We start from the raw sequence: 56,146 nt of genomic DNA, 5'->3' as shown, positions 1-56,146 counted from the left end.
CGATCGGGATCAACGCGAACATCGTGATGCCCTATCTCGTCGAATTCGCCCCGGTGCGCACCAGGGGGAAGTTCGTGGGCTCGCTGGCCGGATTCTTCGGGTTCGGCTTCGTGCTCGCCGCGCTGATCGGGTTCTTCGTGATCCCCGCGTTCTCCGGTGGCTGGCGGGTCGCCCAGCTCATCGTCGGGGTGCCGATCGTGCTCGCCGTGCTGTGGCGGCGCAATCTGCCCGAATCCCCGCGCTATCTGGTGGCGCGCGGCCGGGTGGACGAGGCGATGGCCGAGCTGGAACGCCTGGAGGACCGGGTGCGCAAGGCCAACGGCGGCGCCCTTCCCGAACCCGAACCTTCCACTGTGGACGGTGCGGCGCAGCTGCAGCGGCCGAGCCTGCTGCGTCAGCTCGGTGCGCTGTTCCGCCCGCCGCTGCTGCGCCAGAGCGTGCTGATCTGCGTGCTGTGGTTCTGTTTCAGCTTCGCCTACTACGGATTCCTGGTCTTTCTGCCCACGTTGCTGGTGCACAAGGGATTGTCCATCAGCGAGAGCTTCGGCTATTCGATCCTGGTCGAGGTCGCCCAGGTGATCGGCTACTACCCGGCCGCGGTGCTTTCCGAACGGATCGACCGCAAGTGGACCATCGTGGCCTTCCTCGGCGCCGCGGCCCTCTCCGCGCTCGGGCTCGCCCTGGCCACCAGCAACGCGGCTGTGCTCGTGTTCAGCATCGCGATGGCGCTGTTCCTCAACGGTGGATACGCCCCGCTCTACACCTACACCCCGGAGGTGTACCCGACCGCGATCCGGGCCACCGGGGTCGGAGCTTCGGCGGTGCTGAGCCGGACCGGTGCCGCGATCGCCCCGGTGCTGCTCGGGGCCAGCTACGCGAGCCTGACCTTCTTCGGGGTTTTCGTGCTGCTCTGCTGCGTGATCGCGGTCGCGGTCGTTGCGGTGACGGTGCTCGGGATCTCCACCAGGAATCGTTCCCTGGAGCAGATCAGCGCCTGACCGCCAGCTCGGTGGCCGGAAGGGAATGCCAGCCCCGGTTGAACGGGGAGCGCAGCCGTACCGCGCGGGAACGGTCCACGCCGATCCACGGGTGCGCGGCGAGCAGTTCCCCGACCGCGACCCGGGCCTGCAGCCAGGCAAGGTGCGAGCCGATGCAGAAGTGCACCCCGTTGGAGAAGCCGAGATGGCGCGGGATCTTCCTGGTGACGTCCAGCCGCTCGGCGTCCGGGCCGAACTCGCGCTCGTCCCGGTTGGCCGAGCCGTAGAGCATCATCACCTTCGCGCCCTCGGGGATCTCCACCCCGTGCAGGCGCACCGGGCGCAGCGTGGTGCGGGCCAGGGACTGCACGCTGGACTCCAGGCGCAGGAACTCGACGAGCGCGCCCGGAATGCGGTCCGGGTCGGCGAGCAGCAGTTCGCGCTGCGCCGGATTCTCGGTGAGCAGCAGGAAACCGTGCGAGATCAGGTTGCTCGTGGTGTCGTTGCCCCCGGCGACGATGTTGAAGCAGAATCCGAGAATGTCCCAGTCGGTGAGCCGCTCACCGTCGATCTCCGCGCCGAGCAGTGCACTGATCAGGTCCTCGCCCGGATCCACCCGCCGCTTGGCGATGAGCCCGGAGAAGTACTCGAACATCTCGGCGACCGCGGCGCTCCCGGCGAACTCGTCCGCCTGAAACCCCTGGTTGCTCACCCCGACGATGGCGGTAACCCAGGGATCGAAGCGGTCCCGGTCGGCCGCGGGCACTCCGAGCAGGCTGGCCACCACGAAGCTCGGGATGGGTGAGGAGAAATCCCGGTGCAGATCGGGTTCCTCGGACCGCTCCAGCGCGGCGATCCGCTCCCGGACGAAGGCCCGGATCTCGTCTTCGAGCCCGGCGACCCGGCGCGGGGTGAACGCCTTGCCGATCAGCGCCCGCAGCCGCCCGTGCCGCGGTGGATCGGTCATCACCAGGGTCGGGGCGAGCCCGAGCGCGGCGATCTCATCGCGGTGATAGGTCAGTCCCTGCGCCGAGGAGAAGGTCTCGTGATCGCGCACCGCGGCGAACACATCGGCGAACCGGGAGAGCGCGTAGAACTCCGGATGCTCGTGGTGGTGCACCGGATCGTGGTCCCGCAGCGCCCGGTAGGCCGGATAGGGGTCGAGCTGGAACTCCTCGTCGAAGGGATCGTATTCGTGCATACCGCCCGCCTTGAATTAACAGTGCCCGTTATTAACGACGGCTGTTAGTATGCCCGTATGCCACGCGATGCCACAACCACGAGGGCCCGATTGATCCGTGCGGGGGAGCGGCTGTTCGCGCGGGAGGGGATCGACGGGGTGCGCACCAGGGATCTGGTCGCCGAGGCGGGGCAGGCCAACGATTCCGCGGTCACCTATCACTTCGGTTCCCGGCAGGGGCTGCTGCTCGCCGTGGTGGACAAGCACCTGCGGCGGATGGAGGAACAGTGGAAACCGGCGTTCGCGGCCCGGGAACCGGATGCGGACCTCGGTGAACTGGTCACCCGGATCGTCACCCCGCTGGCCGAGCAGCTGCGCACCGAGGACGGGCGGGACTTCCTGCGGATCACCGCGCAGCTGGCCGGGCGCTCCGGGGTGCGCACCGCGAACGTCCCGGAACCGCTCACCGGGACCGCGCTCGCCCAGTGGCTCGCCGAACTCGAACGTTGCTGTGCCGAGCGGCTGCCGCGGACCATCGCACGGGAGCGGATCGCCCTGCTGATCACCATGCTCACCGCCGCGCTCGCCGACCGGGCGCGACGCATCGAGCAGGGCAGCCGCCTCCCGGTCGGGCACAAGACCTTCCTGGAGACCCTGATCGGCATGCTCGCCGCCGGGCTGGCCGCCTGAGGCGGGACCGGATCAGGAATTCCGGCTGCGTCCGCGTACTCGCTCAGCGATACTGCTCCTCGTGCTGTTGACGATCACCACGACCCACCGCCCCGCGGACGAGCTCGGCTTCCTGCTGCACAAGCACCCCGAGCGGGTGCAGCGGTTCGAGGTCTCGGCGGGTAGTGCGCACGTGTTCTACCCGGAATCCGGGCCGGATCGGTGCACAGCCGCGCTGCTGCTCGAGCTCGATCCGATCGCGCTGGCGCGCGGCAGCGGAGGGGACGGCTACACGCTCGGCCAGTACGTCAACGACCGGCCGTACGCGGCCAGCTCGCTGTTCTCGGTCGCGCTGGCCCGGGTGTTCGGTTCGGCGATGAAGGGGCAGTGCGCGGCGCGCCCGGAACTCGCCGCGACCGCGCTGCCGCTCGAGCTGCGCCTCCCCGTGGTGCCCAGCCCGGGAGGTCTCACGGTCGAACAGCTCTTCGAACCACTCGGCTGGTCGGTGCGCACCGAACCGATTCCGCTCGACCCGGTGGCCTTCCCGGAGTGGGGCGACAGTCAGTACGTCGCGGTCACGCTCACCGCGAGCATGCGCCTTGCCGACGCGCTCACCCAGCTCTACGTGCTGCTTCCGGTGCTGGACAACGCGAAGCACTACTGGGTGAGCGCCGAGGAGATCGACAAACTCGTGCGCGCCGGTGGGACCTGGCTGGCCCATCATCCCGAACGCGAGGCGATCACCAGGCGATACCTGGTGCGCAAGCGGCGGTTCACCGAGGAAGCGCTGGAACGGCTCGCCGAACTCGAGGACTCGGCCGAGACGACGGAAGGGACGACGGAGGAAGGGACGGCCGCGGAGGGGGAAGCCGCGGAGCAGCACGATGAGGCCGAGCAGCGTGATCCCTCGCTCGCCCAGCAGCGGCGCACCGCGATCCTGGCTGCGCTGCGGGAGACCGGGGCGCGCACGGTCGCCGATCTGGGCTGCGGGGAGGGCGCGCTGCTGCGCGAACTGCTCGGCGAACGCGCACTGCGCTCGATCCTCGGTGTCGACGTCGCGCCGCGCTCGCTGCGCACCGCCGCCCGCAGGCTCCGGCTCGACGAACTTCCGCAGTGGCAGCGCGACCGGATCGAACTGCGCCAGGGTTCGGTGGTGTACGCCGAGGAACGGCTCCGGGACTACGACGCGCTCGTGCTCTCCGAGGTGATCGAACACCTCGACCCACCACGACTGCCCGCCTTCGCCTCGGCCGTGTTCGGCGTGGCCCACCCGCGGACCGTGCTGGTGACCACACCGAACGTGGAGTACAACGTGCGCTGGGATGCCCTCCCGGCGGGCACGAAACGGCACGGCGATCACCGATTCGAATGGACGAGGGCCGAGTTCGCCGCGTGGGCCGGGCAGGTGTGCGCCGAACACGGCTACACCGTCCGGATACGCCCGATAGGACCACTCGACGCCGACCTCGGCGCGCCCACCCAGCTGGCGATCTTCGAGCGAACGGAGGATCGGACATGACCGAACTGAGCATCCCCGAGCTGAGCCTCGTCGCGCTCGTCGGCGTGTCCGGTTCCGGGAAATCCACGTTCGCACACCGGCATTTCCGCGCCACGCAGATCCTTTCCTCGGACGCGTTCCGTGCCATGGTCGCCGATGACGAGGATGACCAGTCGGCGACACCGGACGCGTTCGACGCGCTGTACTACCTGGCGAACAAGCGGCTCAGCGCCGGGCGGCTCACCGTGGTGGACGCGACGAGCGTGCGCCGCGAGGACCGCGCGAAACTGGTCGCGCTGGCCAAACAGCAGGATGTGCTGGCCACCGCGATCGTGTTCGACGTGCCGGAATCGGTGTGCAAGGAGCGCAACGCCGCGCACCGGGATCTGCCCGCGCACGTGCTGCGCCGCCAGCACGCCGCGCTGCGCCGCTCGATTCGCGGGCTGCGCAAGGAAGGGTTCCGCAAGGTCTACGTGCTCTCCTCGGTCGAGGAGATCGAGCGGGCCGAGATCAGCTACGAGAAGGCCTACAACGATCTGCGCGAGCGGACCGGCCCGTTCGACGTGATCGGCGATGTGCACGGCTGCCGCGCGGAACTGGTCGAACTGCTCGGCGAACTGGGCTACGCGGTGCACACCGATGAGCGGGGACGGCCGGTCGGCGCGCGTCATCCCGAGGGCCGCACCGCCGTGTTCGTCGGGGATCTGGTCGACCGCGGCGAGGACACCCCCGGAGTGCTGCGCCTGGTGATGGGCATGGCCGAGTCCGGCGACGCGCTCTGCGTGCTGGGCAACCACGAGGACAAGCTGGTGCGCGCGCTCAACGGGAAAAAAGTCACGATCGCGCACGGCCTCGGTGACTCGCTGGACCAGCTGGCGGGGGAGTCCGAGGAATTCCGCGCCGCGGCGAAGAACTTCATGGACGGGCTGATCAGCCACTACCGCCTGGACGGCGGGGCACTGCTCGTGGCGCACGCCGGGCTGCGTGAGCAGTACCACGGCCGCGCCTCCGGCCGGGTGCGCGCGCTGTGCATGTACGGCGAGACGACCGGGGAGACCGATGAGTACGGTCTTCCGGTCCGGCACCCCTGGGCGAACGACTACCGGGGATCGGCGACCGTGGTCTACGGCCACACCCCGGTCCCCGAGGCAGAATGGGTGAACAACACGATCTGCCTGGACACCGGCTGCGTGTTCGGTGGCAAGCTGACCGCGCTGCGCTGGCCGGAACGCGCGCTCGTCGAGGTTCCCGCGCACCGGGAGTACTACGCACCGGCGAAACCGCTCGGTTCGGGCACCGGGAACCGTCCGCCCGATCTGCTCCGCCTGGACGACGTCCTCGGCGCGCACATCGTGGACAGCCGCTTCCTCGGCCGGATCTCGGTGCGCGAGGAGAACGCCGCCGCAGCGCTGGAGGTGATGAGCAGGTTCGCCATCGACCCGCACTGGCTGCTCTACCTGCCGCCGACCATGGCGCCGTGCGCGACATCCACGCGCCCGGGGCTGCTCGAACATCCGGGCGAGGCCTTCGACGCCTACCGCGCCGAAGCGGTGCCTTCGGTGCTGTGTCAGGAAAAGCACATGGGTTCGCGCGCGGTGCTCGTCGTCGCGCGGGACGCCGAGGTGGGCAAGCGGCGGTTCGGTGCACTGGACGGGGCCGCGGGTGCGCTCTACACGCGGACCGGCCGGGCGTTCTTCTCCGATGGCCGTGACGAGGCGATCATCGACCGGATGCGCGCGGCGATCACCGCGACCGGACTGTGGGAGGAACTCGGCACCGACTGGCTGGTGCTGGACACCGAACTGCTTCCGTGGTCGGCGAAGGCCGGTCCGTTGCTGCGCGGGCACTACGCCAGGATCGGTGCGGCCGCTTCCGCCGCGGTGGGCGAATCGGTCTCGGTGCTCGAGCGCGCGGCCCGCAGGCTGCCCGGGGAACTCGAGGAACTGCTTGCCGCGCAACGGGTCCGGGCGGACAACGTGGCCGGGTTCCGCTCCGCGTACCGCCGCTACTGCTGGCCGGTGGACGGGCTGGACGGGATCTCCGTGGCACCGTTCATGATCCTGGCCGGGGAGGGCGGATTCTTCGCCGAGCGGGAGCACTCCTGGCACATGGCGCTCATCGACCGGCTCGTCGAGGCGGATCCGGAACTGGTGCGCGGCACCCGGAGGGTCGCGGTGGACCCCGGTGACGCCGACTCGGTGGCCGAGGGGATCCGGTGGTGGACCGAGCTGACCGAGGCCGGTGGCGAGGGCATGGTGGTCAAACCGATGCGGCCGGTGAGCCGGGGCAAGCGCGGCATGGTGCAGCCCGGGATGAAATGCCGCGGCCGCGAATACCTGCGCATCATCTACGGTCCCGACTACACCGAGCAGCTCGACCGGCTCCGGTCCCGCAAGCTCGGCCGGAAGCGTTCGATGGCGCTGCGCGAGTATGCGCTGGGCCTCGAATCACTGGCCAGGCTCACCGAGGGGGAGCCGTTGTGGCGGGTGCACGAGGCGGTGTTCGCGGTCCTCGCGCTGGAATCCGAGCCGGTGGATCCCCGGCTGTAGCGCGGCGCTCCTCGCTTCGGGTGGTATCCAAATATTAGAACTTGTTCTAGTATTTTTTCATGGCGAAGAAGCTTCGGGTTGTGCAGTGGACCACCGGGAACATCGGCTCTCGCGCCTTGCACGGCATCCTGACCAGGGACGATATGGAACTGGTCGGGGTGTACGCGCATTCGGCGGACAAGGTCGGGCAGGATGCGGGGCAGCTGTGCGGATTCGACGGCGAGACCGGGGTCCGCGCCACCGATGACGTCGAGGCACTACTCGCCCTGGAACCCGATGCCTGCTCCTACAATCCGGTGTGGTCGAACACCGATGAGCTGTGCCGCCTGCTCGAAGCCGGGGTGAACGTGTGCTCCACGGCGGAATGGATCAACGGGCACCGGCTGCCGGAGGCCGAGCGTCAGCGGGTGCTGGACGCCGCGCACCGCGGCAAGGCCTCGATGTTCGGCAGTGGCGCGTATCCGGGAATCACGCACGCGCTCGGGATCGTGGCCAGCGCCGCGTGCGAACGGGTCGACCGGATCACCGTCACCGAATCCGTGGACTGCTCGCTGTACGCCTCGAAGGACACCATGTCGGCGATGGGGTTCGGCAGACCGGCGGACACTCCGGGGCTGGAGGAGAACCTGCGCAAGGCGAGCGAGGTGTGCGCGGAGGCGGCCGTGATGATGGCCGATGCCGTCGGCGCCCGGGTGGACCGGATGAGCTTCGAGGCCACGTTCATCCCGGCCTACGCGGACGACGACCTCGGGTTCATGACCATCGGGAAGGGGACCGTCGGCGCGATCGAGGGATACCACCGCGCCTGGTCCGGGGACAGAAACGTGACCGCGTCCGGGATGCGCTGGACCATGGGCACGCACACCGAGGTGCCGTTCAAGCTCGCGCACGGGCACGTCATCGCGGTCGAGGGCTCGCCCAACTACCGGCTGGTGGCCCAGTGCCTGCCACCGCGTGGCACGGTCGACTACATGGGTCCGGGGATGATCTACACGGCGCTGCCCGCGCTGAACGCGGTCCCCGCCGTGGTCGCCGCCCCGCCGGGAATCGTCACCTACAACGATCTCCCGTACATCACCGGACCGGTGCCGGCCTGAGATGCGGGACTGGACGCACCACTACGCGCGGCTGAACGGGATCGACGCGCACTGGGTGGAACAGGGGAGCGGCCCGCTCGTCCTGCTGCTGCACGGCTTCCCGCACACCTGGTTCAGCTGGCGGCACCAGATCACGGCACTGGCCGGGGCCGGATACCGCGTGGTGGCCCCGGATCTGCGCGGAATGGGACAGACGAGCGCCCCGGAGGCGGTCGAGGAGTACGGAGCCGACCGGATCACCGCGGACCTGTGCGCGCTGCTCGATCACCTCGGCGCGGAATCGGCGGTGTGTTCCGGGCTCGATTTCGGCATGTTCGCCGCCTACGACCTCGCCTTCGAGCATCCCGAACGGGTCCGCGCGCTGATCGGGCTGCAGAACCCCTTCCAGAACACCTCGGATCGCCCGCCACTCGAAGCCGAACGCCGCCGCGGGCGGAAACGGTTCAACCACGTCGCCTACTTCGTGGACGAGCCCGAAGCTGCGATCGCCGATATGGACGCGCATCCGCGGGAGATGCTCGCCAAGATCTTCCACGCCCTCTCCGGAGCGGCTGATTTCACCCTGATGTGGCGGAATCCGCCCGGCACCTCCTACCGCGCCGCACTGCCCGAACCGCCGGCGTTGCCCTGGTCCTGGATGACGGAGTGGGAACTGGAGTGCTACGTCAACGACTACGCCCGATCGGGATTCGGTGGCGGGATACGGTGGTATCTGGCGCTGGACCGCAACTGGGAACTGCGGCGCGGACGAGGGAAGACGGGCGTTCCCTTCTATTTCCTCGGTTCCGAGGCGGATGTGGACCTCGCGCACTGGCACGGCCGGGACCCGGTGGAGAAACTGCCCGAATACCACGCGGATGTGCGCGGGGTGCGCATCGTGCCCGCCGCGGGACACGTGATCAGCATGGAATCCCCGGACGTGGTCAACGCCGCGTTCCTGGAATTCCTTCGGGACCTCGACCAAGGGAGGGCGGCATGACCAGGGTGGTGCTGGTGACCGGCGCATCCCGGGGAGCGGGCAAGGGAATAGCGCTCGCCCTCGGGGAAACCGGGGACACCGTGTACGTCACCGGGCGCACCGAGGCGGAACTGTCCGCCACCGCGGCCGAGATCGAACGCCGCGGCGGCACCGGGATCCCGCTGGTGTGCGATCACGGCGCGGACGACCAGGTCCGCGCGGTGTTCGAGCAGGTGCGCGAAGCACACGGGCGGCTGGACATCCTGGTCAACAACGCCACGGCGTTGCCCGCGCACAGTTCCGGCGGGAAAAGCTTCTGGGAACGGCCGTTGCGCGAGGAACTGAAACCCCTGGAAGTGGGGCTGCGTTCGCACTACGTGGCCGCGCACTACGCGGCCCCGCTGCTGATCGCCGCCGGCGGGTTGCTGGTGCACACCTCCGCGCCCGGGGCGCGCAGTTTCCTTCCCGGGCTGCACGGCCCGTCCTATGGCGCGGGCAAGGCGGGTACCGACAAGCTGAGCTTCGACATGGCACAGGAACTGCGCCCGCACGGGGTGAGCGTCGTGTCGATCTGGATGGGCGTGCTGCGTACCGAACGGATCACCCCGGAGGTGGAACGTGCGCTCACCGGGACCCTGTTGCCCGGCTTCGAATCGCCGGAATTCACCGGACGGGTCATCGACGCGCTCGCCAGGGATCCGCAGATCGCCGAGTACAGCGGGAAAACCGTGTGGGGTGCCGAACTCGGCGCCGGGTACGGGATCACCGATACCGACGGGACGACGCCGAGCTCGCACCGCGAATGGCTCGGCCCGCCCTCGGAATTCACCGAGGTGGTGCCGAACTACGGGGAGTTCCTGAGCAACCGGGCCGAGGACTAGCCGCCGTACTGCTCGGCGAGCCGCTCCAGTTCCCAGAAGGCGCGCAGCGAGAGCAGCTTTCCGGAGTCGTCGACCTTGTAGGTGGAGACGAGCTCCACCGCGATCGAGTGCCCGCCGGGGAAATAGTTGGTGATGGTGCCGATATTGGCGACCTCGTTACCGGCCGCGAAGGACTCGGTGAACTCGAACTCCATGCTCTCGGTGATCCCGATGGTCTTGTCCCAGAATTCCGCGATCGCGGTCTTTCCCTTGTGCCCCTTGCCTTCCGGGTCGAAGGGGGAGGGGCCGACCGGGTCCTCGATGATCGCGTCCTCGGCGAACAGGTCCAGCCAGCCCTGTTTGTCGCGCGCGGCGACCAGGGCACAGGAGCGGCGCGCCGCATCCCGGGCCGGATGCGCCTTCTCGGTCGCTTTCCAGTGAACTCCTTCAGCCATGGACGGCCTCCAATGGTGCGATGTACTCCTCGGCGAACCGCTTGATGCAGTCCTGTTTCTCCTCGACCGGCGCCTCGAAACCCACGCCGTAGAACAGCCACGGCACGGTGATCGCATCGGTGACCCCGGCCTCGGCCTGTTCTCGGTAGCCGTCCAGGCCGAACCGGTCCACGCACACCGCCTGGATCTCGAACGGCTCGTGTTCCCGGCCGTTTTCGGCGCGCAGTTCGCGCAGCCGCGCGATGATCTCCCGCAGCTCGGCCATCTTGATCATCGCGGTGGTCCACCCGTCGTGCCGCGCGGCCCTGCGCAGCGCGGGTTCGGTGTGCCCGCCGACGTACACCGGGACCGGTTCGCTCGGCGCCGGGCTCATCTGGATCCGCTCGAAGTCGAAGTACTCGCCGTGGTGTTCCACCATGCCACCGCCGAGCAGCAGCTGGATCACCTCGATGGCCTCGTCGGTGCGTTTCCCTTTCAGGCCACCGCTTTCGATCCCGCACCAGCGGCATTCGTCCTGCTGCCAGCCGATGCCGAGGCCGAGGCCGAACCGGTTGCCGGTCAGGTTCGCCACGGTACCGACCTGCCGGGCGAACGGCACCGGATGCCGCGAACCGAGCTTGACCACGTGCGAGTAGCAGCGGATCGTGGTGGTCGCCGCGCCGATGGCGGAGGCGGCGATCAGCGGATCCACGAACGGGGTTTCCGGGGTGAACACCCGTTTGCCGTCCGGGGTGTACGGATAGACCGCGTTGACCTTTTCCGGGGCGAATATCGAGTCGGGTAATGCGATCGAGGAGAACCCGTTCTGCTCGGCCGCGATCGCGAGCGGAACCAGTTGCTCGGGCGGGTTCATGGCGAGCGCACAGGTGAATCGCATTGCTTCCTCCGTTATTCGGGTTTCTCCGAGCGGACCAGCCACATCGAGAAGTACTGGGAGCCGCCGCCGTAGGCATGGCCGAGCGCGGTACGCGCCCCGTCCACCTGGTGTTCCCCCGCACTGCCCATCACCTGCATGGCCGCCTCGGCGAACCGCACCATTCCGGAGGCGCCGATCGGATTCGAGCACAGCACCCCGCCGGAGGGATTGACCGGGATGCGCCCGGTCGGTTCGGTCTCCCCGGCCTCGGTGAGCGCCCAGCCCTTGCCCTCCTCGGCGAATCCGAGGTTCTCCAGCCACATCGGCTCGAACCAGGAGAACGGCACGTAGATCTCGGCCACGTCCACTTCGGACAGCGGATCGGTGATGCCCGCATCGCGCCACAACGCGGCCGCCGCGTCCCGGCCCGCGCGTGGGTTGACCTGGTCGCGCCCGGAGTACGTGGTGGGCTCGGTGCGCATGGCGGTCGCGTGGATCCAGGCGGCCCGCTGGCCCGCGCTGTGCTCATCGGTGATCACCACGGCGGCCGCGCCGTCCGAGGAAGGGCAGGTCTCGTCGAACCGGATCGGATCCCAGAGCATCGTGGAGGCCTGCACCGACTCCAGGGTGATGTCGGGCTGGCGCAGGTGCGCGAACTCGTTGCGCGCCCCGTTGCGCCGGTCTTTGACCGCGACCCGCGCGCCGATTTCCTCCGGTGCCCCGCTGCGCCGGATGTAGGAGCGCACGTGCGGGGCGAAGTAGCCGCCCGCGCCCGCGTTGACCGGCATGTTGAACGGAACCGCGATGGACAGCGCCCACATCGCGTTGGATTCGGACTGTTTCTCGAACGCGATCGCGAGCACCCGGCGATGGGTACCCGAGCGCACCAGGTTCGCGGCGACGTTCGCCGTGGATCCGCCGACCGAACCGGCGGTGTGCACGCGCATCATCGGCTTCCCGGTCGCGCCGATCGCGTCGGAGAGCGCGAGTTCGGGCATCATCACGCCCTCGAACAGGTCCGGTGCCTTGCCGAGCACCACCGCGTCGATATCGGCGATGTCCATGTTCGCATCGGCGAGCGCCCGGTCCACCGCCTCGCGGCAGAGCCCCGCGATCGAGACGTCGTGGCGCTTGGTGGTGTGCCGTGTCTGGCCGGTCCCGATGACCGCGGCCGCCTGTTCACCCATCAGCGCTCACCTCGCAGTACGCACAGCAGATTCTGTTGCAGCGCGGGTCCGCTCGTGGCATGCGCCAGTGCGGCATCCGCGCTGCCGTCGTGGATCCGGCTCGCCGCCTCGCCGATCCGGGAAAGACCGGCGGCGAACATCGGATTGCCCGCCAGCGGGCCGCCCGAGGGGTTCACCTCGACCGCCTCGTCCAGCCCGATCGCCTGGCGCAGCAGGATTTCCTGATGCGAGAACGGAGCGTGCAGTTCGGCGAGCCGCACCCCGTCGAGGTCCAGGTCCGCGGCAGCCGCCTTGGTCGAGGCCGAGGTGCACAGGTCGCGTTCGCCGAGGTGCGGGGTCTCCACCCGGTGGCTCATCCCGCCGATCCAGGCCGGTCGCTCGCACAGATCCTCGGCTCGCTTGCCCCCGGCGAGCACGAGTACCGAGGCGCCGTCGGTGACCGGGGCGCAGTCGTGGCGGCGCAACGGATCGGCGAATCTCGGCTGGGCGAGCAGTTCGGCTGTGGTGTACTCGCCGGAGAGTTGTGCTTTCGGGTTCGCGCGGGCCCGGTGCCTGCTCGCCGCGACCACCTCGGCCATCTGCTGCTCGGTCCACGCGCCCGCGTCGATCCCGGCCCGTGCCTGCAGTGCGGCCACGCTCACCGAATCCGGCCACAGCGGCGCGAGGGTGTACGGATCCAGTTGCAGTGCGAGGATCTTGCGCAGTTCACCGGCGCTGGACTTGCCGAATCCGTACACCACGGCGGTGTCCACCTCGCCGGTGCGGATCGCGACCATGGCCTCGAACGCGGCCCAGGCGGCGTCCATCTCCACGTGCGACTCGTTGATCGGCGGTACCGCGCCGATCGCGTCCACGGCGGCGATGAAGGAGAACGCCCGGCCCGCGAGGTAGTCCGAGGAACCGGAGCACCAGAAGCCGACCTCGGACTTGCGCAGCCCGGTTTTGGCGAACACCTCGGAGAACAGGGGGACCAGCATCTCCACCCCGTTCGTGGTGCCCTGGGTCTCGCGTACGCTCGGTGAACTCGCGTACCCGACTACGGCGACGTCAGTCATGCTCGGTGCTCCTAGAGGTGGTGCGCATAGGACTCGAACGGGGCGTCCGGCTCACCGTTCGGCGTGAAGTGATCGATATTGGCGAGGTTGGTGGTCCATTCCTCGCGCGGTTTCCACGCGGCGCGCACCCGCATCCCCATGCGCACCTCGGAGGCCTCGCAGCCGAGCACGATGTGCAGGAACGGGATGTCGGCGCCGTCCAGCAGGATGTAGGCGCACACGTACGGCGGTTTGATGCGCTGACCGGGGAACGGCACGTTGACCACGCAGAAGGTGGTGACCGTCGCGTTGTCCCCGAGCTCCACCTCCTCCTCGGTGGGTACCCCGTCGACCGGGCAGGCTCCGCGCGGTGGCACGTACACCTTCCGGCAGACCGGGCAGCGCATGCCGAGCACGCGGCCCTCGGCGAGCGCGCGCAGATACGTGCTCTCCTGCGGGGAGGCGGCATGCATATAGCTCAGGTGGATCGGGGAGGTCAGCATCTCCTCGACCTCGTCGGGGATCTCCGGGAGCTCACCGCGCTCGTCCGGGCCCTCGCCGGGCGCGAAGCAGGCGATATCGGTGATCGCGCCGCGTCGTTCGGCGGCCCACCGCGCGTGCACCCGCATCCCGGTGTGCATCGCCTCCGGCCCCGGCACCTCGACCGCGTGCAGCATCGCCGTGTCCGCGCCGTCGAGCTGGATGAGCGCCCAGGCGAACGGCTGCTCCAGCGGCTGCCCGGAGAGCGGGGCCGATTGCCAGGACCAGGTGCGCACGGTTCCGGTGGCGGAGACCGGGACCAGCTCGCTCAGCGGTGCCGCGGTCTCCGGGTCGTATTCGATCGCGGGCACGTGCACCTTCCCGTCGGCCCCGCGGGCGCCGAGGATCCGGCATTGGCGCAGCCCGGCGGCGAATCTGCCGAGCAAGGGGCCGTACGAACGGGTGTAGTCGAACCCGGGCTCAAGCGGTGCACTGAGCACCGTTGCTTGTGCAGTCACAGCGAATAGTGAAACATGTTCTAGTAATTGCGGCAAGCAGAAGGAGGGCGCATGCGCTTCGGATTGCAACTCGGGTACTGGTCGGCGGCCCCGCCCGAAGGTGTCGGCGCGCTCGTCGACGCGGCGGAGGCGAACGGGTTCGACGCGGTGTTCACCGCCGAATCCTGGGGTTCGGATGCCTTCGGCCCGCTGGCCTGGTGGGGTGCGCGCACCTCGAGACTGCAACTGGGCACCGCCATCGCCCAGCTGTCCGCGCGGACCCCGGCGGCGACCGCGATGCACGCGCTGACCATGGACCACCTCTCCGGTGGCCGGTTCGTGCTCGGTCTCGGCGTCTCCGGCCCGCAGGTGGTGGAGGGCTGGTACGGGCAGTCGTTCGCCCGGCCACTGGCCAGGACCAGGGAATACCTCTCGATCATCCGCAAGGTGCTCGCCAGGGAGGGGCCGGTGACCTCGGAGGGGCCGCACTACCCCTTGCCGCTGCCGGATTCCCGGCTGGGCAAGCCGCTCAAGCCGATCACTCATCCGCTGCGCGCCGAGCTGCCGATCTGGCTCGGCGCCGAGGGGCCGCGCAATGTCACGCTGGCCGGGGAGATCGCGGACGGCTGGATGCCGGTCTACTACTCCCCGCGGATGGCCGGGGTGTACAACGACTGGCTCGCCGACGGGTTCCGTGCCTCGGGCCGCAATCGCACCGGGTTCACCATCGCGGCCAACGCGCCGGTCTCGATCACCGACAAGCCGGAGCAGGTGTACGCCGGGCTCAAGCCGATCTTCGCGCTCTACATCGGCGGAATGGGCGCCAAGGAACGGAATTTCCACGCGGAACTGTTCACCAGGATGGGGTATGGCACCGCGGTCGAGGAGATCGGCAAACGCTTCCTCTCCGGGGAACGCGAGGCCGCGGTGGAGGCGGTTCCGGACGAGCTCATCGCCGAGGTCTCCATCGTGGGGAGCCGGGCCCACGTGCTCGCCGAACTGGACCGCTGGGCCGATGCCGGAGTGGACATGGTGCTCGCCGGGGCGCGCTCGGTCGCGGAGGTCGAACTGCTCGGCACTCTTGCCAGTACGTAGAACACGTTCTACTTTGGGCGGGTGGAGACAGCGAATGCGGGACTATGGAACATCGCCTCGGCGACTCCGGACGCCGAGGCCGTCATCGAGGCGGACGGGCGCACCACCAGCTACGGCGAGCTCACCGAGACCGCGAACGCCTATGCGCTAGGCCTCGCCGAACTCGGTTTCGAGGTCGGCGATGTCGTGGTGGTGATGCTGCCGAACGACATGCGGGCGCTGGCCCTGTACTTCGCCGCGGTGCAGAGCGGCTACTACATCGTGATGGCGAACTGGCACCTGACCGGACCCGAGGTGGAGTACATCCTCCGGGACAGCGAGGCGAAGGCGTTCATCGCGCACGAGCGGTTCGCCGAGACCGCGCAGGCCGCCGCCGACGGGGCCGGGATCACCGCGCGGTACGCCGTCGGGGAGGTCCCCGGCTTCGCGCCGCTGGACTCGCTCGGCGGCGGGCGCACCACGCGCCGCCCGGAACCGCGCACCGCGGGTTCCCCGATGCTCTACACCTCCGGCACCACGGGGAATCCCAAGGGCGTGCGCCGCCCGCTCACCGGGGCCGATCCGGACGCGGTTCCGGTGGCCTCGAGCGGATTCTTCGCCCTGTTCGGCATCCAGCCGTTCGACGATCACGTGCACCTGTGCGGCTCGCCGCTCTACCACACCGCGGTGCTGAACTTCGCGAGCATTTCGCTGCAGCTCGGGCATCCCGTGGTGCTGATGGACCGCTGGGATCCGGAACGGATGCTCGCGCTCATCGAGGCGCACCGGGTCACCCACAGCCACATGGTGCCCACGCAGTTCCACCGGCTGCTTGCGCTGCCGAAGGAGGTGCGCGACCGCTATGACGTGTCCTCGCTGCGCGCCATGATCCACGGTGCCGCGCCCTGCCCGGACGAGACCAAGCGCGCGATGCTGGACTGGTGGGGACCGGTGGTCATCGAGTACTACGCGGCGACCGAGGGCGGCGGGACCCTGATCACCTCGCCGGAGTGGTTGCGCAAGCCCGGATCGGTCGGCAAGGCCTGGCCGTATTCGGAGGTGGCGATCTTCGACGAGGAGGGCAACCGGCTCGCGGCGGGGGAGACCGGGACCGTGTACCTGAAGATGGGCGGTTCCAGCTTCAAGTACCACAACGCCCCGGACAAGACCGAGAAGGCGCGCATCGGCGAGATGTTCACCATGGGCGACATCGGCTACCTCGACGAGGACGGTTACCTGTTCCTGCTGGACCGCAAGAACAACATGATCATCTCCGGCGGGGTGAACATCTACCCCGCCGAGATCGAGAACGCGCTCATGGGCCATCCCGAGGTCGCCGATGTCGCCGTGTTCGGTATTCCCAACCCGGACTGGGGCGAGGAGGTCAAGGCGGTCGTGCAACCGGCCGGGGAGTCCGGCGACCGGGAACGGCTCGCCGAGGACCTGCTCGCCTACGCCGCCGGGCGGCTGGCCAAGTTCAAGCTCCCGCGCAGCATCGACTTCCTGGCCGAGCTGCCGCGCGACCCGAACGGCAAGCTGTACAAGCGAAAGCTGAGCGAGCCGTACTGGGAGGACGCGGCGAAGGCCTGAGCGCCACGCGAGTCACTGCGCGGTCCAGCCGCCGTCCACGGCCAGCAGCGCCCCGGTGACGAAACCCGAGGCGGGCGCGGCGAGGAAGGCCACCGCCTCCGCGACCTCTCCGGGCTCGCCGATGCGGCCGAGGGGATGCGCGGGCCCGAAACTCGCGAGCATTTCCCGGCCGTTCTCGACGACGCCGTCCATGATGTCGGTGTCGATGACGCCGGGAATCACCGCGTTGCTGCGGATTCCGTGCGCCCCGCCCTCGATCGCGAGCACCCGGGCCAGCTGCACGAGCGCGCCCTTGGATGCCGCGTACGCGGTCTGGGTCTCGAACGCGACCAGCGCCGAGACCGAGGCGACGGACACGATCGCACCGCCGCCGGTGTCCCGCATGACGCGGAACGCCTCCCGGGCCTGGACGAAATTGCCCTGCGCGTTGACCCGCATGATCCGGTCGAAATCGGCGAGGCTGGTCTCGGTGACGGGCTTGTTCAGGGTCTGTCCCGCATTGTTGACCAGAATGTCCAGACCGCCGAAGCGTTCGACCGCGAGTGCCATCGTGTCCCGGGCGGTGTCCTCCTCGGCGACGTCGCCGACCAGGGTGGCGACATCCGCGGTTTCCTGTTCCCGCACGGAATCCGCGCGGTCGGTGACGACGAGCTTGGCGCCGCGGGCGGCGAGCAGCCGTGCGCAGGCGTTGCCGATCCCTTGGGCCGCTCCGGTGACGACCGCGACTTTTCCGGTCAGATCAAGGGATTCGAATGCGGTGGGTGCCATGTTCGCTGTCCTTTCCGGTATTCGCGGTCAGCGCCCTTGCGCCGGCCGGATGACGATTTCGTTGACATCGACCTCGGCGGGCTGGGTCAGTGCGTAGCCGATCGCGGTGGCGACCGATTCCGGTGCGATGGCGTGTTCGCGATAGGCCCGCATGAACTCGGCGGCTTCCGGGTCGGTGATGGAATCCGCGAGTTCGGAGGTGACGACCCCGGGCGAGATCGTGCTGACCCGGATACCCGGATCGCTTTCCAGGCGCAGCCCCTCGGTGATCGCGCGCTCGGCGAACTTGGTGCCGCAGTACACCGCGGCGGTCGGGGTGACCTGGTATGCGCCGACCGAGGCCACCGTGACCAGGTGGCCGCGGCCCTGCCGGTGGAAATGCGGCAGTACGGCGTCGATGCCGTGCAGCAGGCCGCGGATGTTGACGTCGATCATCCGGTCCCATTCGGCCACGAGGCCCGCGTCCAGCCGGGAAAGCGGCATCACCCCGGCGTTGGCCACGAAGGCGTCGATCCGGCCGTGTTCGGCGACCGTGGCCTCGACGAGCTCGGTCACCTCGTGGTGTGCGGTGACATCCACGGCCGCCGCGGTGGCCGAACCGCCGCGGGAGCGGATGTCCTCGACCAGTTCGCTGAGCCGCTCGGCGCGCCGGGCCGCGGCGATGACCTGCCAGCCCTCGGCGGCGAGATGGCGCGCGGTCGCGGCACCGATGCCGCTGCTCGCGCCGGTGACGATCACGGTCTCGGGCATGTGGTTCTCCTCGGGTTGCGTTGCCGGTTCCGCCGACAACGGTGCCGAGAATCCGCGACCACGGGCAGGACGCGGTCATCCTGGGAGCGCCGCACCCACCCTCGGACCGGCGCGGGGCCCTAGACTCGGGGGATGGACGAGATGGCGCTCGGTGAGTTCCTGCGGGCCCGCCGTGACCAGGTGACCCCGGAACAAGCAGGTCTGCCTAGCACGCGCAGGCGGCGGGTGGCCGGGCTGCGCCGGGAGGAGGTCGCCACGCTGTCCGGGCTGAGCGTGGACTACTACATCCGGCTCGAACAGGGCCGCGAACGGCATCCCTCGACGCAGGTGCTGGCCGCGATCGCCGATGCGTTGCGGCTGGACGAGGACGCACACCAGCACCTGTTCCGGATCGCCGGATTCACCCCGGCACTGCGCACCGCCGCCCGCCCGGAGCGGGTGGACCCGGACTTGTTGCAGCTGATGGACGGCTGGCCGGACAATCCCACGCTGCTGCTCGGCCGGACCTACGATGTGCTGGCCCGCAATCGGCTCGGTGCCGCGCTGTGGCAGCCGTTCGGTTACTCGGACAACCTGCTGCTCAATATGTTCCTGGACGAGGCGGCTCCCGCGTTCTACCGGGACTGGCGCGCCGCCGCGGTGAACACCGTGGCCGGGTTCCGCGCGGCCGCCGCCGCGGCCCCGGACGATCCGCGGGTTGCCGAGCTCGTGCGGCAGCTGCGGGCGAGCAGCCCGTGGTTCGTCGAGCTGTGGGAGCGCAACGAGGCCCGCGGGAAGAACGCCGAGGTCAAGACGTTCGTGCACCCGGAGGTGGGCGAGCTGACGCTGCGGATGCAGACCTTCGACGTCCGCTCCGCGCCGGGGCAGCAGCTGGTCGTGTACCACGCCGAACCGGGCACCGCCTCGGCCGATGCGCTCGCCCTGCTGGGTACGCTCGCGGCCACTCCCCGGTGAGCGGTCTATTCCCCCGTGAACTGGGGCTTGCGCTTCTCCGCGAAGGCGCGCGGGCCCTCCTTGGCATCCGCCGAGGCGAACACCGAGAGGCCGAGCTTGGTCTCGATCGGGAAGGCGTCGTTCTCCGCGAGGCCTTCGGTCTCCCGCATGGTGCGCAGCACCGCCTGCACCGCGACCGGTCCGTTCTCCGCGATCCGCCTGGCCACCTCCATCGCGGTGGACAGCGCTTCACCGTCCTCGACGACCTGGCCGATCAGGCCGATCCGCTGCGCTTCCTCGGCCTGAATGTGCCGCCCGGTGAGCAGCAGATCGGCGGCCACGGTGTAGGGGATCTGGCGCGGCAGCCGGACCGCCGATCCACCGAGCGGGAACAGGCCCCAGCGCACCTCGGAGACGCCGAATTTCGCGCTGCGGCCCGCGATGCGGATATCGGTGGCCTGCAGGATCTCGGTGCCGCCCGCGATGGCCGGTCCCTCGACGGCGGCGATCAGCGGTTTGCTCAGCCTGCGCCCCTTGAGCAGGGACTCGATCGTGGTCGGGTCGAATCCGCCGCTGGAGAAGGATTCCGAGGGGTGACTCGCGGTCATCGCCTTGAGGTCGGCGCCCGCGCAGAAATAACCACCCGTGCCGGTGAGCACGCAGCAGCGGATCGCCGGATCCTCGTCCACCCGGCGCCATGCCTCGGTCATGATCCGGGTCATCTCCGGGCTGAGCGCATTGCGTGCTTCCGGGCGATTCAGCGTGACGAGGAGGACGCCGTCCTCCTCGGTGACGAGACAATGCGGTTCGGTCATTGGGGGCAGATCCTTCCGATTGAACGGGAACGCCGGCATCCGGGCTATTGCTCAAAACGATAACATGTTCTAGTTTCTTCGGTATGGCAATCACCATCGCGGATCTGGTCGAGCACGCGGTGGACGCGTGCGGTGAGCGCACAGCCGTCCTGTGCGGTGATCGTTCGGTCACCTATGCGGAACTGGAACAACGGACCAACCGGCTCGCGCACCACATGCAGGCGAATGGGGTGACGGCCGGTAGTCATGTCGGGGTTTACGGCAGAAATTCGATCGAGCTCATCGAGGCGATGATCGCCGCGTACAAATTGCGTGCGGTCGCTATCAACATCAATTACCGGTATGTCGAGAACGAACTGCGTTATCTCGCGGACAATGCCGATCTGTGCGCGCTGGTCTACGACCGTGCGCTGGCCGGGACGGTCGCCTCGGTGACCCCGGATCTGCCGAAGCTGCGCCACCGGATCGTGATCGAGGACGGTTCGGAAGCCGAATCGGACGGGGTGCCGTACGCGACGGCCCTCGAACAGGGTTCCCCGGAGCGGGATTTCGGCCCGCGCAGCCCGGACGATCACTACATTCTCTACACCGGCGGCACCACCGGAATGCCGAAAGGCGTGGTGTGGCGCCAGGAGGACATCTGGCGCGCGCTCGGCGGCGGTGTCGAGGTGTACACCGGGCGGCGGCTGCCCGATGAGTGGGAGCAGTCGCGGACCGGCGCGGAGAATCCGCCACTGGTGACCCTGCCGATCCCGCCGCTGATCCACGGGGCGACCCAGTGGGCGAGCCTGCGCGCGCTGTTCTCTGGCGGCGCGGTGGTCATGCTCCCGGACTTCTCCGGGCACGCGGTGTGGGACCTGGTGCAGCGGCACAAGGTGAACGTGCTGCTCATTTCCGGGGACGCGATGGGAAGGCCGATGATCGAGGCGGTGAACGAACGCGAGTACGACATTTCCTCGGTCGTCGCGATCGCCTCGAGTGCGGCACTGTTCTCCGCCTCGGTCAAGAACCAGTTCCTGGAGAAGCTGCCGAACGCCGTGCTCACCGATTCGATCGGTTCCTCGGAGACCGGGTTCACCGGGCTCTCCATCGCCCAGCGCGACGGGGTGTCCACCGTGGGGCCGCGGGTGATCGCGGACGAGGACGCGGTGGTGATCGACGACGAGGGGAATCCGGTGGCCAAGGGCGAAACCGGACGGCTCGCGCGGCGCAACTACGTCCCGATCGGTTACTACAAGGACGAGAAGAAGTCCGCCGAGGTGTTCGTGACCATCGGCGGTGAGCGGTACACGGTTCCCGGTGACTTCGCCTGCCTCGAGGAGGACGGCACGATCACCCTGCTCGGGCGCGGAAGCACCTGCGTGAACACGGCGGGGGAGAAGGTGTACCCGGAGGAAGTGGAATCCGCGCTCAAGGCACATCCGGCGGTGTTCGACACCCTGGTGATCGGGATCGCCGACGAACGGCTCGGCCAGCGGGTGGCCGCGGTGATCGCCGCCCGGGAGGGCGATCGTCCTGGGCTGACCGAGCTCAACGAGTTCCTGCGGGAGCGCATCGCCGGATACAAGGTGCCGCGCAGCGTGTGGTTCGCCGATTCGATCCGGCGCACCCCGAGCGGGAAACCCGATTACGCGTGGGCGAAGGAATTCGCCGCGGGACGCGAACCCGATGACAGTGTGGCCGTCACCGCAGGAAAGGTCTGAGGATGAGCTCTATCTGTGAGCGGTTCGGTATCGAGCACCCGATCTTCGCGTTCACCCCCTCCGAACATGTCGCCGCCGCGGTTTCTCGCGCGGGTGGTCTGGGCATGCTCGGCTGCGTGCGGTTCAACGACGCCGAGGAGCTCGACCGGGTACTCGACTGGATGGACGAGAACACCGAGGGCAAGCCCTACGGTGTGGACATCGTGATGCCCGCGAAGATCCCCACCGAGGGTGGGGAAGTGGACCTCGAGGCGATGATTCCCGCCGAGCACAAGGAATTCGTGGACCGGACCCTGCGTGATCTCGGGGTGCCCGCCCTTCCGGAAGGGGACCGTAATTCCGGGGTACTGGGCTGGCTGCACTCGGTGGCGCGTTCGCACGTGGATGTGGCGCTGGGGCATCCGGTCAAGCTCGTGGCCAACGCGCTGGGTTCGCCGCCGGACGATGTGATCGCCCGGGTGCACGAGGCCGGGGTGCCGGTCGCCGCGCTGGCCGGGAAGGCCGAGCACGCCCGCCGTCATGTCGAGCGCGGGGTGGATGTCATTGTGGCGCAAGGACATGAGGCCGGTGGGCACACCGGGGAGATCGCCACCATGGTGCTCGTCCCCGAGGTGGTGGACGCCGTGGGCAGCGAGGTTCCGGTGCTCGCCGCGGGCGGGATCGGTTCGGGGCGCCAGCTCGCCGCCGCGCTCGCCTTGGGCGCGGACGGGGCGTGGATGGGTTCCTACTGGCTGACCACCGCCGAGAACCAGCTCAGCGGGGGAGGGCAGTCGGCCGTGCAGCGTGCCCTGCTCGCGGCCACTTCCTCGGACACCGTGCGTTCCCGGATCTACACCGGCAAGCCCGCGCGGTTGCTGCGCACCAGGTGGACCGATGCCTGGCAGGCCTCGGGCGCCCCGGAACCGTTGCCCATGCCGCTGCAGAACCTGCTCGTCAGTGAGGCACACCAACGGATGTCGGCCGCCGAGGATCCGAGCGCGGTCGCGATGCCGGTCGGCCAGATCGTGGGGCGGATGAACGAGATCCGCCCGGTCGCCGAGCTGATGGACGAGCTCGTGGAACAGGCGCGGAGCACGATCGGGAACCTCGGCAAGCGGTTCGACTGACGCCCGCGATGCCCGATCGTGAGGATCACCGGATCGGCACGCCTTCCGGTGCGCTCGCCGCGTGGTGTTATCGCCCGCGCGGGCGCGGATCGGGGCACTGCGTGGTCATGGCGAACGGGCTCGCCCTGTGCCGCGAACACGGCCTTCCCCGGTTCGCGGAGGCGTTCGCCGCGGCGGGGCATACCGTGCTGTTGTTCGATTTCGGTTGTCTCGGTGCGAGCGAGGGAATTCCGCGGCAGTTGGTCGATCCGCTCCGCCAGCGCGCCGACTACGCCCGGGTGCTCGCCCATGCGGCCGGGCTTCCCGGGGTGCGACGGCTCGTGGCCTGGGGCTATTCCTACAGTGGGCGGCACGTGCTGGAGCTCGCGGCGCGGCGCGGTGATCTCGCCGCCGTGCTGGCCACCGCGCCGATGGCCTCGATGCTGGCCACCACTCGGGGTCAGCCGCCGGTCAACCTGCTGCGGCTTGCCGTCGCCGGGATGCGGGACGCCTACCGTTCGCCGGTCACGGTGCCCGCGGTCGCCGAGCACGGGGTTGCGGTCGTCCGTTCTCCCGGTGCCCTCGCCGGGTTCCGGGCCCTGACCGAGGGGGCTTCCTGGCGCAACGAACTCGCCGCCCGGTTCACCGTGCGCAGCTGGCCGCTGCTGTTCCCGGTGCGCACGAACCGGATCACCGCGCCCGTGTTCCTGGCGGCGGCCGAACGGGACACGATCGCCCCGGCAGCGGCCGTGCGCAGGCTTGCGGCGCGCATTCCCGGCTCGCGGGTGCGCGGTTACCCGGACGACCATTTCGCGGTTCTGCAACGCGCCGATCTGCTCGCCGATCAGCTGGAATTCCTCGACGCCGCGACCCGTGCTCCGGATCGGTAGCCGGGTGGGGTGAACTCGGGTATGCCGTTGGTGATGCGGACTTGCCATGCGGTGTGGTGGATCATGCGATGGTGGTGGGCGCAGAGCAGCACCATGTTGTTCTCGGTGGTGTGGCCGCCGTTGGCGTGGTGGTGGATGTGGTGGGCTTGGGTGAGTGCGGGTGGTTTATCGCAGTCGGGGTGGGCGCAGCCGTGGTCTCTGGCGGTGAGTCGTCGTCTGAGTTTGGGTGGTGCGGTGCGGTCGCGGCATCCCATGTCGAGCACTTCCCCCTCGCTTCCCAACACCGTCGGAATGATTCCGGCGTCGCAGGCGATTCGGCGCAACTGGGTGGCAGGGATGGTGCTGCCGTCCATGGTGGTGGCGTGGCCGATGCCATCCCGCAGGGCTTGTTCGCTCATCGTCACCATAATCGTGAAGGGTTCGCCGCCTGATTCGGGGAGGTTTTCCGGATTGGCGGCGAGTTGGACAATGTCGGCGAACGCGTCGGCGTCGCGCTCGGGCGGGGTGCGCGTGTCGGGTGTTCCGCCGTTAGCCTCGGCACTGCGGGGTTTCCCGAGCGCATCGAGAACACTGCGGAGTTTCAACCCGGTTTCATAGTCCAGGCGACCCCGGATTTCCCACTGGTTTGCGTGTTGCCGGAGCCAGATCTCCCGATCCGGACGGACAGGTTCGCGATCGGTGGGTTCCTGCCCGTCCGGGTCGAGGCGCGCCCGTAGTTTCCGGATCGGCCGGACAAGCCCACGCGGGCCCACTTCACCGGCGATCTCGGCGAGGGCTTTTTCTGCGATCGGCCAGGTGTTCCCGATCAACACCTCAGCGGGCAACTCGGCGGCGAATGTGCGGATTCGGTCCACGTGTTCGACACCGACCTCACCACGTGAATAGGCTTCCGCGGTGTTCGGTAGATCCGGGGACAGCGGTTCCCCACTGATGCCGAGCGCACCAAACAGTGCGCGCGCTCGTTCGGCCATTCTGCGAGCCTCAGCACGACTGATCCGCAACACATCCTGAGCCAGAGTCGCCGCCGAACCACAGTACCCGAACTCGACCGGCGCACCTTCCTTGTCCAAATCCGCAAGCTGAGACAACAATTCCGCCTCCGCGCGGCGCACGATCGCGGCCTGTTCGATGAACCGGTCAAGCCGCTCCCGGCTCGACAGTATTGCGCCAATTTCCCCAGTGCTCATAATATCTATACTACCATATGGAGGTGCTTTTCCGTGGCAACATTGGAGAATCACCTCAATGGACTACGTGTTGTCGGTAGGTCATCGGGGCCAGAGAATGATCGCCGCGATGGTGAGTTCGGACTGGTGATGGGCGGCGCGTTTGGTGTATCGGGGTGTCACGCCCGGCTACGCCGTCGAGGTAAACGTCCCAGGTGCTGCGTGCGACCGCGGGAGCCCTTTGGCCGCGCGGCGGGTGATCTGCCGGTCCCGCATGGCCAGCCGCCACTCTGCTGCGGTGGCAACATTGGAGAATCACCTCAATGGATTAGCTGTTCTGTTTCGTGGTGATACACACCGAACCCGGAGGCCCTCACCCACTTCAGGACCGTCCCCGGCATGTCGAACCGTCACCGACGTGCCCGAACAGCACAACCAGCCACTGCTCCCGGGGCAAGTTGATCTTGCTGCGGGGCTGCGGAGGCGGGGCGCGTACCGCGAAGCGACGGCCCAGGCATTGCGTACTACTGGCCGATCTGCTGGAAGAATCCCCGCACATAAGGATCTTCGAGGGCGCGGATCTCGGCCGGTGTCCCGATCGCGATGATACGGCCCTCGCGCATGATCGCGATCCGGTCGGCGACCCCGGTTTCGGTCAGCAGCAGCACGTCGTGGGTGATGGTCAGCACGGCGGCCCCGGTATCGGCGTAGGCCCGAAGAGCGGCCCACACCCGATAGGCGGTGCCCATGTCGAGGGAGGCGCTCGGCTCGTCCACGATGAGAAGATCGGGACCGGGCAGCAGGGCGGCGGCCAGCGCGGCACGCTGGATCTGACCACCGGAATGCTGCTGTGGATACAGCTCGAGCAGTTCGGTCGGATACAGCGCCGCCGCGCAGGCGTCCTCGACCCGCATCCCGTGCCGCGGCCGCTGACGTTCGCGCAGCTGCGCGCCCACGGAACGGTGCGCCGCGAAGGCCGTGACCCCGAACTGCGGCACCAGGCCGACGGCGCCGTGCAGGCGCACATCCCCGGTGCTGTGCGCGACCGCGGGAAGCGAGCCCGCCAGCGCGGCGGCGAGCATGGACTTGCCGCAGCCGGATTCCCCGAGCAGCGCGGTGATCCGGCCCGCGGGAACCTCGAGGTGGACCGAGTCCAGTACCGTCTCGCTCCACCGGCCGGTGTCGACGTGCACGGTCAGCCCGCGCAGTTCAGCGGTGGTCACACCATGCGAACCTACCGGGCGTGGTAGCTGCCGTTCTCTCGCACCCACACCGGATCGCTCGTCGCGATGCCCTGCTCGGTCAGTTCCCGTTTGCGCACCTTGAAGGTCGCGGTGCGAGGAAGCTCGGCGCAGATGCGCACGAAGCGGGGCAGCTGTTTGGGGCCGAGATCGCGCTGTCCGGCGATCCACGCACTGAATTCGCGCGGATCGGGACCGGTGCGCGGGCGTGGCACGATCGCGGCCATCACCTGGTCGCCGACGGTCTCGTCGGGCACCGCGTACACGGCGACCTCGGCGGCGCATTCCCATTCGCCGATGGCGCGCTCGATCGGCGCGGTGCCGAGGTTCTCCCCGTCCACCCGCAGCCAGTCCCCGGTGCGCCCGACGAAGTAGCAGAACCCCTGCGCGTCCCGGTAGACGAGGTCTCCGGTGTGGTAGCAGCCCTGGACGAGCCGTTCCCGTTCGGCGGAGTCGTCCTTGTAGTAGCCGGTGAACATGCCCGCGCCCGCGGTGTTGACCAGTTCACCGATCGCCTCGCGGGGATTGGTCAGCTGTCCCTCGGCGTCGAATTCGGCCACCGGGCAGGATTCTCCGGTTTCCGGGTGCCGGATGTCGAGGTTCTCGGTGAGCGGGCCGAGCGCGGAGTCCGGGGTCTCCGGGGTGCGGGAGATCGCGACCCCGCCCTCGGTGGAGCCGTAGGCGTCGATCACGGTGCAGTCGAACCGCTCGGCGAACTCCTTGATGTGCGCCGGATTCCCCTCGTTGCCGTACACGATCCGCAGTGGGTTCTCCGTGTCGTTTTCGGCGCGTGGGGTCGCGAGCACATAGGACAGCGGGCGCCCGACGTAGTTGGCATAGCTCGCGCCGAAGAACCGGACGTCCGGCAGAAAACCCGAAGCGGAGAATCGCTTGCGCAGTGCGAGATTCGCGCCCGCGGCCAGTGCCACCGACCAGCAGGCAAGGATGGCGTTGGAGTGGAACATCGGCATCGCCCCGTAGAGCGTGTCGCCGCGCCCGAGCCCGAACCGCCGCGCGAGCATCAGCCCCGGATCGGCGATCTTGCCGTGCGTGCAGCACACCGCCTTCGGTTCCGCGCTGGTGCCGGAGGTGAAGATCAGCATGAGCAGATCCTCGGGCGAGGCGGGCCGGATCTCGGCGGGTTCGGCCGCGCGAACCCGGCTGGCCCAGGATTCGCCGTCCAGTTCGAGCACCGGGACGGGACTGTCCTCGAGCAGTGCCACGTGTTCGGCGTCGGTGAGCACCGCGGCACAGTCGGTCTTCCGGATGTCGGCGGCGAGCGCCGCACCGCGCCGGGTGGGATTGAGCCCGACGAGCACCATCCCGCCGAGCGCGGCACCGGCGAGCAGCGCGGAGAACTCGATGCCGTTCGCGGCGAGCACCCCGATGTGCGGCGGCCGGTCCCGCCGGCACAGCCCGTGCAGCGCGGTCACCCTGCGGCGGGCGTCGAGCAGGTGCTCGGCCCAGGTCCGGAACTCGTCCCTGGTGCGGATCCCGGTGCCGTGTTCCTCGGCGAGACCGGAAAGCAGTTCGGTGACCGTGGTCATCGAGCGAGCAGCCCGCCGAGCTCGACGAGGGTTTCCCGCGCCGCTCCGATCGCGAACTCGTTGCGCTTGGCCGCGAGGAAGAACCGGTGCAGTGCGTTGTCCATGTCCAGTCCGGCCCCGCCGTGCACGTGCACCGCGGCGTGCGCGACCCGGTGTCCGGCCTCGGCGGCGTGATAGCGCACGGTGGCCAGATCGACCGCGGTCCCCGAGGTCACCGCCTGCCACAGGGTCAGCCGCAGCGCCTCGATGTCGATGTAGCAGTCCGCGAGCCGGTGGCTGACCGCCTGGAAACTGCCGATCGGGCGGCCGAACTGCTCGCGGGTGCGCGCGTACTCCGCGGTGAGCTCGAGGGCGCGCTCGAGCACGCCGAGCTGGTGCGCGCAGCGGCCGAGGGCGAGCCGGTCCCGCATCTCTCCCGGTGCGCAGTCCAGCCGGACCCCGGTCACCCCGCTGAATTCCAGCTTCGCCGCGCTGCGCCCGTCCACGAGCTCCTGCACGGTCAGTTCGGTATCCGCGATCCGGACCCGCCACGCGCCGTCCGCGCCGAGCAGCAGCGCCTGCTCCGCTGCCGCGGCATAGGGCACCAGGCTCGCCGATCCGGTCAGCGCGGAGCCTTCCGCAGACAGTTCGGTTTCCGTTGCCACGGTGGAGATCCCGGCCTCGAACGGGGTGCCGAAGGCAGTCGCGGCCACCACCGTTTCCAGCAGCGGAACCGGGGCGAGCGCGCGGCCGAGCTCGATCTGCACCGCGGCGAGTTCGAGCGCGCCGAGCCCGTCCCCGCCCAGCTCCTCGGGGAGCAGCGCGGCCACCACCCCGGACCCGATGAGCTTGCGCCAGAGCGCGTCGTCGAAGCGGTGCTTGAACCCGTCCACCTCGGCGAGGCGGGCCGGGTTCACGTTGTCGTCCAGGATCGCGCGCGCCAGTCCCGCGATCTCGGTCATCGTCTCGGTGTAGGCGAAATCGACCACTGGGCTACCTCCGCTTGTTGAGTGGCAGGCCGAGACCGTGGCCGCCGATGATGTCGCGCTGGATCTCGTTCGTGCCGCCGCCGAAGGTCAGGATCAGCGAGGCGCGGTGCATCCGTTCCACCCGCCCGCGCAGCAGCGCGTCCGCCGATCCGGTGCGCACCACCGATCGGGCGCCGAGCACCTCCATCAGCAGCCGGTATCCCTCGGTGGACAGTTCGGTGCCGTAGATCTTGGTCGCCGAGGCGTTCGCGGGTTTGACCTGTTCGGTCTCCGCGGCGATCCGCAGGTTCATCAGCCGCAGGACCTCGGTCTTGGCGTGCACCTCGGCCAGGTTGGCGCGCACCCATTCGCGTTCGATGGCGCCGGTCTCGCGCGCCCAGTCGAGCACCGCGCGCAGTGCCTCGGACAGCGGGGCCGAGGGGGAGAGGGCGACCCGTTCCTCGTTGAGCTGGTTGGTGATCAGCGACCAGCCGCGGCCGCGCTCACCGATCAGCGCGTCCTTGGGCACCCGCACGTTCTCGAAGTAGGTCGCGCTCGTGGTCGGCCCGGCCATGGTGTGCACCGGGGTCCAGGAGAAGCCTTCCGCCGTGGTGGGTACCAGCAGCATGGAGATCGCCTTGTGCGCGGGGGCGTCGGGTTCGGTGCGGCAGGCGAGCCAGACATAGTCGGCATACCGGATCAGGCTCGTCCACATCTTCTGCCCGTTGATCACCCATTCGTCCCCGTCCAGCACCGCGGTGGTGCGCAGCGAGGCGAGATCGGTGCCCGCGCCCGGTTCGGAGTAGCCGACCGAGCAGTGCAGTTCACCGGCCGAGATCTTGGGCAGGTAGTAGGAGCGCTGCTCCTCGCTGCCGTAGCGCATGATCGTGGGGCCGACGGTGTTCACGGTCAGGAAGGGCACCGGAACCCGGGCGGCCGAGGCCTCGTCGGCGAAAATGGACTGGTCCAGCGGTCCGCGCCCGGCCCCGCCGTACTCCTTCGGCCAGCCGATGGTCAGCCAGCCGTCCTTGCCGAGCTGGCGGACGATCTCCTTGTAGGCCACCCCGTCGCCGTAGTCGTCACCGGTCTCCAGGCCGGCGCGCCGCTCATCGGTCATCAGCCCGGCGAAGTATTCGCGGAGTTCCGCGCGCAGCGCGAGCTGCTCATCCGCGTAACGCAGCTCCATTCGCACCTCCGAAGATAGAGCATGAAGCTAGAACATGTTTCAGTTACTGTAAGCGCAGCCGTGCAGCCGAGTCCAGCGTGCCGACTACCCGTACGGCCAGTCGGTGTTGCGCCAAGTTGGACGCTCCGAGGTATGGGCTTAGGCCATCCAGTGTGGTAGAACGTGTTCTAACAGTCAGCTGAGCAAGCGATTGATTGGTTTTACGCGAAAATCCGATCGGCGATGGAGGCGACGGTGCGGGCTGCAGTGCTTGGCAATATCGGTGACGAGACACTCGAGCTGCGGGACGACGTGACGGTCGTGGCCCCCGGTCCTCGCGAGGTTCGCGTCAAAGTGCATGTCTCGGGCATCTGTCACAGTGATCTCTCGGCGATGGACGGGACCCTTCCCGCCCTGGCGCCCGGGGTGGTCGGTCATGAGGGTGCGGGCGAGGTGGTAGAGGTCGGGAGCGCGGTCGGCGAGCTGGAGGTCGGCGACCACGTCACGGTCTCGTTCGTGCCGCCCTGCGGGCGGTGTCCATCCTGTCTGCGCGGCGAGTTCAATCTGTGTTCGGTACACGCGATCGCGGCGTTCACCTCGCCCCGGTTCCGGCTCGGTGACCAGCCGGTCTTCGGGTACGCGGGGCTGGGTACCTTCGCCGACGAGCTCGTGGTCCCGGTGGAGGGCGCGGTCAAGGTGGACAGCGATGTCCCCTACGAGCAGGCCGCGCTGATCGCCTGCGGGGTGCTCACCGGCGTGGGTTCGGTGCTCAACACCGCGAAGGTCCCGGAAGGGGCCTCGGTCGCGGTGATCGGCTGCGGCGGGGTCGGCGTCTCGGTGCTGCAGGGTGCGCGGCTCGCCGGTGCCTCCGCCATCGTGGGTGTGGACCCGGTCGAGGGCAAGCACTCGATGGCGAAGCACTTCGGTGCCACCCACACCGTGACCCCGGACCAGGTCGAGGACGCGAAACAGGAACTCACCTCCGCGGAGGGTTTCGACTACGTGTTCGACGTGGTCGGGGCGAGCGCCACGATCCGCTCGGCGTGGGATCTGGCCCGGCGCGGCGGGACCGTGGTCGTGGTCGGCGCGGGCAAGGCCGATGCCATGGTCTCGTTCAGCGCTCAGGAATTGTTCCTGCACGACAAGAAGATCCTGGGTTCCTTCTACGGTTCCTGCAATGTGCACGCGGACACGCCCAAGATGGTGCGGCTCTGGCGCGCGGGCAAGCTCGACCTGGAATCCCTGGTGAGCAAGCGGCTCGGGTTCGAACAGATCAACGAGGGACTCGGCCTGCTGCGTGAGGGCGGGACGGATGTCATCCGCCAGATCGTCACGGTGAACCCATGAGCGGTGGATCCATGAGCGAGTTCACGAGCGAATCATCAGCGCAGAACAGGGCGGCCATCGTCACCGGGGCGGGCGAGGGGCTGGGCCGGGCGGAGGCACTCGCGCTGGCCAGATCCGGCTTCGACCTGGTGCTCAACGACGTCTCCGAGCAGGCCGCGGGCGCGGCGGCCGAGCTGGTGGCCGAGACCGGGGCACGGGCGATCCCGGTGACCGGGGACATCGCCGAGCGCAAGACGGCGGACGATCTGGTGCGGACCGCGACCGAGGAGTTCGGCGGGCTGCACGCGGTGGTGAACAACGCGGGCATCACCCGGGACCGGATGCTGGTGAACATGTCGGACGAGGAGTTCGACGCGGTGCTCGCGGTGCACCTGCGCGGGCATTTCCTGCTCTCCCGCGCGGCCTGCGGGTACTGGCGCGAACGGGTCAAATCCGGTGCGGCGCCCGAGGATGTGGCCGTGGTGAACACCGCCTCCGAGGCGTTCACCCTCGGTCCTCCCGGCCAGCCGAACTACGCCGCGGCCAAGGCGGGCATCGTCGCGCTCACCTCCTCGACGGCCCGCGGTATGGCCCGCTACGGGGTGCGGGCGAACGCGATCGCCCCGCGGGCGCGCACCTCGATGACCTCCGAGGTGTTCGGCGCCGCTCCCGAGGGGGCCGATCCGCTCTCCCCGGACAACGTGGCCCCGCTGGTGGCCTATCTGTGCTCACCGCGCGCCGAGCGGGTGACCGGGCAGGTGTTCGTCGTGCACTCCGGACACATCGGACTGCTCGCCGCGCCCAGCTACGAACGGGTGTTCCACGCGGAACAGACCCTGTGGCGGGACGAGGAAGTGGCCGCTGTCCTCGGTGATCATTTCGATAACCGCGATCCGCGTATCGGATTCGACTTCCAAGGCGTTGTACACATGGAGCAAGGGAGCGACTGATGACCATTTCGATGCTCGGGCATCGGGACGAACTCGGCCTGACCGAGGGGCAGCTGCTGGTCGACGGCGCCTGGCGCGACGGTACGGAAAACGAGCAGTGGACCCATGTTCACCCCGCGAGCGGCGAGGAGGTCGGCCGGTTCGCGGTGGCCGGTGAGTCCGATGTGGACGCCGCGGTCACGGCCGCACGGCGTGCCTTCGACGAGGGCGACTGGCCGAAGATGCGGGCCCGGGAGCGGATCGCGATCCTGCACCGCTACGCCGACCTGCTCCGGGAACACGCCGATGAGCTGCGCGGGCTGCAGGCGCTGGACAATTCGGTGCCGCTGTCCTTCGGAGGCATCTACACCACCTCGGTCGGCGCGGCCGCGGATGTGTTCGACCACCACGCGGGCTGGGTGGACAAGGTCGGCGGCGAGACGCTACCGCCGTACCAGGGCGGGGACCACATCGCGGCCACCTTCCGCGAGCCGATCGGGGTGGTCGCGGCGATCCTGCCGTGGAACGCGCCCTTCCTGCTGTTCGCCCAGAAACTCGCCCCCGCGCTCGGTGCCGGGTGCACGGTGGTGCTCAAGCCTTCCGAGTACGCCACCTTCTCGGTGCTGCGCATGGTGGAACTGCTGATCGAGGCCGGGGTACCGGCCGGTGTGGTGAACGTGGTGACCGGTCCGGGGGCCACCGTCGGCGAGGCGCTGATCAACCACCCGGGCGTGAACAAGATCAGCTTCACCGGAAGCAGGGCGGTCGGCAAGCACATCGTCGAGGCCTCCGCGGACGGCATGAAGCGGGTCTCCCTGGAACTGGGCGGCAAGAGCCCCGCGATCGTGTTCGCGGACGCGCCGAACGTCGGCCTGGCCGCGATGACCACGATGGGCGGGCTCACCCTCGGTCTTTCCGGGCAGGGCTGCGTGGTGCAGTCGCGGGCCCTGGTGCAGCGCGAGGTGTACGAGGAATTCCTGGCCGGGGCACAGGGAATGGCCGCGGGCGCCACCTACGGGGATCCGTTCGATCCCGGCGTGCTGGCCTGTCCGCTGATCAACTCCCGTCAGCTGGAGCGGGTCAGCGGCTATGTCGAGCAGGGGAACAAGGACGGGGCGCGGCTGGTCACCGGTGGCGAGCGGCTCGACGGCGAGTACGCGAGCGGGAACTTCTTCGCCCCGACCATTTTCGCCGAGGTGGACAACACCTCGGTGCTCGCCCAGGAAGAGGTCTTCGGCCCGGTGCTCGCCGTGGTTCCGTTCGACACCGAGGAGGAGGCGATCCGGCTGGCCAACGACACCAAGTACGGCCTCGGCGCCACCGTGTTCACCTCGGATGTGTCCCGCGCCTTCCGGGCTTCCCGGGCGCTGCGCGCGGGAACCGTGGGTATCAACGGATTCACCCTGGAACCGCACCTTCCCTTCGGCGGGTTCAACCAGTCCGGCCTCGGCCGCGAGGGCGGGCGCGAGGCGTTCGAGGCTTATACGGAGCAGAAGACCGTGCTGCTTCCGCTGACCGAGGAGTTGATGTGACCAAGCGGCTCGAGGGCAAGATCGCCATCATCACCGGCGCGGCCAGCGGTATGGGCGCCGCGACGGCCCGGCGCTACATCGAGGAGGGTGCCCGGGTGCTCGTCGCCGATATCGGCGACGAGGCGGGTGAGAAGCACGCCGCGGAACTCGGTGAGAACGCCCGGTTCTGCCATCTGGATGTGTCCGAAGAGGACGATTGGCAGGCCGCGGTGGCCGCGTGCACCGAGGCCTTCGGCGCGCCGAACGTTCTGGTGAACGCGGCCGGGGTGCTGCACTTCGCGATGATCGAGCACTGCACGCTGGCGGACTACCGGCGGCTGGTGGACATCAACCAGATCGGCACCCTGCTCGGCATGCGTTCGGTGATCGCCCCGATGCGCGCCGGCGGCGGCGGTTCGATCGTGAACTTCAGCTCCATCGAAGGGCTCGGCGCGCTGCAGGGCGCGGTCGCCTACGCCTCGACGAAGTTCGCGATCCGCGGCATGACCAAGGTCGCCGCGCTCGAACTGGGCGTGGACGGCATCCGGGTCAATTCGGTGCATCCGGGCATGGTGGAGACCCCGATGATCGGCGCGATCACCGGGGGAGCGAAGCTGGACTTCACCCCGGTGGCGAACCGGCTCGCGCTGCGCCGCATCGGGAAACCGGAGGAAATCGCGAACCTGGTCGTGTTCCTCGGCAGCGAGGAATCCAGCTACAGCACCGGAGCGGAGTTCGTCGCCGACGGCGGTGCCACGGCGACCCACGTCTTCGGCGCGAACGTGGGGTAGGCGAATGAGTACGCGTGCGGACCCGCTGATTCCGTCCCCGGTCGGTGCCCTGCGCCAGCTGGGCCGGATGACCAGCCTCGGCGCTTCGGTGCTGCGCGCGATGTTCATCTTTCCCTTCCAGTTCAACGAGTACATGCGCCAGTGCTGGTTCTTCGCCAGCGTGACGATCATGCCGACCGCGATGATCGCGATCCCGTTCGGCGCGGTGATCGCGCTCCAGCTGGGTTCACTGACCACCCAGATCGGCGCGCAGTCCTACACCGGTGCGGCGAGCGCGATCGCGATCGTGCAGCAGGCCGCCCCGCTGATCACGGTGCTCATCGTGGCCGGTGCGGGCGGTTCGGCGATGTGCGCGGACATCGGGGCGCGCACCATCCGCGAGGAGATCGACGCGATGCGGGTGATCGGGGTGGACCCGGTGCACCGGCTCATCGTGCCGCGGGTGCTGGCCGCGGTCACGGTGGCGATCCTGCTCAACGGACTGGTCAGCGTGGTCGGTGTCGCCGGCGGGTACTTCTTCAACGTGGTGCTCCAGGGCGGGACCCCCGGCGCCTACCTGCAGAGCTTCAACTCGTTCGCGCAGATCGCGGACCTGTTCGTCAGCGAGGTCAAGGCGCTGATGTACGGCTTCGTGGCGGGAATCGTGGCCACCTACCGCGGATTCAATCCCTCCGGTGGGCCGAAGGGAGTCGGTGACGCGGTGAACCAGGCCGTGGTCATCACCTTCCTGCTGCTGTTCCTGATCAACGTGGTGGTGACCGCGGTGTACCTGAAAATCGTGCCACCGAAGGGGATGTGAGCATGCTCGCCGACGATCTCCTTCCCGGGCGGCGCGGAATCTGGTCCATCCCGGGTGACTGGCTCGACCAGACCGGGCAGCGGCTGTGGTTCTATCTGCGCGCGCTGCTCTGGATACCGCGGACACTGACCAAGTACCCCAAGGAGATCATCCGGGTCCTCACCGAACTGAGTTTCGGTTCCGGTGCCCTGGCGCTGATCGGCGGCACGATCGGCGTGATGGTCGGGATGACCATGTTCACCGGTATCGTGGTCGGACTGCAGGGGTATTCCTCGCTCAACCAGCTCGGCACCGCCGCGCTGACCGGGTTCATCTCCGCCTACTTCGACACCCGCGAGGTCGCCCCGCTCGCGGCCGGGATCGCGCTCTCGGCGACGGTCGGCTGTGGATTCACCGCACAGCTGGGCGCGATGCGGATCTCCGAGGAGGTGGACGCGCTCGAGGTGATGGCCATCGAGAGCGTGCCCTATCTGGTCACCACGCGGGTGATCGCGGGCGCGGCCGCGGTGATCCCGCTCTACGCCATCGGCCTGCTGATCTCCTACGTGGCTTCGCGCGAGGTGACGGTGGTGTTCTACGGGCAGTCCGGGGGCACCTACGACCACTACTTCAACCTGTTCCTGCCGCCCGAGGATGTGCTCTATTCCTTCGCCAAGGTGCTGATCTTCTCCGTCGCGGTGATCATGACCCACTGCTATTACGGCTATACCGCGAGCGGGGGACCGGCCGGGGTCGGGATCGCGGTCGGTAAGGCGGTGCGTACCGCGATCGTGCTCGTCGCGGTGCTGGACCTGTTCATCTCCCTGGCCATCTGGGGATCCACGACGACGGTGCGGATAACCGGATGAGCGCGCGGGCGACCAGACTCCGGTTCCAGGCGCTCGGCCTGGTGATGGTACTCGGTATCGCGAGCTTCTTCGCGCTGACGATCCTCATGTACCGCAAGGCGTTCACCCCCGAGGTGAGCGTCACCGCGGTCGTGGACAAGGTGGGCAGCCAGCTGCAGCAGGGTGCGACGGTCAAGGCGCGCGGGGTGGAGGTCGGCGAGGTCTCCGGGATCACGGCGAGCGGAACCGGCGCCACGCTGCAACTGCGCCTGGATCCCGGGCTCGCCGCGCAGCTGCCGAGCTCGGTCACCGCGGCGATGTTGCCCAAGACCCTGTTCGGGGATCGCTATGTCTCGCTGAACATCCCGAAGGGATCGGATGTCGCCCCGTTACGCGACGGGGATGTCATCCACCAGGACCGCAGCGCGAGCACCGTCGCGATCCAGGATGTGCTCGATGATCTGGTTCCGGTGCTCAAGGCCGTTCCCCCGGAGAAGGTGGCCAGTACGCTGTCCGCGATTTCCACGGCACTGCAAGGAAAGGGCGAGGAACTGGGACAGACGGTCACCACCCTCGGCTCCTATCTCGGCAAGATGAACCCGGAGATTCCGCAGCTGTCCAAGGACATCCAGCGGTTCGCCGAGGTCACCCCGAACTTCGTGGACGCGGTGCCGAGGCTGATCGACTCCATGTCGAACTTCGCCACCACCGCGCGCACCCTCACCGAGCAGCAGAAGAATCTGCAGTACCTCTACGGATCGGTGATCGACACCTCGGCCGACCTGAACAAGTTCCTCCTGGTGAACAAGGAGAACCTGATCTCCTTCGTGGGTACCACGAAACCGGTGCTGAAACTGCTCGAACGCTATTCGCCCGAGTACCCCTGCCTCTTCGACCAGTTCGCCAAACAGGTGGACACCGAGAACAAGGTCTTCGGCAAGGGCAACAAGGAACGCCCGCACGAGGCGAACCTGCGGATCACGCTGAGCGCGAGCCGGGGCCAGTACAAGCCGGGAACCGACGACCCGAAGAACCTCGACGACCGCGGCCCGCGCTGCTACACCGACGACGGCAAGACCCGGTTCCCGCAGTACCCGGACGGGAAACCGTTGCAGGACGGGACGAAGACCCCGCCCGCGCCGAACATGTCGCAGAAGGCCAGCGAGGAAAAGCTCGATCCCGTCCCGGGCGGGACGAGCACGCAGTCGGCGAGCCAGGCACCGTCGGTCGCGAACTCGCGCGCCGAGCAGCGGCTGCTTTCCGGGCTGCTCTCCCAGCAGCTGGACACCAGCCCGGACAAGGTGCCCGGCTGGGCGGGCATGCTCGTCGGACCGCTCTACCGCGGATCGGCGGTGGAACTGCGATGACCCGTCAGCTGCCCGTAGCCGCGATCGTGAAGATGGCCCTGTTCACGGTCATCACCATCGTGCTCACCTGGATCCTCGGGGTCACCATCACCGGAGGAGGGGGCGGGGCCACCGGGAACTACAGCGCGATCTTCTCCGATGCCTCGCGGCTGCAGCACGGGGACGAGGTGCGCATCGCCGGGGTGAAGGTCGGCCAGGTCGACTCGGTCACCGTGCTCGACGAGCGTCAGGCCAAAGTGGACTTCACCCTGGACAACGGCCGCAAGATCCCGGCGGAGAGCACCGCGCGCATCAAGTACCGCAACCTCATCGGCCAGCGTTATCTCGCGCTGAACGCCGCGGTCGGCGATCCGAACCGGACCCTGCCGATGGGCGGCACGATCCCGGTCGGCCGCACCGCGCCCGCGCTCAACCTCACCACGCTGTTCAACGGGTTCCAGCCGCTGTTCCAGGCACTGAATCCCGCCGATGTGAACAAGCTGGCCACCGAGATCATCCAGGTGCTGCAGGGCGAGGGCGGCACGATCGACGGGCTGCTCTCCGACACCGCGCAGCTGACCACCACGATCGCCTCGAAGGATCAGGTGATCGGGCAGCTGATCACCAACCTGAACAAGGTGCTCGACACGATCAACGCGCACAGCCCGCAGCTTTCCGGGACGATCACCCAACTCCAGCAACTGGTTTCCGGGCTTTCCGCGCAGCGCAAACCGATCGGGGACGCGATCAGCGCGCTGGACGGGCTCACCAGCACCACCGGAGACCTGCTGAAGAAGGCCCGCCCGGACCTCAAGGGCGATATCGACCAGCTCGGCGCGCTCGGCAAGAACCTCGCCGACGCGGGGCCCCTGGTGAACAAGGTGATCGCCAGTACCCCGGACCGGTTGCGCCAGTTCACCAGGACCGTCTCCTACGGCAGCTGGTTCAACTTCTTCATCTGCCGGGTCACCGTGAAAACCGGGCTCACCCAGGCGCCGATCGAGCTCAAGAATCTGCTTCCGCTCAACGGCCGTGATCCGAAGAGGTGCCAGTGATGCGCCCGCTCGCCGACCGCAACCAGGTCTCCGTCGGACTGGTCACCCTCGTGGTGATCGCGCTTCTGGTGCTCGCCGCCAACTTCTCCGATCACCTGCCGCTGGTGGGTACCGGGACCACCTATGCGGCACTGTTCAAGGAATCCGCGGGCCTGCGCGCGGGAGACCGGGTGGACGTCGCCGGGGTCAAGGTGGGCGAGGTGCGTTCGGTCGAACTCGACAAGGGCAAGGCGCGGGTGGCGTTCACCGTGAACGACACGCGCGTGGGCGCACAGTCCACGTTGTCCATCCAGATCGCCACGGTGCTCGGGCAGAAAACGCTCGCCCTCGATGTGCGCGGCACCGATCCGCAGCCACCGGGCACCACGATTCCGGTCAACCGCACCACATCCCCGTACGATGTGCAGCAGGCACTCGAAGGGCTCGGCCGCACCACGGGCGATATCGACAGCCAGAACCTCGCCAAGGCCTTCGATGTCGCCGCGGACACCTTCGACAAGACCCCGGACAGCATGCGCGGCGCGCTCAACGGGCTCACCGCGCTGTCCAAGACGATCGCCTCCCGCGACGAGGCACTGCGCAGGCTGGTGAACAACACCTCGCAGGTTTCCAAGACGGTCGCCGACCGCAACGACGAGGTGCAGCGCATGCTCTCCGACGGCGGGAAGCTGCTCAGCGAGCTGCAACAGCGCAAGAAGGCCATCGACGCGCTGCTCGACGGGACACGGGGACTCGCCCAGCAGCTCTCCGGCCTGGTGGACGACAACAACGCCCGGTTGAAGCCGGCCCTGACCCAGCTGAACCGGCTCACCACGATCCTGTCCGATCAGCAGGACAATCTGGGCAATCTGGTGCACAACCTCGCGCCCTACATCCGCATGTTCACCAATACGGTCGGCAGCGGGCGCTGGTTCGACGGCTACATGTGCGGTCTGCTTTCCCCGATCAACGACCAGGGCAACGGCAACGTCATCAACCCGGACGGCTGTAGCGCGCCGCAGTACGACCCGAGCAGGGTGGGGGTGACGCCGAAATGATCGTGCGCAACCAGTCCGGACAGCGGCTGCAGACTCGGATCGCGATGCTGTGCGCTCTGGCCCTGCTGCTGTGCGCCGGGGTCTGGTGGGTCGGGTCCGGAGGCACCGGACAGGTGTTCACCGCCTACTTCGGCAAGACGGTCGGCATCTATCCGGACTCGGATGTCCGGGTGATCGGCATCGACGTGGGCAAGGTCGATTCCGTTACCCCGCAAGGCAAGCAGGTGCGCGTGAAGTTCTCGGTGAACCGGGATGTCCCGGTTCCGGCGAACGCCAAGGCGGTCGTGGTCGCGCCGACCGTGGTCAGCGACCGCTACATCCAGCTCACTCCCTCCTATGTGGAGGGACCGAGGATGACCTCCGGGGCGGTGTTCGGGCGGGACCGCACCGCGACCCCGGTCGAGCTGGACCAGATCTACGCCAACGCCACCAAGCTCGCCGAGGCGCTCGGCCCGGACGGGGCGAACAAGAGCGGGGCACTGACCAAGGTGCTGAACTCCGCGGCGCGGAACTTCAAGGGCAACGGCGCGGCGCTGCACGACACCCTGCACAATCTCGCCAAGGCAGCGAACACGCTCTCCGGTTCCAAGGACGACCTGTTCGGCACGGTCAAGCACCTCGGGGACTTCACCAAGGCGCTGGCGGACAACGACGCGCAGGTGCGCGATTTCGAGACCAGGCTCGCCGATGTCTCCCAGTTCCTTTCCGACGACAGCGGGAAATTCGGCTCCGCGCTGAGCGAGCTCGGCGATTCGCTGGTGAAGGTGAAGGGCTTCATCGGGGACAATTCCGATCTGCTGAGCAAGAACGTGGACAAGCTTATCGGCATCACCAAGGTGCTCGTGGACCAGCGCGGTGCGCTCGCCGAGACCCTGGACACCGCGCCCGTCGGGATCTCGGGTTACCTCGGGGCCTACGATCAGGCCTCCGGGACCGTGGCGACCAGGGGTGACCTCGGTGAGCTGACCTTCGGCCCGGTGCAGTCGATCTGCCGGGCGCTGACGATCAACACCCCGAACCGCAGCCAGACCAAGGATCCGAACAAGCTCTGCGATTCGATCGCGAACACCGTGGACAACGGGCTGAACCTGCCCTCGCTGGCGCAGATACTGTCCTGGCTGTGGGCCCCGAAGGGAACCCCGTTCCCGACACCGAACAAGGGAGGCGGGAAGTGAGCGCCACACACGCCGGGCGACGCTGGCGCCTCGCCGCGCTCGTCGGAAGCGCCGCCCTGTTGTGCTCCTGCGCACCCGGCGGCTTCAACGGTCTCTACAACGTGCCGCTGCCCGGTGGCGCGGATCTGGGCGCGCATCCGTTCACGGTGCGCGCCCAGTTCACCGATGTGCTCGATCTGGTGCCGCAGGCCATGGTGAAGGTCAACGATGTCGCGGCCGGGCGGGTGGACCGGGTGGAGCTCGCCCCGGACAACAAGACCGCGATCGTGACGATGGATGTCAACGGCGATGTGCACCTGCCCGCGAACGCCACCGCCACCCTGCGCCAGTCCAGCCTGCTCGGCGAGAAGTTCGTCGAACTCGGCGGACCGAAGAACGCCGCACCGAGCGGGACGCTGCACGGTGGGGGCACGATCCCGGTGTCCCGCACCAACCGCAACGCCGAGGTCGAGGAGGTGCTCGGGGCGCTGTCCCTGCTGCTGAACAACGGCGGCATCCAGCAGGTGCAGAACATCACCCACGAGCTCAACGGGGCGCTCGACGGGCGCGAACCCGAACTGCGCGCCACCCTGTCCCGGCTGCGCGACCTCGCCCATCAGCTCAACGGGCAGCGGGACAACATCACCAGGGCCATCGACGGGCTCAACACCCTGTCCGCGACCGTATCCACGCAACGCAAACAGCTCGCCGACGGGCTCGACGCCATGGAACCCGGGCTGCGGTCGGCGAACCAGCAGCGGGACCAGATCGTGGCGATGCTCGGCTCGCTGCGCCGACTGTCCACAGTGGCCACCGACACCATCGACCGCAGCCGGGACGATCTGCTCGACGATCTGCGCACGGTCGCGCCCACGCTGCGCCAGCTGGCCAAGGCGGGCTCGAACATCCCGAAGTCCATGCAGATCCTGCTGTCCTACCCGTTCGCGGACTACGCGATGAACTCGCTCAAGGGCGACTACTTCAACGCGGACCTGGACATGGACTTCCGGCTGGACGTGCTCGGGGACAACATGAAGAACAGCAAGATGCCGCTGATCCCGCCGCTGTTCCCGGACCCGGACAAATCCGGTGGCAAGCAGGGAAACCAGGCACAGTCCGGTGATCAGCAGCGGTCCGGTCAACCGGCCTCCGGTCAACCGGCGTCCGGGCAGGAACCGCAGGGCGCGGCGCCCCCGAAGCCGCCGCCCGGGCTCGGCGGAGTGTTCGACTCGGTGCTCGGGGGCGGCAAATGATCTCCCGCGGTGTCAAGGTCAAGTTCGTGCTGTTCATCGTGATCGGGGTGCTCGCAGTCGGGTTCACCGCGGTGCGCTACGCGGGTCTCGGCAACGAGATCGGGGCCGGGCGTTACACGGTGACCGCGGAACTGGCCACCGGTGGCGGGATCTTCCCGAACGCCGAGGTGACCTACCGCGGCAGCCCGGTGGGCCGGGTCGGCTCGCTTTCCCTGTCCGACAACGGGATCCGGGTCCAGCTCAAGATCGACTCGGATGCCCCGAAGATCCCGGCCTCGGTGCGCGCGATCGTCACCGACCGGTCCGCGATCGGTGAGCAGTACGTGGATCTGGTTCCGGACAACGATTCCCCGCCCTATCTGCGGGACGGCTCGCGGATAGCCGAGCGCAAGACCGATGTCCCGGTCGCCCCCGCGCGGATGCTCGACGCGGTGGACAAACTGGTCAACGATGTGCCCACCGGTTCGCTGCGCACCGTGGTGGATGAACTGGGCACCGCGTTCGACGGCAGCGGCCAGGATCTGCGCACCCTGATCGACGCCGCGAACTCCTTCGTGGGCACCGCGGACGAGTACGTCCCGCAGACCAAGAAGCTACTGCACACCGGCGGGACCGTACTCGACACCCAGTCGCAGCTGACCGGGCAGCTGTCCACGTTCTCCAACGGCCTGCGCGATATCACCGCCCAGCTCAAGAAATCCGATCCGGACATCCGCAAGATCACCCACGAGGCCCCGAAGGTCACCGGGGAGGTGCAGAACTTCCTGCACCGTAGCGGAAACGGGCTCTCCGCGGTGCTCGCGAACCTGCTCACCACATCCCAGCTGCTCGAATCCCGGGTGCCCGCGGTGCGCCAGCTGCTCGTCGGGCTGCCCATGATCGGCGGGGTCAGCCCGACGCTGTCCCGGGGAAACCAGGGCCAGCTCTCCTTCCAGCTCAGCTTCTACCAGCCGCCGCCGTGCACCAAGGGATATCAGGCGACCAAACAGCACGCGGGAACCGATATGGGTAACTACAACCCGAACCAGGCCGCCTACTGCGCCGAACCGAAGGGCAGCCCGATCCTGGTGCGCGGCGCGCAGAACGCGCCCTACGGCGGCGCGCCGCCGAAGCCGGCCGCCCCGGCCCAGCTGCCCGGCGGGATGCCCGGGGTGATCGGCGAGGTCAGCGGTTCCGGTGGCCCGGACAGCGTCGAACAGCTCTACGGACTGCAGAAATGAACCGCCATCGGGTCCGGCTCTCGGTCGCGCTGCTCGCCGTGGCGCTCGCGGGGCTCGGCGTGTTCGCCTTCTCCGCCTGGCAGGACGCCTTCGGTTCGGACGCCTCGGTCGCCTCCGCCCGCGATGGGGCGCTCGAGGCGGCCCGCACCGACGTCGCCGCGCTCGCCAGCCTCGACTACCGCAAGGCCGATGCGGACCTGAAGCAGTGGTCCGCGGTGGCCACCGGGGCCTACAAGGCGAACCTGGACCGGGCACGGGAATCGGACGCCAACCAGGCCAAGCGGACCAAATCGGTGAGCACCGCGCGGATCACCTCGGCCGCGGTGACCAAGGTGGACGTCAACGCCGGGACCGCGACCGTGATCCTTTCCGCCGATGTGCACATCGCCGCGAACGGGAAACCCGCGGTGCGCCGCAAGGCCGGATTCACCGCGCGGATGGCGCGGACCGATTCCGGCTGGCTGGTCGGGGATCTGTCCTCGACCGGGACGGGGACACCATGACGGGCTGGCCGATCACCCTGCCGGGCCCGGTACGGGCGCTGCCGGGCCGGATGCGTGCACTGCCCGGCCGAGTGCGGTCCCTCCCGGGGAAACTGCGCGCGCTGCCCGCCGAACAGGTGCAGCGCCGGTGCGCGGTACTGGCGATCATCGCCGCGGTGCTCGCCGCCGCGCTCGGGGTGACCGGTGCGCTGCTGCGTTCGGACAACGAGACACTGGTGGACGCCGGGAAGACCAGCGAGCTCACCGATCGGCTGCGTGGCCCGCTGACCCAGGTGCTCAGCTACGACTACGCCGATCTGGACAACGCCCACAAGGCGGCGCGCGGCCTGTTCACCGGTGCCGCGGTGCGCCAGTACGACGCGCTGTTCGGGCGGATCAGGGACACCGCGCAGAGCAAGCGGCTCATCGTCACCACGATCGTGCGCAACCTCGGGGTGGTCTCGCTGCACGGGGACCGGGCCGAACTGCTCGCCCTCGTGGACCAGCAGATCATGTCCGGGTCGACCCAGCAGCGTTCCGGGACCGCCCAGCTGCGCCTGAGCGCGCAGCGGGATCCCGGCGGCTCCTGGAAGATCACCGAGCTCGGCGTGCTCTGAACGCGCGTGTCGAGCTGACCTACTGCTGGCCCGGCTTCAGCTGGATGAACAGCGCGTCGAGTTCGGCGCACAGCCGCTGCCCGTCGTGCAGGGAACCGCGGATGAACACCTTCCTGCCCTCGATCCGGTCCACCCAGGTCCGGCAGCGCAGTGGCGTGTCCAGCGGCGTGATCGAGCGGTAATCCACGGTCAGATAGGCCGTCCTGCTGACCTTGCCCTGGCCCATGACCGAGGCCATCCCGGCGAGATCGTCGAAGGCCACCGCCACCTGCCCGCCGTGCGCGGCGTTGTTGCCGCCGAGGTGGTACGGGCGGAACGTCACCACCGCGGAGACCCCGTCCGGACCGGCCTGCTCCACCTCGTAGGGCGGCAGCGTGATGTTGCCCCGCGCGGGCAGGTCGATCCGGGTCCCCGCCGGGCTGTGCCACTCGTCGACCTGGGTGGCCGCCAGCCGCTCGTTGATCCCGCGCAGATCCTCGATGAGGCCGTCGATCAGGTCCGGGGTCGGGCACGCGTACCTGGTCAGGTCCATCAGCCGGCGGACCTCCTCGCTGAAGGCCCCGTAGCGGGGGCCACCACGCTCGGTGGTCACCTCGAACCGGGACCGGAAGCCCCCTTCGTGGTCCGTGGCACGCTGATCGGTGGTCGACTCGGTCATCGGACTCCTTCACGGCGGGCACGGCACATCGGCCCAGAATACCGGCGCAATCCCCGCGGAATGGGGTGTGGTGTGCGGTTTCACGCCGTGATGGGCGGATTGAGCAGATCGGCGAGCCCGGAGCCGAGGGCGATGACCGAGGCACCCGCGTCCAGGTAGGGCGTGACGCTCGCGGCTGTCATCCCGCCGGTGGCCACGAACCGCATCCCGGGGAACGGGCCGCGTATGGCGGAGAACCACGCGGTGCCGAGTGCCGCGGCGGGGAACGCCTTCACCCAGCGCAGCCCGATCCGCTCGGCCAGCGCCACCTCACTCGGCGTGGCCACCCCGGGCAGATGCGGCAGCCCGGCGGACCGGCTCGCCTCGGCCAGTTCCGGATCGAGTCCGGGTGCCACGGTGAACGCCGCGCCCGCCTGGACCGCGGCGTGCAGGCGTTCCGGGGTGGTCACCGTGCCCGCGCCGACCGGACGGCCCGCCGCGGCCTCGACGGTGGCCCGCAGCGCCGCGCGGCCACGCTCGTCCTGCACCGGTACCTCGACACAGCGCACGCCCAGTCGCCAGGCGAGTTCGGCGAGCCGGACCGTCTCCCCGGGATCGAAGCCACGCAGGATCCCCAGCAGCGTCTGCCCGGCGAAGGCTTCCTCGAACCATCCGGATGTTGCTGTCATGACAGGAACCTCGCGCGCAGATCGGGCCGGGCGAAGGCGGCGGGGGAGGAGATGGACAGACCGCCGTCCACCGGGAGCACCACACCGGTGATGAACGAGGCCCGCGGTGAGGCGAGGAAGGTGACCGCGTCCGCGACCTCCCGTGGTTCCCCGGTCCGGCGCAGCGGGTAGCCCTCGGCCGCGTCCGGGAGTTCGCTCCCGCCGATCATCCCCGGAGCGACCGCGTTGACCCGGATGCCCCGGGGACCGTATTCCAGCGCGAGCTGGCGGACCAGGCCGTCCACCCCGGCCTTGGCCGCGGCGTAGCCGGGCAGACCCGGAGCGGCGAGGAAGCCGTTCACCGAGGTGACCGCGAGGATGCAACCGCCATCGGACAGGACGGGAAGGGCCGCCCGTACCGGATAGAACGCGGCGTCCAGGGTGTTCGCGATGGCCGAACGCCATTGCTCCTCGCTCGTTTCCGCGGCGGGCGCGACCGGTTGCGCCGCGGCGGCGAGCACGAGGACATCCACGGTTCCGGCGCGGCCGATCACCTCTTCCGCCCCGTGCGGGGTACCCGCATCGGCCACCACGAATTCGCTGAACGCCTTGTGCCGCACCGGTTCCAGGCCCGCACCGAGGACCCGCTCGCCCTCGGCGGCGAACGACTCGGCGATGGCCAGCCCGATCGGGGAGCCGCCCCCGATGAGCACCACGCTCCGGCTCATCGCGGCCCGCCGTGCCACGCGGGCAGGGCCAGCTCGTCGAGGAGCTCGCCGAGTGCCTTCGCGGTCACCGGTTCGAGCGGGCGCGCGGGCAGCCTGGTCGCCGAGGACGCGATGATCCCCCGGCGCCGCAGCACCTCCTTGTGCACCGCCCAGGCCTGGCCGGGCCGCACGCCGAGGTGGATCAGCGGAAGCAGCGCGGTGAACGCGGACCGGGCCTCGGTGCGCCGCCCGGCGGCGAGGTCGTCGAGGATCGGGCGGAGCAGATCGGTGAACTCGCAGGCGGGCATCGTGCCGACCGCGCCGTTGTCGTACTCCTCGATCAGCGCCTGGGCGTTCTGCCCGCCGAGCACCGTGAGCCCGGTCTCGCGCACGGCCGCGATCTTCGGCGGGGTCGGCGGCGCCTCGACCTTGATCGCGGTGATGCCGGGCACTTCGGCCAGCTTCGCGATCGCCGCCGGTTCGATGGCGGTTCCGGTCACCCCGGGCGCGTCCTGGATCATCACCGGGATCCCGCCGCGTTCGGCCACCTCGGCGAAGAACTCGGTCACCTGGCCCAGTCCCGGCTTGACCAGGAACGGGGGCAGCACCATGACCTGATCGGCTCCGCTCGCCGCATCGATCTGCTCGAGCGCGTTCACGGTGCTGGTCCCGTTGATCCCGGCGACGATCGGCACCCGGGGACCGGCGAGCTCGCGGACCTCGCGCAGGATCGTGGCGCGCTCGGCCGCGGTCAGCGCGAAACCCTCGCTGGCCATGCCGAACACGGCGAGCCCGTCGGCCCCGGAGGCCAGCTCGAATTCCACGAGTGAGCGTAGCGAGGGCAGGTCCAGCTCGCCGCGTTCGGTGAACGGGGTGGCCAGGATGGGGATCAGTCCGGTCGGGGTGTCGGGCACGGGATCAGCTCTCCTTCGCGAGGGTGCGGACCGTTTCGGCGTCCACCTCGACGCCGAGACCCGGTCCGGTCGGTACGGCGAACCCCGTCGGGCCCGCGGTCAGTGGGTCGCGCAGGATGCGCTGCGCCATGGGAACGGTGTCCGGCTGGTATTCGAAGAACGGGACCCCGGCACCGGCAGCGGAGACGTGGATGCCCGCGGCGAGCGCGATTCCGAGCCCGACCGAATGGTGGTAGGCGATCCGAACATGGTGCGCTGCGGCGAGTTCCGCGATGGAGCTGGCCTCGGTGATCCCGGTGCGGGCCACATCGGGCTGGGCGATCCGCAGCGCGCGCCGCCCGAGCCAGTCGGCGAACTCGTAGCGGTTGCGCATCGCCTCGCCGACCGCGACCGGGGTGGTGATCCGGCTGACCAGTTCCGCGTGCCCCGCACTGTCCTCGGGGACCAGCGGCGCCTCGAAGAACAGCGCGTGCCTGCGATCCAGTTCGCTGCCGAGCTCGATGGCCTCGCCGATCGAGTAGGCCCAGTGCGCGTCGACCGCGATCCGCATCGCGGGCGCCGCCTCGGCGACGGCGTCGAAGGTGGCGAGATCGGCCTCGATGCCCTTGCCGAGCGCGAGCTTGACCCGGCTGGCGCCCCGCTGCGCCCAGTCCGCGGCGAGTGCGGCCCGTTCGGCATCGGTGGGCCGGGGGAGACCGGAGACGTAGGCCGGGACGGTTTCCCGCCGCCCGCCGCCGAGCAGCTGCGCGACCGAGAGGCCGGTGAGCTTGCCGTAGAGGTCCCACAGGGCGATGTCCACCGCGGCGAGCGCGTCGGCCTGATGCCCCACCAGATGTCCGCGTTCCCGCATCAGATCGCGCAGCCCGTCCCACAGTGGCCGCACGCCGGTGAGTTCCCGTCCGGTCAGCCATCCGGCCAGCAGCCGCTCGACCACCGCGGCGGGGATCTCCGGGCCGACCGGGGCGAGCGCCTCGCCCCAGCCCTCGGTGCCGTCCTCGGCGGTGATCCGGACCAGCATCGTCTCGAAACGGCCCGAATAGAGGCTGCGCCACGGTTCCCGTACCACGTAGCCGCGTTCCCGGCCCAGTTCGCTGCCGTCCTCGAGGGCGCCGAGATACGCCCGTGGCCCGGACAGCTTCAGCACGAAGGTGGTGACGTCGGCGATGCGCCTCATGGTGCGGTCCTCTCCGGAAGATCGACGTTCTGCACCAATATTTGCATGACGCTTGCAGAGTTTGCAAGCGAAGGTCATAATTCGTGTCATGGTTTCCGAAACTGGCGGCAATCAGAGCGTCGAACGGGCGGCGGGGGTGCTCAGCGCCTTCACGCTCGGGCGCCCGACGCTGCGCGTGTCCGATGTGGCCGCGCAGGTGGGGCTCGGCGTCTCCACGACTTCGCGACTGCTCGCGACGCTCGAATCCGTCGACCTCGTGCGCCGTGACCCGGTCAGCCAGCTCTACGAACTCGGCCCCGCGGTGCTCACGATGGCCGGGGTCGCGCTGAACAACGACCCGATCTACCGCCAGTCCCGGCCGGTCGCGCAGCGGCTCGCCTGGGAACTGGGGCTCGGGGCGAATGTCTCGGTCCGCCGCGGTGCCGAGCTGTTCTACCTGCTCAATGTCGAGGGCCAGCTGGCGCAGAAGTCGTTTTCCCTGATGGGGCAACGTAATCCGGTGCACGCCACCGCGATGGGCAAGTGCCTGTTGCTGGGCACCAGCGAGGGGCAGCGGGCCGAACTGCTCGGCACGGAACCACTGCACGCGTTCACCGGGCACACCCTGAGCACCCTGGACGCGCTCACCGGGAACCTGGCCTCGATCGCGGAGCGCGGGTACGCCACCGAGATCGAGGAACTCGCACTCGGCAGGGCCTGTATCGCCGCCCCGGTTCGCGATCACACCGGGGAGGTCGTCGCCGCGCTCTCGCTTTCCGGTGCGCTCTCGGTGATCGCGCTCGACGAACGGGAGGCCGAGCTCGGCCGCACGATCATCGAGGCGGCGGACACCGTCAGTCTCGGTCTCGGCTATCTCGGCCCGGTCCACACCCCAGCACAGGAGAATCGATGAAAATCGCCGTCACCGGCGCGGCCGGGCGCCTCGGCCGCCTCCTCACCGACCGGCTCGCCGAACGCGGGCACGAGGTCGTCCCCATCGACATCGCGCCACCGGTGCGGCTCGCGCTCTCCGATCGGGACGGACTGATCGCCGCCTGCGCGGGCACCGAGGTCGTGATCCACCTGGCCGCGCGGATGTCCTGGAACCGCGCGGACGAGGCGGCACTGTTCGAGGCGAACGTGCTCGGCACCGCGAACGTCGCCGAGGCGGCCGCGCGTGCCGGGGCGAAGCTGGTCCTCGCCAGCACCGGCGAGGTCTATCCGGAAGGCAGCCCGGTGTACCAGCCGCTCGACGAGGATCATCCGCGCGCGCCGCGCAGCGTGTACGGGCTCACCAAATGTCTTGCCGAGGACACCGTGGCGTTCTACCGGCGCGCCAGGGGACTGCGGGCGGTCGTGCTGCGGTTCTCGCACTTCCAGGACGCGGCCGAACTGCTCGACGAGCGCGGTTTCTTCTCCGGTCCCCGGTTCTTCCTCCGGCAGAAGATCGAGCAGCAGCGCGGATTCGGCAATACCGGTGCGGTCGCGGCGCTCGAACCGCACGAGGACGGCAGCACCAAACTGGTGCTCTCCCGTGGCGCGGACGGCACCGCTTTCCGGATGGGCATCCTGGACACCCGGGATCTCGCCTCCGGAGTGCTCGCCGCCGCGGAATCCCCGGGACTCGACGGCGAGGTGATCGGGATCGGGGCCGATGACTCCGTGGGCTTCGACCATCTCGTCCCCGAACTGGCACGCCACAGTGGACTGTCCTATGTGGACGTTACGCTGCCGGGCCCCGCCGTGCACTACACCACGTCGAACGAGCGGGCCCGCGAACTTCTCGGGTTCACCGTGGAATTCCCGATCGAGCAGATGATCGCCGAGGCCGCCGCCGCGCGCCGCGCCCGCTGAGCCGCCTCGCCACCCACGATCGACAACGAGGTCGTCATGTCAGAACCGGAAACCGCGCCGGGAACCGGTGCGCCCGCCAAGGCCACCCCCGGCTCCAAGGTCCTCATCGCCGCGGGTATCGGCCATTTCGTCGAGTGGTTCGACATGGGTATCTACGGAACCCTGTCCACCGTCATCGCGGCGAACTTCTTCGCCTCCGGGGACCCCACCGCGGCGCTGCTCTCCACGTTCGCGGTGTTCGCCGCGGGGTTCGTGATCCGCCCGCTCGGCGGATTGTTCTTCGGGCCGCTCGCCGACCGGATCGGACGGCAGAAGGTGCTCGCGATCGTAGTGCTCACCACCTCGCTTTCCACCTTCGCGATCGGAGTGCTGCCGACCTATGCCGCCGCGGGAGCCTTCGCCCCGCTGCTGCTGGTGCTCGCCCGGCTGGTGCAGGGATTCGGTGCGGGCGGGGAGACCTCCAGCGTGGTCACCCTGCTTTTCGAGTACGCACCGAGAAAGCGCCGCGGGTTCTACTCCAGTTTCGGCGACACCTTCGGCTTCGCCGCGTTCGTGGTCGGTTCGGGGCTCGCCCTGTTGCTCACCGCGACACTCGGAGACGCGAGCATGACCGACTGGGGCTGGCGGCTGCCGTTCCTGCTCGCGCTGCCACTGGGGCTCTCCGGGCTGTACCTGCGGCTCAAACTCCAGGACACCCCGGAATTCCGGGCGCTGGAAAATGCCGGTGAGGTCACCGAATCACCGATGCGCGAGACCCTGCGCACCGGAGCTCGCGCCATGCTCGCGCTCGCCGGGCTGATCGTGATCAAGGGGGTCGCGCACTGGACCCTGCAGACGTTCATGCCGAGCTATCTGCAGACCACGCTGCACTTCACCAAGATCCAGTCGTTCATCGCGGCCACGGTGTGCCTCACCGTCGTCGCCGTCGCCGTGCCCGCGGCGGGCGCGCTCTCCGATCGCATCGGGCGCAAACCGCTGCTGCTCGCGGGTACCGCCGGGTTCGTCCTGCTGACCTGGCCCGCGCTGTTGTTGATGTCCCTGGGCAGCACGGTGCTCGCGGTGCTCGGCATGGTGGTGCTCGGGCTGCTGATGGCCGCCTATGACGGTGCGGTCAGCGCGACCATGGCCGAACTGTTCCCGCCGCGCATCCGATCCGGGGCGATCGCCATCCCGTACAACATCGCGGTCTCGCTGTTCGGTGGTACCGCGCCCTACATCGCGACCTGGCTCATCTCGCTGACCGGATACCGCCTCGCCCCGGCGTACTACATCATGTTCGCCGCGGTGATCACGCTGGTGACGGTGGCCCGGTTCATCCGCGAATCGGCGGGGCCACGCGTCGCGGTCACCGGTGACCGTTCGCTTTCCTCGACGTCCGGGGCTCCCGCGTCCAGGTAGAGCCGTACTTCGGTGATCATCGAAATGTCTTGTTCCCGGCCTCGGGACCCCGTTGACTTCCGTCTGTCCGATCGGACAGGAAAGCGGAGGTACAGCACAGACATGAGGAAGACATTGTTCGGCGGCGCCGCGGCGTTGCTGATCGCCGGACTGACCGCCGGGGCGGCGCACGCACAGGGCGCGGAGTCCCGTGCGGTGCCCACGGCCGAGCCGAGGGCGGCGGCGCTGAACTGCAATCCCGTTCCCCCATCCCCGGAGCCCGGCTTCCACTGGGGAGGGTCGTGCTGGAACGGGCCACAGGGATCGCCGGTCATCACGTCCTGCGAGAAAACCGGGGAACAGGGGAAAGCGGAAGGGCAATGGGCGGACTGGGTCTGCCTGGCCCAGCTGCACAACGACAACCTCATCTATTCCTTCCTGTACATCAAATAAGCCGGGAGATCGATCATGCGTGCTAAGAAGACCGTCACGGTGCTGTCCATGGCCGCGGCCCTCTCGCTGGCCGGCGGGGTCGGGGTCGCCAGCGCCGATGCGGAAGGCTGCAACCACGGGGCCTGCATCAACGTCAAGGGCGGGGCGGGCGGCTATCAGGTGTTCGGCTATATCGACAACGCCGTCGGTGGTGGCACCGTCAAGGGGTATTTCACCATCGTCGGGCCGAACCTGAACTTCGTGAGCCCGGAGAAGCAGTGGCCGCTCGGTGCGGCGAACGGGACCGCCATCCAGTACTCCTACGGAGCGGGCCAGGTCTGCGTGGAGTTCTGGAACACGACCTCCGGCGGCCCGGTCAGCGACGGCAAGCCATGTGAGGACGTTTCCTAGGGAGCCGGAAGGTGCGGGTGGCCCAGGGGGACACCCGCACCTTGGTGGCGTCTCAGTGGTGACGCAGATCCGCCTCGATCGCGCGGGCCGTGTCCAGCAGCCGGGGGAGCAGCTCGCGGCGCAGGTGTTCCACGGTGACCCGGCTGGCGTGGGTGGAGATGTTCACCGCGGCCACGGTGCGGCCCTCGCGGTCCCGGATCGGCGCGGCGATCGAGCGCAGCCCGGCCTCCAGCTCCTGGTCCACGATGGCCCAGCCCTGTCCGGCCACGGTGTCCAGTTCGGCGCGCAACTCTCCGGCGGAGGCCACAGTGCCCGGGCCCAGTGGTTCCGGGTGCAGCCGCCGCAGGTAGTCCTCGCGTTCCGGAGCGGTGAGCCCGGCGAGCAGCACGTGTCCCATGGAGGTGGCGTATGCGGGGAACCGGGTGCCGATGCTGATGGAGACGGTCATGATCCGGCTGGTCGGCACCCGGGCCACGTAGACGATCTCCTCCCCGTCGAGCACCGAGACGGAGGCGGACTCGTGCACCTGCGCGGCGAGCCGTTCCAGATGCGGCTGGGCGAGCTCGGGGAGTTCGATACTGGACAGGTAGGAGAATCCGAGCTCCAGCACCCGCGGGGTGAGCGCGAAGGTTTTCCCCTCGGTACTCACGTAGCCGAGCTGCACCAGGGTGTGCAGCACCCGCCGCGCGGCGGCCCTGGACAGTCCGGTCGCACGGGCCACCTCGGCGAGGGTCATCTCCGGGTGCTCGGCGCCGAACGCGGTGATCACCGAGAGCCCGCGCGCGAGCGACTGCACATAGCCGGCACTGGCGAGCACATCCGGGAGTTCCGTGTCCTGCTTCGCTGCGACGTCGGCGGCGTGCCGCCGCGTGCCAGCGCGGCGATCCGCGGCGTTGTCGTCAATCACCGCGGAACCCCGCTGTGGCTCGATCCTCCGCCTTGCGGCTCATCCACTGCCTCGGACGCGGGCGTCCCGCAGGGGCACAGTCCCGCTCGCGACGGACGAGAGCTCCCAGACGCGCTCGTGGTGTCCATGACCGGCATCCTAGGCGGCGGTTCAGTCCGTCCTGAGCACCACCGCGAGGCCCTGGCCGACACCGATGCAGATGGCGGCAAGGCCCCAGCCACCGCCCGCGCGGTGCAGCCGGTGCGCGAGGGTGCCGAGGATACGGGCTCCGGAGGCGCCGAGCGGGTGCCCGATGGCGATCGCGCCCCCGGCGGGGTTGACGATCTCGGGATCCAGTTCCGGCCATTCCGCGAGGCAGGCGAGCGACTGTGCGGCGAAGGCCTCGTTGAGTTCCACCGCGGACAGGTCCGCCCAGCCGATTCCGGCGCGGCGCAGCGCGGTGCGGGCGGCCTCGACCGGGCCGATCCCGAACAGGTGCGGATCCACCCCGGAGGACGCGCAGGACACCACGCGGGCCAAGGGTTCGGTGCCGAGTTCGGCCGCGGTGCGTTCCCCGGCGATCAGCAGGGCGGCCGCGCCGTCGTTGAGCGGGGAGGCGTTGCCCGCGGTGACGGTGCCCCCGGCACGGAACACGGGTTTGAGCCCGGCGAGCTTCTCCGCGGTGGAATCGGCGCGGATTCCCTCGTCGTGGCTCAGTTCGGTACCGGGAACGGGGACCAGTTCGGCGTCGAACTCACCGGCCTCGCTCGCCGCGGCCGCGCGTGCGTGGCTGCGCGCGGCGAAGGCGTCCTGCTGTTCGCGGGTGATGCCGTAGCGGTCGGCGAGGATTTCCGCGCCCTCACCGAGTGCCACGGTCCACTGTCCGGGCATGGCCGGGTTGACCATGCGCCAGCCGAGCGTGGTGGAGTGCAGGGTCTCGTGCCCGCGCGGGTACCCGTTCTCGGGTTTGGGCAGCACCCACGGGGCGCGGCTCATCGACTCGACCCCACCGGCCAGCAGCAGCTCGGCGTCCCCAGAGCGCACCGCCCGGCTCGCGGCGATCGCCGCCTCCAGCCCGGAACCGCACAGCCGGTTCACCGTGGCACCGGGGATTGAGGTCGGGAGCCCGGCGAGCAGCACCGCCATCCGCGCCACATTGCGGTTGTCCTCCCCGGCGCCGTTGGCATCGCCGAAGTACACATCCTCGATCGCCGCGGGATCGAGCCCGGTACGGCGATCCACGATGGCGCGGACCACGTGCGCGGCCAGATCGTCCGGGCGCACCTCGGCGAGTCCCTTGCCGTAGCGGCCGAACGGGGTGCGCACCGCGTCCAGCACGAACACCTCGGTCATGACGCCTCCTTCAGTGCCCGCAGGGTGCTCAGTTCGGTCTCGGTGGGCGGGTCCTGCACGGTGATCTCCTCGGCGAGCCGCAGTTCCCAGCCGGTCGCCGCGCGCACCTGCTCGACCTCGACCCCTGGGTTGAGCGCGGTCAGGGTGAGCTCGCGGGTGTCCGGATCGGGTTCGAGCACGCCGAGGTCGGTCATCACCCTGGTCGGTCCCTTTCCCAAGGGGCGCAAGGCATCCCGCTGTTTTCCGTCGCGGCCGTAGCCGAGCGAGGTCACGAAATCGACCTCGGCGACGAAGGCCCGCGGACTGTGCCGCATCACCACGAACACCTCGCGGCAGGAGGTGGCGATCTCCGGTGCCCCGCCCGCACCGGGCAGCCGCACCTTCGGCTCCGCGTAGTCCCCGATCACCGTGGTGTTGATGTTGCCGAACCGGTCGATCTGCGCCCCGCCGAGGAAGCCCACGTCGATGCGGCCGGGCTGCAGCCAGTAGTTGAAGATCTCCGGGACCGAGACCACGGCGTCCGCGGTCTCGGCGAGGATTCCGTCCCCGATGGACAGTGGAAGCCGATCCGGTTTCGCGCCGAGGGTGCCGGATTCGTAGATGAGCACGAGATCCGGCGCGTGGGTGCGGCGGGCCAGATTGGCCGCGGCACTGGGTTGTCCGATCCCGACGAAGCAGGCGCTCCCATCGCGCAGCGCGCGGGCGGCGGCGACGGTCATCATCTCGTCGCTCGTGTAAGTCATGCGCCTGCCTCCTCGAACACGCTGGTGCGCAGCCATTCGGTGAACCGCTCCCGGTCCCGGCCGATCGGGTCCCACTGCTGATACGCGGTGTTGTCCCGCTCCGAATACCCCTGCGCGTAGGAAGGATGCGAACCGCCGGGAACCTGCGCGACCGCGGTGACCGCCCAGCCGGGCAGCACGATCGCCCCGGGCACCGGTTCGAGCTCGTCCACGATCTCCTCCACGGTGACCAGGGATCGGGCCGAGGCGAGCACGGTTTCCTTCTGCACCCCGGTGATACCCCACAGCTGCACATTGCCCGCCCGGTCGGCGCGCTGGGCGTGCACGATTCCCACATCCGGGTTCAGCGCGGGCACCGCGGCCAGCCGCTCACCGGTGAACGGGCACTCGATCGTCCTGATGTTCGAGGTCTGCGCGGGCAGGTCGGTGCCCAGATAACCGCGCAGCACGGCGAACGGCAGTCCGGAGGCGCCCGCCACATAGCGGTTGGCCATTCCCGCGTGGCTGTGTTCCTCGATCTCCAGTGGCACCGGCCAGTCGTGCTGGACCGCGTCCCGGAACCGGTGCAGCGAGCCGACTCCCGGATTGCCGCCCCAGGAGAACACCAGCTTGCGCGCGCAACCGGCGCCGATGAGCTGGTCGTAGACGATGTCCGGGGTCATCCGGCACAGGGTGAGATCGCGCTTGCGGGCC

Annotated in this window: 55 protein-coding genes (2 of these 55 cut by a window edge); 32 read left to right on the top strand and 23 right to left on the bottom strand. The window is 69.0% G+C overall.

Features of this window, described 5'->3' with window-relative positions; translation table 11 throughout:
• On the top strand, positions 1-998 hold the 3' portion of the coding sequence (locus AD72_RS05600; RefSeq protein ID WP_051897983.1) for an MFS transporter. Its footprint begins 400 nt before the window's first position; only the last 998 of its 1,398 coding nucleotides appear in the window; its start codon lies off the left edge, out of view; it ends in the stop codon at positions 996-998.
• On the opposite strand, the gene AD72_RS05595 is transcribed toward AD72_RS05600, so the two are convergent.
• Positions 988-2,178, bottom strand: a complete 1,191-nt coding sequence (locus tag AD72_RS05595; RefSeq protein ID WP_031465315.1) for a cytochrome P450 — start codon at positions 2,176-2,178, stop codon at positions 988-990. The genes AD72_RS05600 and AD72_RS05595 overlap by 11 nt on opposite strands.
• Positions 2,179-2,235: 57 nt before the next feature.
• Here AD72_RS05595 and AD72_RS05590 point away from each other — a divergent pair, with 57 nt between their 5' ends.
• From AD72_RS05590 to AD72_RS05565, 6 genes are all read left to right on the top strand, one after another.
• The gene (locus AD72_RS05590; RefSeq protein WP_031465314.1) at positions 2,236-2,847 is read left to right on the top strand and encodes a TetR/AcrR family transcriptional regulator; all 612 of its coding nucleotides are present in this window, start codon (positions 2,236-2,238) and stop codon (positions 2,845-2,847) included.
• Between the two features lie 61 nt (positions 2,848-2,908).
• The gene (locus tag AD72_RS05585; protein ID WP_031465313.1) at positions 2,909-4,345 is read left to right on the top strand and encodes a 3' terminal RNA ribose 2'-O-methyltransferase Hen1; all 1,437 of its coding nucleotides are present in this window, start codon (positions 2,909-2,911) and stop codon (positions 4,343-4,345) included.
• Entirely contained in the window at positions 4,342-6,873 is a 2,532-nt protein-coding gene (locus AD72_RS05580) for a polynucleotide kinase-phosphatase (RefSeq protein ID WP_031465312.1), read from the top strand. Before AD72_RS05585 ends, AD72_RS05580 begins: the two co-directional genes overlap by 4 nt.
• 59 nt (positions 6,874-6,932) lie before the next feature.
• Positions 6,933-7,970, top strand: a complete 1,038-nt coding sequence (locus AD72_RS05575) for an NAD(P)H-dependent amine dehydrogenase family protein (protein ID WP_031465311.1) — start codon at positions 6,933-6,935, stop codon at positions 7,968-7,970.
• A 1-nt stretch (position 7,971) separates the two neighbouring features.
• Positions 7,972-8,949 carry an alpha/beta fold hydrolase gene (locus AD72_RS05570; protein ID WP_031465310.1) on the top strand — a complete coding sequence of 326 codons (978 nt, stop codon included), beginning with the start codon at positions 7,972-7,974 and terminating at the stop codon, positions 8,947-8,949.
• Positions 8,946-9,809 carry an SDR family NAD(P)-dependent oxidoreductase gene (locus AD72_RS05565; protein ID WP_031465309.1) on the top strand — a complete coding sequence of 288 codons (864 nt, stop codon included), beginning with the start codon at positions 8,946-8,948 and terminating at the stop codon, positions 9,807-9,809. The genes AD72_RS05570 and AD72_RS05565 overlap by 4 nt, the downstream gene beginning before the upstream one ends.
• Here AD72_RS05565 and AD72_RS05560 read toward each other — a convergent pair.
• Genes AD72_RS05560 through AD72_RS05540 form a run of 5 tightly spaced genes read right to left on the bottom strand, consistent with a single transcriptional unit; the run spans position 9,806 to position 14,318 of the window.
• The gene (locus tag AD72_RS05560; protein WP_031465308.1) at positions 9,806-10,243 is read right to left on the bottom strand and encodes a nuclear transport factor 2 family protein; all 438 of its coding nucleotides are present in this window, start codon (positions 10,241-10,243) and stop codon (positions 9,806-9,808) included. The genes AD72_RS05565 and AD72_RS05560 overlap by 4 nt on opposite strands.
• The gene (locus AD72_RS05555) at positions 10,236-11,120 is read right to left on the bottom strand and encodes an LLM class flavin-dependent oxidoreductase (protein WP_031465307.1); all 885 of its coding nucleotides are present in this window, start codon (positions 11,118-11,120) and stop codon (positions 10,236-10,238) included. The genes AD72_RS05560 and AD72_RS05555 overlap by 8 nt, the downstream gene beginning before the upstream one ends.
• An 11-nt stretch (positions 11,121-11,131) precedes the next feature.
• Positions 11,132-12,286: a thiolase domain-containing protein gene (locus AD72_RS05550; protein ID WP_031465306.1), complete on the bottom strand. Its 1,155-nt coding sequence runs from the start codon at positions 12,284-12,286 to the stop codon at positions 11,132-11,134.
• The gene (locus AD72_RS05545; protein ID WP_031465305.1) at positions 12,286-13,341 is read right to left on the bottom strand and encodes a thiolase domain-containing protein; all 1,056 of its coding nucleotides are present in this window, start codon (positions 13,339-13,341) and stop codon (positions 12,286-12,288) included. Before AD72_RS05545 ends, AD72_RS05550 begins: the two co-directional genes overlap by 1 nt.
• Positions 13,342-13,352: 11 nt before the next feature.
• Positions 13,353-14,318, bottom strand: coding sequence for a Zn-ribbon domain-containing OB-fold protein (locus AD72_RS05540; RefSeq protein WP_031465304.1), 966 nt, complete (start codon positions 14,316-14,318; stop codon positions 13,353-13,355).
• Positions 14,319-14,369: 51 nt separating this feature from the next.
• Between AD72_RS05540 and AD72_RS05535 the strand changes: the two genes are divergently transcribed.
• On the top strand, positions 14,370-15,392 hold the full coding sequence (locus tag AD72_RS05535) for an LLM class F420-dependent oxidoreductase (RefSeq protein ID WP_031465303.1): 1,023 nt from the start codon (positions 14,370-14,372) through the stop codon (positions 15,390-15,392).
• Between the two features lie 21 nt (positions 15,393-15,413).
• The gene (locus AD72_RS05530) at positions 15,414-16,961 is read left to right on the top strand and encodes an acyl-CoA synthetase (protein WP_031465302.1); all 1,548 of its coding nucleotides are present in this window, start codon (positions 15,414-15,416) and stop codon (positions 16,959-16,961) included.
• Between the two features lie 12 nt (positions 16,962-16,973).
• Here AD72_RS05530 and AD72_RS05525 read toward each other — a convergent pair whose 3' ends face one another.
• Together AD72_RS05525 and AD72_RS05520 are read right to left on the bottom strand one after the other, a co-directional pair.
• Entirely contained in the window at positions 16,974-17,729 is a 756-nt protein-coding gene (locus AD72_RS05525; protein ID WP_031465301.1) for an SDR family NAD(P)-dependent oxidoreductase, read from the bottom strand.
• A gap of 27 nt (positions 17,730-17,756) precedes the next feature.
• Positions 17,757-18,479: an SDR family oxidoreductase gene (locus AD72_RS05520; protein WP_031465300.1), complete on the bottom strand. Its 723-nt coding sequence runs from the start codon at positions 18,477-18,479 to the stop codon at positions 17,757-17,759.
• A gap of 132 nt (positions 18,480-18,611) precedes the next feature.
• On the opposite strand from AD72_RS05520, the gene AD72_RS05515 reads away from it, so the two are divergent.
• Entirely contained in the window at positions 18,612-19,433 is an 822-nt protein-coding gene (locus AD72_RS05515; RefSeq protein WP_031465299.1) for a helix-turn-helix transcriptional regulator, read from the top strand.
• 5 nt (positions 19,434-19,438) lie between these two features.
• Here AD72_RS05515 and AD72_RS05510 read toward each other — a convergent pair whose 3' ends face one another.
• Positions 19,439-20,227, bottom strand: coding sequence for a crotonase/enoyl-CoA hydratase family protein (locus AD72_RS05510; RefSeq protein ID WP_031465298.1), 789 nt, complete (start codon positions 20,225-20,227; stop codon positions 19,439-19,441).
• A gap of 83 nt (positions 20,228-20,310) precedes the next feature.
• Between AD72_RS05510 and AD72_RS05505 the strand changes: the two genes are divergently transcribed.
• From AD72_RS05505 to AD72_RS05495, 3 genes are read left to right on the top strand one after another with little or no spacing between them, the layout of a single operon-like run.
• Positions 20,311-21,930 carry an acyl-CoA synthetase gene (locus AD72_RS05505; RefSeq protein WP_031465297.1) on the top strand — a complete coding sequence of 540 codons (1,620 nt, stop codon included), beginning with the start codon at positions 20,311-20,313 and terminating at the stop codon, positions 21,928-21,930.
• 2 nt (positions 21,931-21,932) lie between these two features.
• Positions 21,933-23,036, top strand: a complete 1,104-nt coding sequence (locus tag AD72_RS05500; protein WP_031465296.1) for an NAD(P)H-dependent flavin oxidoreductase — start codon at positions 21,933-21,935, stop codon at positions 23,034-23,036.
• An 8-nt stretch (positions 23,037-23,044) separates the two neighbouring features.
• A complete protein-coding gene (locus tag AD72_RS05495; RefSeq protein WP_031465295.1) occupies positions 23,045-23,905 on the top strand; it encodes an alpha/beta hydrolase in 861 nt (286 codons plus the stop codon).
• On the opposite strand, the gene AD72_RS05490 is transcribed toward AD72_RS05495, so the two are convergent.
• The 5 genes from AD72_RS05490 to AD72_RS05470 all read right to left on the bottom strand — a co-directional run bounded on the left by AD72_RS05490 (position 23,860) and on the right by AD72_RS05470 (position 29,992).
• Positions 23,860-25,092: an HNH endonuclease signature motif containing protein gene (locus tag AD72_RS05490; RefSeq protein ID WP_082468771.1), complete on the bottom strand. Its 1,233-nt coding sequence runs from the start codon at positions 25,090-25,092 to the stop codon at positions 23,860-23,862. The genes AD72_RS05495 and AD72_RS05490 overlap by 46 nt on opposite strands.
• Positions 25,093-25,595: 503 nt before the next feature.
• On the bottom strand, positions 25,596-26,294 hold the full coding sequence (locus AD72_RS05485; protein WP_031465293.1) for an ATP-binding cassette domain-containing protein: 699 nt from the start codon (positions 26,292-26,294) through the stop codon (positions 25,596-25,598).
• Positions 26,295-26,305: 11 nt separating this feature from the next.
• Positions 26,306-27,859 carry an AMP-binding protein gene (locus tag AD72_RS05480; protein ID WP_031465292.1) on the bottom strand — a complete coding sequence of 518 codons (1,554 nt, stop codon included), beginning with the start codon at positions 27,857-27,859 and terminating at the stop codon, positions 26,306-26,308.
• Entirely contained in the window at positions 27,856-28,827 is a 972-nt protein-coding gene (locus tag AD72_RS05475) for an acyl-CoA dehydrogenase family protein (protein WP_051897976.1), read from the bottom strand. Before AD72_RS05475 ends, AD72_RS05480 begins: the two co-directional genes overlap by 4 nt.
• Positions 28,828-28,831: 4 nt before the next feature.
• A complete protein-coding gene (locus tag AD72_RS05470) occupies positions 28,832-29,992 on the bottom strand; it encodes an acyl-CoA dehydrogenase family protein (RefSeq protein WP_020495414.1) in 1,161 nt (386 codons plus the stop codon).
• 234 nt (positions 29,993-30,226) lie between these two features.
• Between AD72_RS05470 and AD72_RS05465 the strand changes: the two genes are divergently transcribed.
• Genes AD72_RS05465 through AD72_RS05400 form a run of 14 tightly spaced genes read left to right on the top strand, consistent with a single transcriptional unit; the run spans position 30,227 to position 44,318 of the window.
• Positions 30,227-31,318: a Zn-dependent alcohol dehydrogenase gene (locus AD72_RS05465; protein WP_031465290.1), complete on the top strand. Its 1,092-nt coding sequence runs from the start codon at positions 30,227-30,229 to the stop codon at positions 31,316-31,318.
• Positions 31,319-31,329: 11 nt separating this feature from the next.
• Positions 31,330-32,247, top strand: a complete 918-nt coding sequence (locus tag AD72_RS05460; protein WP_051897995.1) for an SDR family NAD(P)-dependent oxidoreductase — start codon at positions 31,330-31,332, stop codon at positions 32,245-32,247.
• A complete protein-coding gene (locus tag AD72_RS05455) occupies positions 32,247-33,758 on the top strand; it encodes an aldehyde dehydrogenase family protein (RefSeq protein ID WP_031465288.1) in 1,512 nt (503 codons plus the stop codon). Before AD72_RS05460 ends, AD72_RS05455 begins: the two co-directional genes overlap by 1 nt.
• Positions 33,755-34,528, top strand: coding sequence for a glucose 1-dehydrogenase (locus tag AD72_RS05450; RefSeq protein ID WP_031465287.1), 774 nt, complete (start codon positions 33,755-33,757; stop codon positions 34,526-34,528). The genes AD72_RS05455 and AD72_RS05450 overlap by 4 nt, the downstream gene beginning before the upstream one ends.
• Positions 34,529-34,532: 4 nt before the next feature.
• On the top strand, positions 34,533-35,327 hold the full coding sequence (locus AD72_RS05445; RefSeq protein ID WP_031465286.1) for an MlaE family ABC transporter permease: 795 nt from the start codon (positions 34,533-34,535) through the stop codon (positions 35,325-35,327).
• Entirely contained in the window at positions 35,324-36,175 is an 852-nt protein-coding gene (locus AD72_RS05440; RefSeq protein WP_425480753.1) for an MlaE family ABC transporter permease, read from the top strand. The genes AD72_RS05445 and AD72_RS05440 overlap by 4 nt, the downstream gene beginning before the upstream one ends.
• Positions 36,172-37,521, top strand: a complete 1,350-nt coding sequence (locus AD72_RS05435) for an MCE family protein (protein ID WP_031465284.1) — start codon at positions 36,172-36,174, stop codon at positions 37,519-37,521. Before AD72_RS05440 ends, AD72_RS05435 begins: the two co-directional genes overlap by 4 nt.
• Positions 37,518-38,555, top strand: a complete 1,038-nt coding sequence (locus AD72_RS05430; protein ID WP_031465283.1) for an MCE family protein — start codon at positions 37,518-37,520, stop codon at positions 38,553-38,555. Before AD72_RS05435 ends, AD72_RS05430 begins: the two co-directional genes overlap by 4 nt.
• A complete protein-coding gene (locus tag AD72_RS05425; RefSeq protein WP_031465282.1) occupies positions 38,555-39,592 on the top strand; it encodes an MCE family protein in 1,038 nt (345 codons plus the stop codon). Before AD72_RS05430 ends, AD72_RS05425 begins: the two co-directional genes overlap by 1 nt.
• The gene (locus tag AD72_RS05420; protein ID WP_031465281.1) at positions 39,589-40,767 is read left to right on the top strand and encodes an MCE family protein; all 1,179 of its coding nucleotides are present in this window, start codon (positions 39,589-39,591) and stop codon (positions 40,765-40,767) included. Before AD72_RS05425 ends, AD72_RS05420 begins: the two co-directional genes overlap by 4 nt.
• Entirely contained in the window at positions 40,764-41,999 is a 1,236-nt protein-coding gene (locus tag AD72_RS05415; RefSeq protein WP_031465280.1) for an MCE family protein, read from the top strand. The genes AD72_RS05420 and AD72_RS05415 overlap by 4 nt, the downstream gene beginning before the upstream one ends.
• Entirely contained in the window at positions 41,996-43,219 is a 1,224-nt protein-coding gene (locus tag AD72_RS05410) for an MCE family protein (RefSeq protein ID WP_031465279.1), read from the top strand. The genes AD72_RS05415 and AD72_RS05410 overlap by 4 nt, the downstream gene beginning before the upstream one ends.
• Positions 43,216-43,722, top strand: a complete 507-nt coding sequence (locus AD72_RS05405; protein WP_031465278.1) for a hypothetical protein — start codon at positions 43,216-43,218, stop codon at positions 43,720-43,722. Before AD72_RS05410 ends, AD72_RS05405 begins: the two co-directional genes overlap by 4 nt.
• Entirely contained in the window at positions 43,719-44,318 is a 600-nt protein-coding gene (locus AD72_RS05400) for a hypothetical protein (RefSeq protein ID WP_051897971.1), read from the top strand. The genes AD72_RS05405 and AD72_RS05400 overlap by 4 nt, the downstream gene beginning before the upstream one ends.
• Positions 44,319-44,337: 19 nt before the next feature.
• Here AD72_RS05400 and AD72_RS05395 read toward each other — a convergent pair whose 3' ends face one another.
• From AD72_RS05395 to AD72_RS05375, 5 genes are all read right to left on the bottom strand, one after another.
• Positions 44,338-44,976: a PaaI family thioesterase gene (locus AD72_RS05395; protein ID WP_031465276.1), complete on the bottom strand. Its 639-nt coding sequence runs from the start codon at positions 44,974-44,976 to the stop codon at positions 44,338-44,340.
• Between the two features lie 80 nt (positions 44,977-45,056).
• Positions 45,057-45,644, bottom strand: a complete 588-nt coding sequence (locus AD72_RS05390; protein WP_031465275.1) for a bifunctional 4-hydroxy-2-oxoglutarate aldolase/2-dehydro-3-deoxy-phosphogluconate aldolase — start codon at positions 45,642-45,644, stop codon at positions 45,057-45,059.
• The gene (locus AD72_RS05385; protein WP_031465274.1) at positions 45,641-46,351 is read right to left on the bottom strand and encodes an SDR family NAD(P)-dependent oxidoreductase; all 711 of its coding nucleotides are present in this window, start codon (positions 46,349-46,351) and stop codon (positions 45,641-45,643) included. Before AD72_RS05385 ends, AD72_RS05390 begins: the two co-directional genes overlap by 4 nt.
• Complete coding sequence (locus AD72_RS05380; protein ID WP_031465273.1) at positions 46,348-47,244, bottom strand: dihydrodipicolinate synthase family protein; 897 nt, start codon at positions 47,242-47,244, stop codon at positions 46,348-46,350. The genes AD72_RS05385 and AD72_RS05380 overlap by 4 nt, the downstream gene beginning before the upstream one ends.
• A 4-nt stretch (positions 47,245-47,248) precedes the next feature.
• Positions 47,249-48,418: a mandelate racemase/muconate lactonizing enzyme family protein gene (locus AD72_RS05375; protein ID WP_031465272.1), complete on the bottom strand. Its 1,170-nt coding sequence runs from the start codon at positions 48,416-48,418 to the stop codon at positions 47,249-47,251.
• 88 nt (positions 48,419-48,506) lie between these two features.
• Between AD72_RS05375 and AD72_RS05370 the strand changes: the two genes are divergently transcribed.
• The 5 genes from AD72_RS05370 (at position 48,507) to AD72_RS05350 (ending at position 52,471) form a co-directional block, all read left to right on the top strand.
• Positions 48,507-49,310: an IclR family transcriptional regulator gene (locus AD72_RS05370; RefSeq protein WP_031465271.1), complete on the top strand. Its 804-nt coding sequence runs from the start codon at positions 48,507-48,509 to the stop codon at positions 49,308-49,310.
• Complete coding sequence (locus AD72_RS05365; protein WP_031465270.1) at positions 49,307-50,251, top strand: NAD-dependent epimerase/dehydratase family protein; 945 nt, start codon at positions 49,307-49,309, stop codon at positions 50,249-50,251. Before AD72_RS05370 ends, AD72_RS05365 begins: the two co-directional genes overlap by 4 nt.
• A gap of 36 nt (positions 50,252-50,287) precedes the next feature.
• On the top strand, positions 50,288-51,649 hold the full coding sequence (locus AD72_RS05360) for an MFS transporter (protein ID WP_051897967.1): 1,362 nt from the start codon (positions 50,288-50,290) through the stop codon (positions 51,647-51,649).
• Positions 51,650-51,751: 102 nt separating this feature from the next.
• Positions 51,752-52,081: a hypothetical protein gene (locus AD72_RS05355; protein WP_031465268.1), complete on the top strand. Its 330-nt coding sequence runs from the start codon at positions 51,752-51,754 to the stop codon at positions 52,079-52,081.
• A gap of 15 nt (positions 52,082-52,096) precedes the next feature.
• Positions 52,097-52,471, top strand: a complete 375-nt coding sequence (locus AD72_RS05350) for a hypothetical protein (RefSeq protein WP_156365054.1) — start codon at positions 52,097-52,099, stop codon at positions 52,469-52,471.
• Positions 52,472-52,523: 52 nt separating this feature from the next.
• Here AD72_RS05350 and AD72_RS05345 read toward each other — a convergent pair whose 3' ends face one another.
• The 4 genes from AD72_RS05345 to AD72_RS05330 form a co-directional block, all read right to left on the bottom strand.
• Positions 52,524-53,288, bottom strand: coding sequence for an IclR family transcriptional regulator domain-containing protein (locus tag AD72_RS05345; protein WP_031465266.1), 765 nt, complete (start codon positions 53,286-53,288; stop codon positions 52,524-52,526).
• A 240-nt stretch (positions 53,289-53,528) separates the two neighbouring features.
• Positions 53,529-54,710, bottom strand: coding sequence for a thiolase family protein (locus AD72_RS05340; RefSeq protein WP_031465265.1), 1,182 nt, complete (start codon positions 54,708-54,710; stop codon positions 53,529-53,531).
• Complete coding sequence (locus AD72_RS05335) at positions 54,707-55,453, bottom strand: CoA-transferase subunit beta (protein ID WP_031465264.1); 747 nt, start codon at positions 55,451-55,453, stop codon at positions 54,707-54,709. Before AD72_RS05335 ends, AD72_RS05340 begins: the two co-directional genes overlap by 4 nt.
• Positions 55,450-56,146, bottom strand: partial view of a CoA transferase subunit A gene (locus tag AD72_RS05330; RefSeq protein WP_031465263.1) — the 3' portion only. Its footprint extends 119 nt past the window's final position; only the last 697 of its 816 coding nucleotides appear in the window; its start codon lies beyond the right edge, outside the window; it ends in the stop codon at positions 55,450-55,452. The genes AD72_RS05335 and AD72_RS05330 overlap by 4 nt, the downstream gene beginning before the upstream one ends.

Origin of the sequence: Sciscionella sediminilitoris (genome assembly GCF_000737195.2) — a bacterium.
Lineage (GTDB): Bacteria > Actinomycetota > Actinomycetes > Mycobacteriales > Pseudonocardiaceae > Sciscionella > Sciscionella sediminilitoris.
Note: the sequence above shows the minus strand (reverse complement) of the source record. Positions and strands in the feature narration are given on the sequence as shown.

Bases quoted from the DNA above. Each gene is read 5' to 3' on its own strand.
- AD72_RS05405 (WP_031465278.1), top strand. From the start codon at position 43,216: ATGAACCGCCATCGGGTCCGGCTCTCGGTCGCGCTGCTCGCCGTGGCG.
- AD72_RS05335 (WP_031465264.1), bottom strand. From the start codon at position 55,453: ATGACTTACACGAGCGACGAGATGATGACCGTCGCCGCCGCCCGCGCG.
- AD72_RS05365 (WP_031465270.1), top strand. From the start codon at position 49,307: ATGAAAATCGCCGTCACCGGCGCGGCCGGGCGCCTCGGCCGCCTCCTC.
- AD72_RS05460 (WP_051897995.1), top strand. From the start codon at position 31,330: ATGAGCGAGTTCACGAGCGAATCATCAGCGCAGAACAGGGCGGCCATC.
- AD72_RS05445 (WP_031465286.1), top strand. From the start codon at position 34,533: ATGAGTACGCGTGCGGACCCGCTGATTCCGTCCCCGGTCGGTGCCCTG.
- AD72_RS05575 (WP_031465311.1), top strand. From the start codon at position 6,933: ATGGCGAAGAAGCTTCGGGTTGTGCAGTGGACCACCGGGAACATCGGC.
- AD72_RS05595 (WP_031465315.1), bottom strand. From the start codon at position 2,178: ATGCACGAATACGATCCCTTCGACGAGGAGTTCCAGCTCGACCCCTAT.
- AD72_RS05455 (WP_031465288.1), top strand. From the start codon at position 32,247: ATGACCATTTCGATGCTCGGGCATCGGGACGAACTCGGCCTGACCGAG.
- AD72_RS05525 (WP_031465301.1), bottom strand. From the start codon at position 17,729: ATGGCACCCACCGCATTCGAATCCCTTGATCTGACCGGAAAAGTCGCG.
- AD72_RS05355 (WP_031465268.1), top strand. From the start codon at position 51,752: ATGAGGAAGACATTGTTCGGCGGCGCCGCGGCGTTGCTGATCGCCGGA.
- AD72_RS05370 (WP_031465271.1), top strand. From the start codon at position 48,507: ATGGTTTCCGAAACTGGCGGCAATCAGAGCGTCGAACGGGCGGCGGGG.
- AD72_RS05350 (WP_156365054.1), top strand. From the start codon at position 52,097: ATGCGTGCTAAGAAGACCGTCACGGTGCTGTCCATGGCCGCGGCCCTC.
- AD72_RS05390 (WP_031465275.1), bottom strand. From the start codon at position 45,644: ATGACAGCAACATCCGGATGGTTCGAGGAAGCCTTCGCCGGGCAGACG.
- AD72_RS05535 (WP_031465303.1), top strand. From the start codon at position 14,370: ATGCGCTTCGGATTGCAACTCGGGTACTGGTCGGCGGCCCCGCCCGAA.
- AD72_RS05425 (WP_031465282.1), top strand. From the start codon at position 38,555: ATGCGCCCGCTCGCCGACCGCAACCAGGTCTCCGTCGGACTGGTCACC.
- AD72_RS05510 (WP_031465298.1), bottom strand. From the start codon at position 20,227: ATGACCGAACCGCATTGTCTCGTCACCGAGGAGGACGGCGTCCTCCTC.
- AD72_RS05590 (WP_031465314.1), top strand. From the start codon at position 2,236: ATGCCACGCGATGCCACAACCACGAGGGCCCGATTGATCCGTGCGGGG.
- AD72_RS05480 (WP_031465292.1), bottom strand. From the start codon at position 27,859: ATGACCACGGTCACCGAACTGCTTTCCGGTCTCGCCGAGGAACACGGC.
- AD72_RS05550 (WP_031465306.1), bottom strand. From the start codon at position 12,286: ATGGGTGAACAGGCGGCCGCGGTCATCGGGACCGGCCAGACACGGCAC.
- AD72_RS05430 (WP_031465283.1), top strand. From the start codon at position 37,518: ATGACCCGTCAGCTGCCCGTAGCCGCGATCGTGAAGATGGCCCTGTTC.
- AD72_RS05410 (WP_031465279.1), top strand. From the start codon at position 41,996: ATGATCTCCCGCGGTGTCAAGGTCAAGTTCGTGCTGTTCATCGTGATC.
- AD72_RS05565 (WP_031465309.1), top strand. From the start codon at position 8,946: ATGACCAGGGTGGTGCTGGTGACCGGCGCATCCCGGGGAGCGGGCAAG.
- AD72_RS05555 (WP_031465307.1), bottom strand. From the start codon at position 11,120: ATGCGATTCACCTGTGCGCTCGCCATGAACCCGCCCGAGCAACTGGTT.
- AD72_RS05375 (WP_031465272.1), bottom strand. From the start codon at position 48,418: ATGAGGCGCATCGCCGACGTCACCACCTTCGTGCTGAAGCTGTCCGGG.
- AD72_RS05500 (WP_031465296.1), top strand. From the start codon at position 21,933: ATGAGCTCTATCTGTGAGCGGTTCGGTATCGAGCACCCGATCTTCGCG.
- AD72_RS05580 (WP_031465312.1), top strand. From the start codon at position 4,342: ATGACCGAACTGAGCATCCCCGAGCTGAGCCTCGTCGCGCTCGTCGGC.
- AD72_RS05385 (WP_031465274.1), bottom strand. From the start codon at position 46,351: ATGAGCCGGAGCGTGGTGCTCATCGGGGGCGGCTCCCCGATCGGGCTG.
- AD72_RS05420 (WP_031465281.1), top strand. From the start codon at position 39,589: ATGATCGTGCGCAACCAGTCCGGACAGCGGCTGCAGACTCGGATCGCG.
- AD72_RS05545 (WP_031465305.1), bottom strand. From the start codon at position 13,341: ATGACTGACGTCGCCGTAGTCGGGTACGCGAGTTCACCGAGCGTACGC.
- AD72_RS05435 (WP_031465284.1), top strand. From the start codon at position 36,172: ATGAGCGCGCGGGCGACCAGACTCCGGTTCCAGGCGCTCGGCCTGGTG.
- AD72_RS05495 (WP_031465295.1), top strand. From the start codon at position 23,045: ATGCCCGATCGTGAGGATCACCGGATCGGCACGCCTTCCGGTGCGCTC.
- AD72_RS05520 (WP_031465300.1), bottom strand. From the start codon at position 18,479: ATGCCCGAGACCGTGATCGTCACCGGCGCGAGCAGCGGCATCGGTGCC.
- AD72_RS05560 (WP_031465308.1), bottom strand. From the start codon at position 10,243: ATGGCTGAAGGAGTTCACTGGAAAGCGACCGAGAAGGCGCATCCGGCC.
- AD72_RS05395 (WP_031465276.1), bottom strand. From the start codon at position 44,976: ATGACCGAGTCGACCACCGATCAGCGTGCCACGGACCACGAAGGGGGC.
- AD72_RS05340 (WP_031465265.1), bottom strand. From the start codon at position 54,710: ATGACCGAGGTGTTCGTGCTGGACGCGGTGCGCACCCCGTTCGGCCGC.
- AD72_RS05505 (WP_031465297.1), top strand. From the start codon at position 20,311: ATGGCAATCACCATCGCGGATCTGGTCGAGCACGCGGTGGACGCGTGC.
- AD72_RS05400 (WP_051897971.1), top strand. From the start codon at position 43,719: ATGACGGGCTGGCCGATCACCCTGCCGGGCCCGGTACGGGCGCTGCCG.
- AD72_RS05470 (WP_020495414.1), bottom strand. From the start codon at position 29,992: ATGGAGCTGCGTTACGCGGATGAGCAGCTCGCGCTGCGCGCGGAACTC.
- AD72_RS05570 (WP_031465310.1), top strand. From the start codon at position 7,972: ATGCGGGACTGGACGCACCACTACGCGCGGCTGAACGGGATCGACGCG.
- AD72_RS05360 (WP_051897967.1), top strand. From the start codon at position 50,288: ATGTCAGAACCGGAAACCGCGCCGGGAACCGGTGCGCCCGCCAAGGCC.
- AD72_RS05515 (WP_031465299.1), top strand. From the start codon at position 18,612: ATGGACGAGATGGCGCTCGGTGAGTTCCTGCGGGCCCGCCGTGACCAG.
- AD72_RS05490 (WP_082468771.1), bottom strand. From the start codon at position 25,092: ATGAGCACTGGGGAAATTGGCGCAATACTGTCGAGCCGGGAGCGGCTT.